Below are 57671 nucleotides of genomic sequence, written 5' to 3'. Positions count from 1 at the left end.
CGAAGAATCCGCGCGGGTATAGGATTCCTCTTTAATAAGTTTGATCTGGTCTGCATAATAGCGGAAGATTTGAATAGTAGCAGGGATATCCACATTTGTCGTTGCACGAATAACCTTACCGTTATTTTCCGTTTCCAAAAGTGCTATTTCTGCCGCCTTTTCTTCAAGACGATCGGCTATCTTATAAAGATAATTTGCTCTTTCCTCTACTGATAAATTTGACCAGATGCCGCTATCAAACGCTCCACGAGCTGCCTTGATTGCTAATTTTGTATCTTCTACTGTTCCACTAACAGCCGAAGCCATCACCTCTCCAGTTGCTGGATTTAAAATTTCTTTTCTTCCACCTGCTAACGAATCTCTCCATTCCCCATCAATAAACATGTTAATTCTCATTCGTATCTCTCCCTTATCTAATTTTATCTAGTACTTTGAATCCAATATGCGCGAGGTTTACCAACATCGTTTTCTGATTATAAAATGGGATTGTTTTTAAGCGTTCCTTTTCAAAACGATATCCTCCTGCATCTCCCGTAACAATCCATTGAGCCAATAACTTACCGAACAAAGTGGTCAGCGATGCGCCATGTCCAGAATAACCTGTTGCGAAATAAGCACCTTCTTTAGATCTACCTATCACTGGAAAAGTGTCCATAGTTACTCCAATAAATCCACCCCATTGGTAATCGATCTTGCTTCCAGCCAATTTTGGCATAGTTGTAACCATAGCTTTATAAACACTTTGGTAGACGCTATCTCCTAAGTTTGGTCGGATATCCCCCCCTCCAAAAATCATTCGATTATCAGGTGTACGACGGAAATAATATAGGAAATTACTTGTATCAAAAACCATACGATCTTTAGGGATGATGGTATTCAACAGGGTTTCTGGCAGCTGTTCTGTAGCAATAATACGTGCAGACACAGGGAGTACACCTTTGTTTAACTCATTGATGATTTTTCCGGAGTAGCCATCTGTAGCCACGATAATATCCCTCGCAGTAACAACCCCTTTTTCTGTTACTACTTTCACACTTGATTGACCATATTCAATTGACAATGCTTTCGAATGCTCAAAGATTTTCGCATCAATTGATTTAGCAGCTTCTGCCAAACCAATTGCATAGTTCAACGGATGGAATGAGTAACTCGAATTGTCAACTAAGCAACCATGGTAAATCGGAGAATCAATCTCTTTATATAGCTGACTTTTATCAAGTACAGTTGATTCATATCCGAAAGTTTCATTTAAGTATTCGCTTTCAGCTTTCAATCCTTCAAAGTGTTTCGCCTTGAAAGCTGTTACAATATGACCCGTCTTTCTGAAATCACAGTTAATTTGATGCTCTTCAATAATTTCTTTGACTAGTTCAACACTAAGCAATGAAAGATCATTTAGTTGTTTCGCTTCAACAGGTCCATATTTTTTAGAAAGCTCCTGCATTGTTGGTTTATAGCCCGGTAATACCATTCCACCATTACGACCGCTAGCACCATATCCAATCGATTCTTGTTCAAGGACAACAACACTTCTACCCAATTTTTGTAAATGATATGCAGAAGAAAGTCCTGTAAATCCTGCACCAATAATGACAACATCTGCCTCTAGATTTTCTTCAAGGGACTTTTCATTTTTATAGCTGTTTTCAGTCGCTTTCCACAATGAAAGCGTATCCATTCGATCCATTTTATCCATATAGTATCTCTTCTCCTTTGTTGGCTGATATGGTATATTAATTTTAACTATTCTGACTATTGAGGCTCGTTGGATCTATCATAATATTCGGAGCTAACTCGAGGTCAATAGTCTTTTGTTCACTTTTTAGACATATTTCAAAAAAAAAATGGAGTAACTCCACTTTTTTTATTGGGGGGAAATCTATGAAAATCGGTACATTCGCTAAGCTTTTCGATGTATCAAACGATACTGTTCGTTATTACATCGAACTTGGTTTGTTACTTCCGGACAAAAAAAACACCCAGTATCAAATGAATCAATCGAGCCACGATGATATGGCTTTTATTTCCAAACTAAAAAAACTCCATTTTTCACTTCAAGAAATACAACAAATTCTATCGTATCAACGTGTGACAAATTTCATGGACCCTGAAGATATCGACTACTATAACACCTTGCTACTTGATAAAAAAAATCAGCTAATCCAGAAAAAAAGTGAATTATCCAGGGCAATCCAATTAATTGAAAAATCAGCTCATGCCAGTTATTCCGCATCCGAAAGGGAAAATTCAACCGGAGTCCCACTAGCCTTTGTAAATATCCTCTATTGTCCAATGTGTCACATCCCACTTGAAATGAGAGATGTGTCGATTAATAATAATGCCATTCAAAAAGGATGTTTAACTTGTACTTGTGGTTACGAAGCAGTTATTGAGGATGGTATTATCATCACCGCGAACTTGTATGAGATTTCTCCATATCCGTCCTATTTTTACGACATACAAACAATTAAAGAGATGAATCACGGTATGATAAATTTGTTTGAAAAAAGTAACCTTTGGCTTCAAAAAGCACTACAAAATATAGTTTTGAAAAACAAATTAATTGTAGAAACCAACATTGATGCTTTTGTGACCCTACCCAAATACAGTGATAATTTTGACTTGAGTGCATCCTATGTATTCAGCGGCTACTCACTTGAGATGCTCAAGAAGGTTAGAAAAAGGATTGAAGATATCAATCCTTTACTTAACGTACTTTATATTTTGAATTCCGATTTAAACCTGCCATTAAAACCTCATAGTATCGATGTTTTTGTGGACAGTCTTACAACAAATGATTTTTCATTACTCAATCCGCAGTTTCCTATACAAATTCTAAAAAACCGCTTCCACAGCGATTCAATCATCGTTGGAGGGTACTCTTATTATGACAGTTCGTCCAAATCATTGAGAAATATTTCATCCATATATCCAGATTCTCACCAACACATTTTATATCCACATTACTTAGAAGAAAATTTATTAGTTAATGGATTTCAAATAACACAAAACGAAAAGATCGGTTATTGTACAGACCCTGGACCTTTTTTTGATTATCATATTAAAGATGAAAAGTTCCACATGTTCATGTATTTAGCCAGTTCGGTAGTATAGAAGATAAAAAAGAAGGTGAAAGCCTGGTAGATTACTTTTCCTACCAACTTTCACCTTCTTTTCATTTCAATTAACATTTTTTCACTTATTCTATTTAACTGCTAACACCGGCGTTGAATATGCTGCTAATTCTACTTGAAGATCCGTATATGGTAATCCATGTGCATCAGCTACCGCTTTATATACTATTTTGCCATTTACTACGTTAATCCCCTTCGCTAAAACAGGATTATCTAAAGCAGCTTGGCGATAGCCTTTATTAGCTATTTGCAAACCGTATGGAACCGTTACATTTGACAAGCCCATTGTTGAGGTACGCGCGACAGCACCTGGCATATTCGCAACTGCGTAATGCACAACACCGTATACTTCATAAGTTGGATTACTATGAGTAGTAATTCGATCAATTGTTTCAATAGAACCCCCTTGATCTACCGCTACATCAACTACAACAGACCCCTCTTGCATCGTTTGAATCATTTCTTTTGAAACTAATTGTGGTGCGCGTGAGCCTGGAATTAGCACAGCACCAATTAACAAATCTGCTGTTTTCACTGCTTCAGCGATATTGTAGGCATTTGATGCAAGTGTACGAACACGTCCTTGGAACATATCATCGATTTGACTTAAGCGTGTCATATTAACGTCTAACATCGTTACGTTTGCGCCTAATCCCACTGCCATTTTGGCTGCATTCGTTCCAACAACTCCAGCACCTACAATTACTACATTTCCAGATCCAACACCAGGAATACCGCCTAAGAGAACGCCTTTGCCTCCTTTGGAATTTTCTAAAAACTGTGCACCAATTTGTACAGACATGCGACCTGCAACTTCACTCATTGGCGTTAACAACGGTAATGCACCTGTATCTAATTGAATTGTTTCATAAGCAATTCCAGTAACTTTACTTTCAAGCAAAGCTTTCGTTAATTCTGGCTCTGGTGCTAAATGTAGGTATGTGTAAAGAATTAGATTCTCTTTAAAATATTTGTATTCCTCCTGAATAGGCTCCTTCACTTTAATTACCATTTCAACGTCCCAAGCTTCCTTAGCAGATTTAGTAATTTGAGCACCTACATCTAAATAATCTTGGTCTGTAAATCCACTACCTAGCCCTGCACTCGATTCAATTATTACGTCATGACCACCATTTTTGTAAGCCACAACACCTGCTGGAGTAATACCTACTCGATTTTCATTATTTTTTATTTCTTTAGGTACACCAATTATCATTATTTTTCCTCCTACCTATTTTTTATTAGTTTTGATTGATCACTACAAGTTTCATTTCTGTCATTTCCTCAATTGCATACTTCAAGCCTTCTCTTCCCATACCACTTTCCTTTACGCCACCATATGGTAGATGATCTAAACGGAATGTCGGAATATCATTTACAATGACACCACCTACATGGAGTTTTTGCGTTGCCTGTAAAGCAACATGGATATTATCTGTATAAATACCAGCTTGCAAACCATATTTGGAGTCATTTACTTGCTCAAATGCTTCTTGAATAGATGTGAACTTCATAATAGATACGATTGGTGCGAATACCTCCTGACAGGAAACCTTCTGCTCCGATTTGACATTTAATAGCACAGTAGGTTGTAAGATATTCCCTTCAGATTCTCCACCAGTTGCAATAACTGCCCCTTGCCCTTTTGCTTCTTCAATCCAACTTAATGTTCGTTCTACATCTTGTGGACTAATTAAAGCCGAAACATCTGTTGTAGGATCTAGTGGATCACCGAGCTTCAACTCTTGTGTAGCTGTTACAAATTTATCTACAAACAAATCGTACATTTTTTCGTGAACATAGATTCGTTGAACTGAAATACATACCTGCCCTTGGAATGCAAATGCTCCAGATACGACACGTGGAATTAATTTATCAATATTCACATTTTCATCGATAATAACGGCCGCATTAGAACCCAATTCAAGCGTTACTTTCTTAAGGCCTGCTTGATTGCGTATGCCAATACCTACAGCGGGGCTACCTGTGAAAGAAATCTTTTTCACGCGATTATCCGTGACTAGTTTGTTACCGATTAAGGAACCTGCACCTGTAACGATATTTAACGCACCCTTCGGTAATCCTGCCTCTGCTAATAATTCACCAATAAAATAGGAAGTTAATGGTGTTTGACTTGCAGGTTTTAAGACAATCGTGTTACCAGATGCTATTGCCGGCCCTACTTTATGCGCTACCAAATTCATTGGGAAATTAAAAGGTGTAATAGCTGCCACGACGCCTAATGGTTCACGAACCGTATAAGCAATGCGCCCTTCTCCACCTGGCGCAGCATCTACAGGAATTGTTTCTCCGTGTATTCGCTTTGCTTCTTCAGCAGCAAATTTATACGTTTGAATTGTACGCTGAACTTCAACTTTTGCGGTTGAAATAGGCTTAGCAGCTTCTAGTGCTATTAGCTCTGCCGCTTCTTCAGCACGTGCTTCTAATAAAGAAGCTAATTTTTCAAGAATAATCGCACGCTTATACAAAGGCATATTCGCCATCGTTTCACGTGCAGCATCAGCAGCTTCTAAAGCAGCTTCTACTTCCTCGACATTTGCCTTCGGTACTTCTGCAATAACTTCGCCACTATAGGGGGAGCGTAATGCTGTATACTCTGCTGCCTCCACCCAATCCCCATTGATAAATAAACTTTTCTTCATCACCATTACCTCACTTTTCGTATTACAACTCATTTGCCAACACCTGACTCTCTACTTTTTGAATCGCTTTTTCTAGAATAGCTAATAAATCGCTTAACTCCTTTTGGCTTATTGATAATGGTGGTGAAAATACGACAATATCTTGAGCATCTAGTACAACAGAACGGCATATTAATCCCAGTTTTGCTGCCTCTGTCACTATTTGCGGAGCGAGTAGTCCTCCTTCATTAGCGATTTCTATACCTGCCATTAAACCTAAACCTCTTGCATCTACAATAAATGGATACTTCGCTTGTAATACTTTTAACCCTGCTAATAACTCTTGACCACGAATCTCTGAATTTGCTACTAAATTATCTTTTTCTATAATTTCAATGTTTTTCAACCCAACTGCACAGGCCATTGGATGACCGCTATAAGTGTAGCCATGCAATATCGTTCCTTCTGATAACTCAGAAAATTCTTTGTGTATTTTCTCTGAGATCATTACACCACCTAATTGCGCATAGCCACTCGTAACGCCTTTTGCAAAGCACATCATATCGGGTACTACATTAAAATGTTCCATCGCAAAAAACTTCCCCGTTCTACCAAACCCCGTAATAACTTCATCAGTTATCATCAAAATACCGTACTCATCACAAATTTCACGAATTTCTTTGAAATAATTATCCGGTGCAACATGCACTCCCCCCGCACCTTGTACTGGCTCAGTGATGAAAGCAGCTATTGTTTCGGGACCTTCCGTTTCAATCAAATCACGTAAAGCCTGTATCGAGAAATGATCTACGAATAAAAAATCCGGTGCATTCGAATTTGTAAAATCACGAAATGCTTTTAACCCCGTCGCACTTGTAGCACCGACTGCGACCCCGTGATAAGATTTAGATCTTGAGATAATTTTCTTCCGAGAAATTTCCCCTTTTAATATCCAATAATGGCGAGCCAATTTATAGGCGCTATCATTGGATTCGGAACCACCAGACGTAAAAAATGTAGTATTTAAATCACCAGGTGCTAATTCTGCTAACTTTTTTGCTAATAGAATAGCAGGCTCATTACTAAACGTTGCAAAACAAGAACTGAAGGCTAATGTATCCATTTGTTCCTTCGCTACGTCACCAAGCTCTGTTCTACCATGGCCGATATTCACATTCCAAAGTGAAGACATACCATCAATCACTTTTTTACCTGTAATATCATACAGATAGACACCTTTTCCTTCTGTAAAAATAAATGCCGGTCCATTTTCTGTCTTTACTGGTGAAGTAGGGTGTAAAAAATGCTTTTGGTCAAACACTTTAAGTTCTTCAATAGAATAATTTCTTGTCATAAACAAACATCCTCTCTTTTAAATGTTTTTAAACCATACACTTATTAATAAGCAATAAACGTGCCAACTGCTAAAATGTGTTTTACTAACATCTCGGAGGTTAATCGATTTAATTTTTAATCAATTTTGAATATTCATTCCATTTGGTTGATTTAATTATTAATCTTAATTAAGATATTAATTAAGATTAATAATATTGGTGGGAGATGATCCAAATAAAAGAATTAATTTTAAATAAAATTATTGAAACATCCAATAATAATATTACGATTATTGATAGTGAAGGGATTATTATCCACTCTAATCCTGAGCATTGGGCGAACTATGGTATGTCACCTGGTACTTATAAAGGGATTTCCATCTATGACCTTGAAAGTAAAGGTTTATTAGTTCCATCTATAGGCGCTATTATCTTAAAAGAAAAAATTAAAAAAACCGTTATGCAATATACCAAAACGGGCCGAGTTATCATGTCTACAGGTTACCCCGTATTTGATGAACATGAAGAATTACTATTCGTCGTAAGTTACAGTCAAGATCAAACCGAAATACTTGAATTGCAGCAACAATATGAGCTATTAGAGAGAAAAGTGAAAGGCTATCAAACAGAAGTTGAAGACTTGCGAGAAAAGGGATTTGAACAAAATGGTATTATTGCTAGGAGTAGTGCTTCACAACAAATTCTAAAAACAATTTATAACATTTCAAAGACTGATGCTACAGTGCTTCTCTTAGGTCCTTCCGGTGTTGGGAAAAGTACATTTGCACGGCTATTACATAGCCATAGTAATCGTCAAAAGGAGCCATTTATTGAGGTGAACTGTAGTACGATTCCCGAGGGACTATTTGAATCTGAAATTTTCGGTTATGAAGCTGGAGCTTTTACCGGAGCTAATAAACAAGGAAGTGAGGGATTAATTGAACAAGCGGATGGCGGTACATTGTTTTTAGATGAAATTGGGGAACTTCCATTATCTATGCAGGCCAAACTTTTAAAAGTATTACAAGAAAAAAAAATAAAACGAATAGGTGGAAAAAAGGAACGTGCCATCAATTTCCGACTAGTCACTGCAACAAACCAAGATTTAGAAGTAATGATGCAGGAAGGACGATTTCGTTTAGATTTATACTATCGTTTAAATGTCATACCATTGCAAATTCCATCATTAAAAGAACGAAAAGAAGATATTTCTCATTTGATTCAAGATTGTCTCCAAAAATTCAACCATGCTTACCATGTAAAGAAAAGAATTCATCCATCAACATATGATGTCTTAATTGCCTATAGCTGGCCAGGAAATATACGTGAGTTAGAAAATTTGATTGAGCGTCTTATTCTTACCATTGAAGATACTGTAATCTACCCTACTCATTTGCCGGCCAATTTTAAAGATATCTTACAAATGGAGATTGATTTTGCTCCCATTAGTATGAAACAGTCATTAGAAGAAACCTATAACTTAAAGGAAATGTTAGAAGACATCGAGAGCCAAATCATTCTTAAAGCTTTAAATAAATGCAAAACAACTTATGAGATGGCTTCCTATTTAGGCATTAGTCAACCTACAGTTATTTATAAATTAAAAAAATATAAAAATAAATTATAGTACATTTGATATTTAAACTAACCTAAAACACCTCCTAATAATGGAGACTTAATAAAATTAAGAGCAATATTGGTTAATAAAACAAAATTTTCATATTAAATTCAGTGCATCTACTACCTCAATAGACGCACTGGATAATTCTTTTCGGGTATTCATTAAACTTGAGTTAGTTCTTTTTATCAGCTACCCAAGGAAGCATTATGAGAGACACTATATTAGTTTAAAATGGAGATTTTCAAAATTTAACGATGATTAACTCTCGCTCCACTTAATAATATAATTTGCCAAAACATTCGTTACTTCTACTACACTATCTAATTGAACACATTCATCTGGTCCATGCATATTTTCTCCAATTGGCCCAAAGCACAGTCCTTGTTTTCCGTAATACTGTGTAAATCGTGCATCATTTCCTGAAGCTCTTCCAACCGCATTTACTTTATGTCCCATAACATCTTCTGCATTTTCGATGAATAATTTTACAAAAGGGTGCTCAGGATCTTGGTACCATGGTTCCGTTGACCATCCAAACCACTCTAGTACAGGTGGATTTTTAGCCATCCACTTATCACCTAAGACCGATTTCATAATCGTGTCTTGTACAAGTTGCTTAATTTTTTCGCGCGTTTCCCCTGGAATAAAACCAATTCTTCCTTCAAGAATCGCTTCCCCCGGAACTGTCGATACCCAATCCCCAGCTTTTAGTACACCTAAGTTTAAATGAACGGACTGTCCAGATCCCTTTTCAAATAAATCAAATTTAACATTTTTAGCACGCCATTCACTTAATTCCTCTAGCGCACTAAGGATTTTCATCATTTTTGAAATAGCATTTATGCCTTCATGTGCTAAACCAGCATGTGCTGTTCTTCCCTTTACGTACACTCGGAAATACATAATACCCCCATGACTTATTGTCATATTCAAATTATGTGGTTCTGTAGAAATGTACCCATCCGTTACGAAGCCTTCCTCCAAACATGCTAGAGCCCCACCTCCACCACCAGCTTCTTCTTCTATTACTGAATGTAGTTGAACATCTCCAGCAATTGGATAACCTAAATCAATTAATGTTTTCAATGCGAACCAATTTGAAATAAGTCCTGCTTTCATATCCGCAGAACCTCGACCGTATAACTTATTTCCAATAATATCTCCACTCCATGGTTCCATCGTCCAGTTTGAATTTGGTTCTGGAGAAACAACATCCACATGCCCATGAATAGTTAAAGACTTACCATTTGAGACACCTTTATATATTCCAATAATATTTTTTCGGTCTTCAAATGGAATACCTGAATCAATAAACGCTTCATGAGCTGAAACTTTCTCATATTTTGGTTCAATCTCATGTATAGTCAAGTTAAGTTCTTCATATTTTTTCTTCATGTATACTTGCATCTCTTGTTCATTGCCAACCACGCTTTTTATACGTACGACATCTTGAATTATTTTAAATAATTCTTCTTTATTTTCTTCTATATACAGTCGGATTTTTTCTTTCAAAGCATTCACTCCTTTATTTAATTCGTGTGTCACTAAAAAGAGGAAGATTATCTAATAGATTCTCATCCTCTAAATAGTTATTCCAAAACCTTAACTTGCTTTAAAAATCTCTTTATCTAATGATTCCAAATCATCAATAGCGTCCATGCTTCCAAGTTCTTTTTTAAAGAATCTTGTTATAAATAGCATGTAAATAATTCCGACTATCAGCCAAACGATTCCGCCTATAAATGCATCAACGTGCAGATGATACCAAAGAACTCCGGTAGCTAATGCGCCTAAAGAAGGCATAATTAAGTATTTAAACGTTTCGCTGCCGGATCTTCTTTTCTGACGAATATAGAAATGAACAACAACAGCTAGGTTAACGAAAGTGAATGCAATTAATGCCCCAAAATTAATGACTGAAGCAATTAATTCTAAATTTGGTCCTATTGCAAATAATGATACGATGCCCGTCAAAACAACCGTAAAAACAGGCGTTCTACGTTTAGGGTGTAAGTATCCGAAAGTTTTTTTAGGAAGTACACCATTTCTTCCCATAACAAACAGTAAACGAGATGCACTTGCATGAGATGCGAGTCCTGAAGCTACAGTAGCAGCGAAAGCCCCTGCAAGGAACAGCAGTTGGAAGAACTTCCCTCCCACATATAAACCGATTTCTGGCAATGTATCATCTGCATTTGTAAAAACAGAAACATCCGGGAATAAAGCTTGTGTAAAATAAGAAGCAATAAAGAAAATAGCTCCACCGATTAAAACTGTTAGAAGAATTGCTCTAGGAACTGTTGATGTATCCTTTGCCTCTTCCGTGTACATTGTTATTGCATCAAAACCGATAAACGAGAACGCTACTACCGTTGCCCCGGTTAAGATGGTTATTAACTTCACATTTTCATGCGTTAGTGGATTAATCGTGAGCAACGTACCAGCCCCCATACCGTTATAAAGCTGTATAGAAGCAAGTATTATGAAAATAACTATTAAACAAATCGCGAACACAACGAGTATAAAGTTTAGTTTGGATGTTGATTCCATACTATAAGCATTTATTGCAGTAACTACAATGACATAAGTCAAAACCCAAATCCACACAGGTACAGTCGGAAATAGAGATTCCATATATATCCTAATAATTAACGCATTCACTAAAGGCAATAATAAATAATCTAATAATGATGTCCATCCTACAAGGAATCCTAGATGAGACCCCATTGTTTCCCGGGTATACGTATATGCTGAACCGGCAACTGGAAATACCTGTACCATCTTTCCATAACTAATCGCCGTCAATACCATTACGAACAAGGCGACAAGATACGCCATTGGTACTACACCATTTGTTAATTTTGATACAATTCCAAACGTGTCAAAGACCACAGTAGGCGTCATATATCCTAATCCCAGTGCAACAATTGCCCAAACACCTAATGACCTTTTGAGTGTAGTTTTCTCTGTCATTTATCGATCCCCCTATCATATTTTTATCAAGCTAACTTACAATGAGCAAATTCCAAGTGAATTATTTCCATTCAATTAGAAGAGCTAAGTAAAGTTTTCCAAATACGACTACTAATCAATCTGATCTTTATTGAGCACTGGTGATCTATACTAAACACTGGATTTAAAGCTATAAAGGCCACGCATCATGGAATTCCTAGTATAATGAGTTGGTTTTCATACTGTAATTTCTACGTACCTTGACCTACAAAGGCTTTTGTTGTCTTTAATTGTAAGAACAGCTGGCTTTGCTTCACAAAAAGAAAGCGCTTACATTGATGAAGAGGTCGAATATCTCAATAAACAACGGGCATCCGTTGTTCGCCTATTAAAATAGGCGAACAGCATTGCCATAAAACTTATACTAGTGTTAGCTTGTAATTTGGATTTTTCCATTCCAAAAGTGTTGCATTTTCTAGTGACTCCACATCCCCAGGTAAATAACCTGGCATTACTTTATTTAATACATATTCATTTTTCATTTGGAATGTTAGTACAGGATCATATATTTTTCCTGTCATGACCTCTAGTGCATACTCATCTGCACTCATCAGCTCAGCATATTTATAGTAATTAGGTATACGACCACCAACTAAGATACTTTCTAAGTTAAGTTTTTCACATACCTTTTTTCGACCATCATACAGATGACGTCCCAATTGTAACCCTCTAAAATCTTCGTGTACCCCAACTTCAATACCATATAGATGTCTACCATTAGGGTTATGATTTCGAATAAATCCTAAATCACAGATTTCAAAGTACGAGTGACTATCTCCATAATCTTCAAAATTTACAATTAGACTTAAAGCGGTTCCTACAATTTTACCGTCATATTCCAGACAAATTTGACCTTCTGGAAACAACTCAATCTGACTTTCAAAATGCTCATATTTTAATGCCATATCAGGGCCAAAACACCTCATAGAAAGTGCGGCAACTTCAGCAAGATCTTCTTTTAAAATATTGCGGACAACTATTTCTTGTTCATTATTTTTCAAATTTACTTGAGCCATAATAAATTCTCCCCCTTATTTTATTGAAATTAACTTCAAGTTTATTACTTTATTAATTGTGTAGACTTAATCCACATCCTTTATAAACTATGTATGGGAGAAAGTCCGTTTTTTGGAGAATGTAGATAAGTTCTATTACAATATATTTAGTTACCTATATAAATTGAACTCAAGATTACTTGTTGATTGGAGTGGAAGCTGTGCGAGTGAAGCGGCTCATCGGACGCCCCCGGAAAGCGCACAGCTGGAACGGAAATTAACCTCTCACTTTTCTTAAATATGAGCATTCTTTTATTCAACTCATATAGATTAGTAACATTTTTAATTACTTAATATAGATCGATACAAACTTCTTCTCCAAGTACTCCTCAAGGCCGTACCAACCGCCTTCTTTCCCCATTCCACTTTCCTTCATGCCACCAAACGGAGCTTGTACAACAATTGGAGCTGGATCATTAATACCAACAATTCCGAACTGTAAAGCACGCATCATTCGTAAGCCTCGACCAATGTCTTGCGTATAACAATAAGCTGCAAGACCATATTCAGGATGGTTTGCTCTTTCAACTATTTCTTCTTCCGTCTTGAACGTATAAATTGGTGCAACTGGTCCAAATGTTTCTTCTGTCGTAATCTTCATATTATCACTTGCATATTGAATAACTGTGGGCTCAAAGAAGTAACCGCTACCATTATTTAATGTAAATACATTACCACCCGCAATTACTTTACCATCATGTTTCACAGCGTCTTCTACTTGACTTTTCACTTTTTCAAGAGCTACTTCATTAATTAATGGACCGACATTTACGCCTTCTTCTAATCCATTTCCTACAACTAATTCAGATACCTTTTCAGCTAACTTTCCTGAGAATTCATCAGCTATAGTTTCTGCTACGTAAATCCGGTTTGTACTGATGCAAGTTTGACCTGCGTTAATAAACTTAGATACTAAAATACCATTCACTGCGGCGTCAATATCTGCATCCTCAAACACAATATAAGGTGCATGTCCACCAAGCTCCATTGATATTTTCTTCACGGTATCAGACGAATCACGGATAAGTTTTTTCCCCACCCGCGTCGATCCAGTGAAGGTGATTTTACGAACATCTGGGCTACTCGTCATCTCGTTTCCAATTTCTTCAGCTGGGCCAATTACCAGGTTTGCAACTCCAGCTGGTAGTTCCGCTTCATGGAAGCATTCGAATACTTTTATCGCCGAAAGAGGAGTTAAATCAGATGGTTTTAAAACAATCGTACAACCTGCAGCAAGTGCAGGTGCGATTTTTCTTGTAATCATCGATAATGGGAAGTTCCATGGTGTAATTGCTGCACATACCCCAACAGGTTCGCGAATTACCATTAAATGTTTATTGGCATCGGATGGAGGAATTGTTTCACCATAAATTCTCTTTGCTTCCTCTGCATACCATTCTAGATACCCGATTGCACCTGCTACTTCACGAGTAGCATCAGCTAAAGGTTTACCATTTTCAAGCGTAATTGTTTCAGCTAATTCTTTTGTTTTTTCTTTCATCAATTGAACTACTTTAGACAAATAGTTGCTACGCTCATTTCCAGTTGTCTTACCCCACAATTCAAATGCTTTCTTCGCACTTTCGATTGCTTCTTTGGTTTCATTTTTTCCACCTGTAGCAACAGTTCCAATTATTTCTCCTGTCGCAGGATTGGTTACATCTAATTTATTTCCTGTATCTCGCCATTCACCATTTATATAAAGCATTAGAAAACCTCCTACTATCTAATTATATCCACCACTACTCTACATACTTTATTGGAATAGTTTAGTTGATTGTGTTTTTAAAAGCAGTAATCGAATCGTCTATAATTTGAATCATCTTTTCGATTTCTTCTTTGTTAATAATAAGCGGTGGTGCAATTGCTACAATTTGGTTATTGGCTCCAAGCGATCTTAATATTAACTGGCGTTCGAAACATGCATCAACTATCGCATTTGCTGGGAAAACAGTTGGGTCAAATAATTTCCCACTTGTTGGATCTTCATATAGTTCAAATGCAGCTAATAGACCAATTGCTCTGCAATTTGTTACAATGCTATGCTTTTCAGCTAAGTAATCTAAACCTTTTTTAAGTTCTTTCTCCATTTCGTTCACGTGGGCAATAATATTATCTCGCTCTAGTATTTCGATGTTTTTCAGACCAATCGCACAAGCAGTCGGATGGCCACTATATGTGAAACCATGTGGTATAACAGCATCGAAGTTAGCAATTGTTTCTCTAATTTCATCATTCATCATGACGCCGCCAAGTTGCGAATAACCACTCGTAATCCCTTTAGCAATTGACATCATATCAGGCACAACATTCCAGTTGTCTACACCAAACATTTTCCCCGTACGACCGAATCCACAAATAACTTCGTCTGCCATGAAAAGGATATTGTGCTCGTCACAAATATTACGAACTGCTTCTAAGTAACCTTCTGGTGGAATATTAACTCCGCCCGCACCTTGTACAGGTTCAATAATAATTCCGGCAATCGTATCTGCACCTTCTCTTTCAATTGTACCAAGAATTGAATCTGCAAAGTTTGGATCATTCTTATCACCTAACTCACTGTTTAGTAGGTGGGCAGTTGCACGAACAACTCCGTCTATATTTGATGATGCGAACTTGTGGTATGCTGCAAGGCCTGTAGCTGTTTGCGCTCCTATTGTTACACCGTGGTAAGCATTCGTCAGCGCAATAATCTTTCTTTTTTCTGATTTTCCTTTAAGCTCCCAGTAGAAACGAGCTAATTTAATTGCTGTATCATTTGATTCTGACCCACCTGAAGTGTAGAATACACTATTTAAATCTCCTGGTGCTAACTCAGCTAATTTTTCAGCAAGAAGAATGGATGGTTCATTTGAAAATCCTTTAAATGATGACGCATACGCAAGAGTAGATAATTGACTATTGCCTGCATCTGCAAGTTCTTGGTTCCCATGTCCTAAGTTGACGTTCCAAAGCATTGACATTCCGTCGATGTATTCCACATCATCCGTACTTGTAACTGTAACTCCCTTACCTTTAGCAAAAATAATAGGCGATCCATTGTCAATTAGAGCCTTCGGATTTGTAGCTGGATGAAGCAAGTGCTTTTTGTCCAGTTCAGTTAACTCTGCAGTTTTTGGTTGTTTATTAAGTTTAGTTGTCATTGATAAAACCTCCAATTATATTATTATTCAAATATGAAATCGTTTTTATTCTATTCGATACTGCATTGTAAAAAATATGACTGCCTTTTGTATCAATTAACTTCAAACTACAATTAATATCTGCTTCAATTTTCCAAATATTCTTAGTTATGTGAATAGTATATCTTTACATTTTTATAATGTAAATTATAATATATATATGACTTCCATATATTTTATGAATACTAATTAAAGAAGGAGTTATCAAAATGAACCTCCATCGTTTACATTGTTTTATTACCGTAGTTGAGGAAGGTAGCATTACAAAAGCTGCTACTGTACTGCAAATGACCCAACCCCCCTTAAGTATTTTAATTAAGAAATTTGAACAGGAATTAAATGTCACTTTGTTTAATCGTTCGGGTAGATCTCTTGAATTAACACCAAGTGGCGTATTTTTATATGAACAAGGAAAAGAGTTACTTGATCTATCTGAGAATATGGAGAAGAAATTAGTCGAGTTTCATGAAGGTATTAGAGGTACTGTAAAATTGGGTTGTACTACTTCCGCAAATCTATTTATTTTGCCAAGTGTATTAAAAAAAATGCAAAAGGAAACGCCTCACATTGTTACACATGTTCGCGAAGGTAATACATCCTATATTTTAGAAGCTCTAAGAAGTCATAAAATAGATCTTGGCATTGTTCGAACTTCAGTGAGAGCGGAGGACATCCATACTTCAACACTCCTAACAGAACCTTTACTTTTAGCCCTTCCACCTAACCATCATCTATGTGAAAAAGATTCTATTGAGATTGCAGACTTGAAAAACGAACGATTTCTTTTAAATACAACATCCTATGGATTAGGCGTTGCTGATGATGTGATCGAGGCATGTCAAAAGAGTGGGTTTACTCCTAATGTCATTTACCGGGGGACTGAAACATTACCAACACTTATGATGGTAATGAAAGGAGCAGGAATTTGTTTTGTACCTAGCTGTTTTAAGCTACTGAATTCACCTGATTTACCGATACTTAGGTCAATAGCAAATCCAGTGTTACAAACAAAACTTAATATAATTACACTTAGGGATCGTTACATGACGTCGATTTCCAAACGTTTTCTTGCGATTACCGAAGAAGTCGCAGAGAAAATGACAAGCATTCCCAATGATTAATATATTATAGAGTAATGGAGTTCTAGTTAAAATTTTCGGTAGATAATGCATGATAAGTCAAAATAAGCATTCTTACTTCAACATAAGTTAAGGTAAGAGTGCTTTATAATTTTTAACTTCTATACTAAAATAAAATGAATAGGCTGCATGAGGTAAACGGTGTATTACAAGAGGGCGGTTCTTATATAATCTCTGCAACACAGTTAACTTTTAACGAAGTAGAGGGTATACTCGCAGCCGGAACTCCATTAGTAGTAGAAGCGGTAGAAGTAGTTACACTAACTTAATGTTAATTTTTTATTTTTCGTTAAACTTATTAAACGATAATTTTTAGCTAATACCATATAAAAAAACATTACCAAATTACAAGTTCTACTAGAAGGTAGCTTTTAGTCTATCTTCTATTTTAGTGCTTAGGACCACTTTTATCCCAAGTGGTCCCTTTTTTATTTCACTCAAACAAGCATAAGCGAATAAAAAAGGACATTGGATTTCTTATGGTTAGGTTTCGCATCACTTCAAAATTTAACCTCCCCTTTTTCTTTATTTTGTGAGGTTTTAAATATGTTATGTGCAACATTTTAAATATAAAAAAATGAAATTACTTGTTTCGCTAAGCTGCTGTTGGGGTTGAGGTACAAACGTGGTCTTCCTAATAGCTCATTTAGTGTGACAGTTTGTTCAGTAAGAAGTTCAAGGTCTAATTCCGCGCACTTGGTCAAAACTCTACCTTTATTGCATTTATTTCATTGAATATTTTCTATAATATCTATTTTTTTAGGAAGTAGTCGAATACCAAGAAACTTCCAAATTCCAATCATAAATATATGTGTAGTACTATATTTTGATACTATATTAGACAATTTAAAAGACACCCGTATTGTTTATGTATGAGCTTAAAATTTATTATAAATGTGAGGTGACAAAAAAATGAGTGAAGTAAATTCCCCCAAATTTAACTATGACGATTGTTTTGACAAGAATAAATATTATTTGCCCACAATTAAAGCCATTGATAATTTCCTTATTTCCTCTCCCGAAGTCGTTGTCCCGAATGTAATTATTCCAACGATAAATAGATATTTTTATATTGCTACAGCAAATATAAACCTTGTAAATGGGGCAACTATACCTGCGAGTTTATTTACTGATGACCAAGGCAATCCAGTAACAGAGTTCAAAATTTTCAACCCTAACGGATATGTTAATCTTTACATTAATGCGCTAATGCAAGAAGGCGGTATTTATGCCGTTTCTCCAAATTCTTTAACATTTTTCCCAACTATAGGAACGATTTTTGCTAGAACTCCAATCGTAATCGAATCATTGGGATTTACAACGATTTCGGGTTAACAATCTACCCAATCACAAGGTTTATAAGAAAGATGCTTTTAGCCTATTTACTACGGCAACTCCCCCATTCATATGACCCTTAATAACCTTTTATGAATCAGAATCATCAAAGCACAATATTAGTTGAAATTGTGGTAAATTAAGGGTCAGTACCATATCTATTTAGTGTGATTCTTAATACTTCATTGGGGAGGGCTATACAAATGAGCATTGAAAAGGAATATTTGAGGGTCATAAAAGAAAGGTTCAAGAGTGTTAAAAGCCTGGGAGATAAGGCAATTGAACAACTTGTAGAAGAAGATATTCATTGGGCATTAAATGCGGAATCGAATAGTGTTGCCATTATCATATCGCATTTAAGCGGGAATATGGTGTCAAGATGGACAGATTTCCTAAACTCTGATGGGGAGAAACCCTATAGAAATCGTGAACAGGAATTTGTTGACGACATCTCATCAAAAGCGGAATTGATAGCGACTTCAGAAATCGGGTGGAATACTCTTTTTGAAGCATTAAATAACTTAGAAGAAAAAGATTTATTAAAGGCTGTTTTGATTCGGGGAGAAAACCATTCGGTCATCGAAGCAATTGAAAGACAATTAGCCCATTATGCTTATCATATTGGGCAAATTGTTTACATTGGAAAACAAATTAAAAGTGAGAATTGGGAAAGCTTAAGTATCCCAATAGGCCAGTCAGATTCCTATTTACAGCAGATGCTAAAAAAGCATCAGCCAGAGTGATAAAGTAAACAGGGATTTTAGTGATTTTTTCAAACTCATCATTTAGCTTAAGAATAATTACAGAATAATTCCACATACTATTTTTCATTACGGTATAAGGAAGTGATTGATTTGGAAAACAACAAAATTGCCAATCTAAGGCCTGAACAACTTAACGAGTTAAAATCCCTCGAAGAAAAATTAGAAGTGACGTTGATTGCCTATGACCCCTCTTCATCTGGAAATCATACTGGACATGACAATCGATTAAATACAAGGAATCCATCATAATATCCCCTTCTACAGTGTTTAGATTCGTCCAAATCTAAACACTGATTTTTTTCAATCCATTTATCGAACATCTCATTTCAAAAATTCTTTCATTTGTTTTAATTCAGCAATTATATAATCAATCTGCTCTTGCATGCTTTCTGTTTTTTGGGATTGATCGGTCGAGCTTTCAGAACTTTGATTTTTTTCGTTTTTTAACGCGTCCAATGCAAGTGCAGCAGCTATCGTTTGTATACCATCCCCTAACGTAGAAATTGCTGCACCGATATAAGTAAGTTGCGCAATGAAAAGTTCCTGGGATTCAGTTGATTGATTACAATTTTTTTTATTGTTATCCATGGTCATCTCCCCCATTTTTTGATAAAAAGCAAAAAGCCTTCCTATCATCATATGCATTTTATAATGGAAAACAGAATAACATGGATTTTTTCCCCATCGCGAACATTGTGTGTTTTTTAACACATCTATTTCTTACATTCACTCGCAGACAGGCACTTGCTAAATAAAACTTTAATATGATGTATTTAGAGGAGTGATAACGATGCAGTGGCTTCAAAAAGTCCGTCATTTAACTGGGCAACCTATTGGAATTTCGTTAACAAACGGGCAAGGGACTTCTGGTATTTTATGCGGTACTTCTAATGGCAAACTTCAAGTTATTGAATACTTATATCAAGCACAATTTGCGTTAAAACAATACGACTTTTATATGATTCAGGATATTCATGGATTTCCACCTTGTCAGAACCAGCGACCACTATATTAATGCGGGTATCCCTCTATTGTAGAGGGATATTTTTGATTATCGCTATCTTCATTAAACTTCATCAAAAGTTTGCACAAACATTCCTTCATTCTCTAACCACTCCGCAATAAATACATTACGGACATCTGTTACGTTTTGGATTTTAAGTTGAATCATTAACCAGTCCTCGTCCCTACCTAGATCACTCAATTCATCACTTAACAATTCCCCATCTCGAATTAATGTAACGGGGATATGCACTTGTTTTGGAGCTTTATGAAAATCTTCTTGGGTCGTCTTTTGGTAAGGTGATTTTTTCATAATACTAATGGATCCGTTCGCTTCTAAATAGCAATAAGCTACTTCGCGTATCGAAAAAGTTTCTGATTGCCTCAACAGACTTTGGAGTTGATTAATATTCATCCGATTTTTCTTTAATTGGTCCCTATTTACAATCCCATTTCGGATTAACACGGATGGTTTACCTTCAAAAAGCAAACGTAATTTAAGTGATTTCTGCCCCAAATACTCAGCAATTAACAAAAGTAAAGACCATAACACCATAGAGTAAATCAAATAGAATAATCCTGCCTTTTCATCATAAAGTGCGTTGCCTAGCAGTTCCCCAAGTACAATCGCAGCTATGAATGTAAAGGGGGTTATTTGATTTATGATTTTCTTTCCTAATATTTTTATAAGGATAAATAATAGAAAAAAAGCAACGATTAGTTCCATAGTTAAATAAAAGATATTCACTCATTCACTCCCCCTTCAAAAAAGAACTATTGTCATTATTAACTTTTTAGGAGGGATTAAACCATTTTTAACTAAAGGTCCAATTTTTCTTGTACTCCCCTGTACATTTTTCCATCTTCAGAAAAATAACAATTTTGGAACAGCATCTTTCTGATTTTTTGCTATACTTAATTTATTGTATAGCAGGGGGAAATTATATGGATGCTTTAACAACTTTGCAAAATATTTTGGACTATATCGACGAGCATATTAAAGACGACATTAGTCCAGATATTTTAGCTGCACGAGCCGGATATTCAACATGGCATTTCTGCAAAGTATTTCAATGGGGTGTTGGATATTCTTTAATGACTTATGTAAGGAACCGTCGTCTGGCGTTTGCCGCATATGAATTATCTTCTGGTCGGAAAATTCTAGATATTTCACTGGAATACGGCTTCGAAACGCACTCAGGTTTTAGTAAGGCTTTTCGTCGTCATTTCGGCTGTTCACCGGGAACTTATCGCTTACATACGCATTGTAATCGACCGTTACCACCAAACCTCCCCCTCACAAGCAAATATTTGATTGGAGGAATTATTATGGAACCGAAATTTGTTACACTTCCAGCTATAAAACTTGCTGGGTTTGCTATCAAAACAACTGCAACAGATGGTGAAAACTCAAAAGCAATCCCCGCTTTTTGGGACGACTATATGAGTGGTGGAAAGATGGATAAACTTCACGCCGAAAACTTCATTAAAAAACATGATGAGTATGGGGTATGTTTTCAAGTAGATATGGAAACCGGCGAATTTGAGTATGTGATTGGTGTTGAGCCGATTGACGGTGCAGAAATTCCAAATGATTATCATGTTTGTGAAGTGCCGCCCGCAACTTATGCCGTATTTTCAACACCGCCTTGCTCTGCTGAAGAATTTGCCCAAAATATTCAAGGCACATGGCACTACATTTTCAATGAATGGTTTCCGAAGTCGGGTTACGAGTATGCACCAAATTGTGTAGACTTTGAACTATATGATGACCGATGCATGGGTGATGAGGGGAAAATTTGTGATATTTATATTCCGGTCATTAAAAAGTAAAGGTAAAAACAGTAGCCACAGCGTATGATTTCGCTGCGGCTTTTTGTTTATCTACAAATGATCCTGGGCATAATAAACTTAAAAAAAGGGAGTGATATTTTGAAGTTCTTATTAGTTATCTCAAGTATCGTTGTGCCTGTTGTGATGCTTTATCTACAACATAAAAGCGATTCGTTTAGAACGATTTTTAACATTGTAGCGATTATTTCCATCATCATTTTTGGTAGTCTTGCTTCAACGTCCATTTACCAAGTCATTATTGATGATGCTGTGTTTATGACTACCATTCACGGGCTCTTCTTAAATCCCGTTTTCTTGGTGACTGGCGCTTACCTCGGGACATTTGTTATTTACAGATTAATGATGCTGACATTGGAAGAAAGATAACATTTTCGTGCATTCATTTCATTCCATTTTCAAAACAATTTTACCCTGCGCATGCCTAGCTTCAACTTTCTTCAGCGCTTCAAGTCCTTGCTCGAATGGATAAACCTGTTCAACGATGATGCGGATATGCCCATCAGCTACTTCGGTTGCTAATGTAATTAACTTCCTCTGTATTTCTGGATGATGCTTAATTTGCTCAGCGGTAATCTGTCGCTCTGTCTCAAATTGATCACCTGAGATCGTGATGACTTTACCACCATCCTTTACGATTTTCATACTTGTTACGCCCGTACCCGGTTGAATTGCCAGTGCAGCATCAACTCCATCCGGCATCCAAAGTCGCACCTGTTCAGCCCATGTTTCGTCTACATAATCGACTACTTTCTCAGCACCAAGAGACAACATATAAGCATGATTTTTTTCAGATGCAGAACTTGCTACGCGGTAACCATCGGCGACTGCTAATTGAATGGCCAATGTACCGATTGCGCCAGAAGCCCCAGCAATAAATACTGTATCTCCAGTTTTAAGTCCAAGTGCTTTTCCCCCTTCCAATGCTGCTTTACCTGCAACAGGAAGCGCCGCCGCATCAATAAAACTAAGACCATTTGGCATGCTTATCAGCGCGTCTTCAGAAATGGCAGAGAAGTTTGCCCAAGTTCCACCTTTTGGCTGCATATTGTTAATAAATAAAACTTGATCCCCAATGATATAGTTCTTTACATTTTCTCCGATTTCGACAATCGTACCTGCTCCTTCGATTCCAATTGGATAAGGGTATTTCGCATTTGATGGTCTAAACCACCGATTATGACTCCCTACACCAATCGCTTGCATGTGGACAAGGACTTCATTCTTATTAATAGTAGGGATGGCAATGTCCATAAGCGTCAAGTCATTCGACTGTGCTTCATGCAGAATTCCGATTGCTTTCATCATTTTCATCAATACACCCCTCGTTTAGTTGAAGATAAACATTAGTAATTTATTTTTGAAGAGCCAATTTCACCCCTAAATTCGCTTAATGTATACTACACTTACCAATGGTGCGCTATAAATCATTTCCTCGTCTGAATCGTAAAAGAAATAGGCCCCGTCCTCTACCGTAACTTCATCCACACCATCTACATTGTCTGTAATTAACCCTTCACTCCCATATGCAACTGCTACTTCATACTCCATTAAAATACCCCCCTTTTAATATAGTAAATTTCAGTAAAGTACATCATCGAATATAGCATCCGTGTTAATAGATTATTCAAAAAATAATACTGACAGAAATTTTGATTTAATATACAATTTAGTTAGTTGATTATCGTTTATTCGTTCTATTTTTTGAATTTACTACTAGTAAAACTATATGCGGTATCATCCATATATATTTAATCACTGACTTGAAGTTTCTTTTCGCGGATTTATATTTATTTGAAACAGGATGCTACGTAGCTTAATACATTTACTTTCAATCTAGGTGCGAATCGTAAGTGCACATGAAATTGCTGGGAGATTCGCACCTAAATCATCCTCATTATTTCACTGATTAACTACGGGAAATAGTTCTAAATTAATTTCCAATGAATTATTTTAATGTTTTTTGTGAAAAGTCGTATTTTTACGCTCTTTTTCACTGTCACTTACTTCATTGGGAGTGTGGATTGAAATAATTTCGTTTATTAAGTGCAATTTACTCATGTCGTCACTTTCTTCACCGGGAATGTCGATTGAGAAAATTAAATATCAGAAAGGATGTTGAATAATGGGAAGCATGTTATTAGAACAGGTTAAACACACACGTCAGTTTTTAAGACACGATCAGCTTAAAACAATTTTCGAAGAATTTGATGCACAATGTATGGCTTTAAGTGAGGAGCAGCGTTTAGAGAAATATCGCACAATGCTCGACAGTCCTTTCCGCTTTTTCCGTGGAAGTGCGTATTTATTTTATTACGACATGACAAAAACGCCGTCGATTTTCCATACAGCCGATGCCAAGCCTACTTGGATTCAGGGAGATATGCATATGGATAACTTTGGTGCATTTCAAAATGAAAAAGGTGACATTGTTTATGATGTCAATGATTTTGACGAAGGCTATGTCGGTTCTTATTTATACGATGTCATCCGTATGAGTATTAGTATCGCGCTCTATATCGAAGAACAAGGTTTACATAAAGACAATCAAGAAGTGGCAATCCAGTATTTCCTGCGCAGCTATATTAATCAGTTATCACGATTCCAACGTAAACAGGATGACCCGCTTACATTGACGTTTATGAAAAACAATACAAAAGGTCCAATAAAAAAAGTGTTGAAAAAGCTTGAGAAACGCCAGCATTCACATTTTTTACAAGATATTACGCAGATCAATGAAGAAGGCAATCGAGTTTTCTTATGGAATGAGGAAGTTCAACCTGTATCAATAGAAGAATTTGAAGCTATTACTAAAGCATTACCAGACTATTCTATTAAAGATATCGCCATTAAATATGGCTCTGGTACGGCATCCATCGGTTTGAAACGCTATTATATTTTAGTAGATGGCGAGACTGACGCACGTGGCATAGAGGATTTAGTATTAGAGATGAAAGAGGTACGTACAGCTATTCCTGCGTATTTCCTACCGTATCATAAAACATTTTGGGCTCATTATGAGCATCAGGGAGCGCGTGTTGTCGGGACGCAAAAGGCTATGCACCATTTAGAAGATCCCCATTTAGCCTATGTGACAATGGATGATCAGGAATACTATATTCGCGAACGTTCTCCCTATAAGAAAAAAGTAAAGCCGAAAAACTATACAGATTTAGATGATTATTATGTTACCACTTCGATTATGGGGCGAATTGCGGCTAAAATTCATGCCCGCGCAGATATCGATTATTCTGATGTGTTCACCTACCATAGTGAGGATGAAATTTTAAACGCAATCGGCAAACATCAAGATTACTTTATCGAAAGCGTCACTTTACAAGCGATGCACTATAAAGAACTTGTCTACTCTGACTTTGAGCTATTTAAAGATTGGGTGAACGACACGTTTAACTAAAAACAACCCGAGTGAACATCGTGTTTCGTTCACTCGGGTGTTTATTTATACAGCGGACTAATTAATTAATCAACTCTAACCCTTCCTTAGCAATAATAGCATCACGAATATCTTTCGGGATTGTTGTACTTTGCTTCGTTTCTAAGTCAATTACAACTAAAGTACCTTGCCCTGTTGCAATTAGCTTTTCGTCATGTGATGAAAGGATATAATATTCTAAATCAAATGATTTGTTTCCAATTTTTGCAACTCTTACGCCAATTTGAAGTGTATCAGGAAAAAAGGCTTCATTATGGTAATGACAACTTAAATCTGCGGTAACAGCATTTACTGTGCTATTAAAAAAACGTAAACTGTCTAGGTATTCGACACGAGCCTGTTCAAAATAGACAAAGTAACTCGTATTATTAACATGACCAGACATATCCGTTTCGCTATAGCGGACTTTACTTTCAATCTTAAAATTAAACTTTTGAAGCCACTCATTTAAAGTGGGTGCTATATATGTAGCTCTAGCCACCATTCTTCCTCCCTTTTGTAAAGCTAAATTCTTTTCGCTGAGCTTTTATTACCCATGTATTTCTGCGTTGTCACAAATCTGCACGGCTCATCTTATTTGTTGGTTGTTGAAGTTGTTTTTGTAAGCAAATGCTGCTGAAACCACTTTAAGGATTCTTGACTTGCCTGGTCAAACGTCGGGCCATTGTACACATCGAAATGGCCTCCTGGTAGTTCTAATAATTTTTTGGGTTCTTTTGCTTGTTCTTCAAATGACTCAATAATTAAGTCAGGTGGTGTAATCCCATCCTCCATTGCCGCAATGATCATTAATGGTGTAGGCGATATAAAATCAATAAGGCCCGCTGGATTGTATTCAACATAATGCTCCATAGATTCTAACGTAATTTCATTTTTCCATGTAGGAGCTACTTTCTCAGCCTTTTCTGTAAACCATTTATATGCATCGGGATGTGGCTGAGCTGCGATACCACTTAAAGAAACGACAGGATACATCTTTCGCTCTCCGTTAACATAACGCTCCGTACGATAATTTGTTAAGTTTTGCATAAAATCATTAAACTTTTCAGAAACCATTTTTCGTTGAGCACCTTTTCGACCATTAATCGTAGGTACTTGTGCAACTACCGCTTTTACACGTTTATCTACGGCTCCAATATGCAGGACATGACCACCACTGTAAGACGTCCCCCAAATCCCAATCTTTTCTACATCTATTTCGGGTAATGTACTAATCCAACTAATGGCATTTCGATAATCTTTAATTTGTTCATTCGGTTCTAAATGTTGTGGTAAGTAACTTTCGCTTTCCCCAAAATTTCGATAATCAAAAACTAAAACTGCAAACCCACCTTTACAAAATACTTCTGCATACCGGTCCAAAAAAGCCTCTTTCACTAAACTAAAACCATGCGCCATCACAATAGCTGGCACTTTGCATTCCTCACTCGCATTTTGCGGCATATAAAGCCATCCCGCGCATTGAAGCCCTTCACTTAAAAATTTTACATTTTCTCTTTTCATAGAACATCCCTCCTACTCTCCATAACTAGCAATATTCATGCCAACTATTCGTTTAATTGGAATCGCTTCATTTTTTTCACAAGAGCAGATTGACTAATCCCTAAAGCTTCAGCAGTTTTCCTAGTCGTTTTATACAGTTCAAGCTTTTGATAAATTATTTTCTTTTCGATTTCAAGTAAAATGGACTTTAAAGGTTGCTGTAATGGTGAATAATGACTTTGTTTAATAAATGGCAAATCACTCCATGAAATTTCATTATTTTCAGATGTCACCACAAGACGTTCTATCATATTTTCCATTTCTCTTACATTGCCTGGCCAATCATATTCATTGAAAAGTTGAATGCTTCCAGGCGCAAATTTGACCTTTAGCCCATACTTTTTATTTTTTTGCTGTAAAAAATAATGAGCGAGAGGTGCCGTATCTTCTGGTCTATCGCGTAAAGGAGGGATAAAAATAGGGACAATATTTAAACGATAAAATAAATCAAGCCTAAATTTCCCTTCCTTCACTAATGCTTCTAAGTCTTTGTTTGTGGCAGAAACAACACGGACATTTAATTGAATATTTTTCCGTCCACCTATTCGCATAATTTCATATTCTTGAAGAACGCGCAAAATTTTCGCTTGTAAATCTAATGGCATATCTCCAATTTCATCTAGAAAGATTATCCCTCCATTCGCTTGTTCAAAAAGTCCCGGTTTACCACGTTGATCCGCACCCGTAAACGCCCCTTTCTCATAGCCAAACAGTTCGGATTCGAGTAATTGTGCAGGTATGGCGGAGCAATTTACTTTTATTAAAGGTTTACCAGAGCGGGTGCTTTCTCTGTGTAACAAATTTACAATTACTTCTTTCCCAACCCCTGATTCCCCTTGTAAATAAACCGAAGAATCTACCTTCGCAATTCGATAAACCATTTTTAATACCTTTCGAAAAGCTTTACTTTTTGCAACGACACCAGGAATTTCAGGTAATTCTTCAACAGAAAAATCATCATGTATAGGTTTGTTTTTTAAAGCAAGAGAAAGGATTTGGTCTATTCTTAAATTATTTAACTCATTGATATCCCTAATATTTAAAACAACTTTTTCAACCTGTTTATTCGCATCAAATACAGGACTTCCAGTAATTAAAACATCTACACCACGGATCGTAACAACGCCTGAAACCGGACGTTTATGACGAAGTACTTTTAATGCGATCGAATCATTAATCTCTCCATCTTTTAACGCATTCTTTACATTCCCACCAACAAATTCGTGAATTGGAAAACTACAAATTTTAGAAGCGTTTTGATTCATATAGAGACAATCCCCATTTTTATCAATTAAACAAAGACCATCAAAACTATGTTCAACAATTATCTTTTCAATAGGATTCACAAAAACACTCCTTCTACGATGAAACTTTTCATCACTTGATTACTTAATTCATCACACAAAATAGAAAATCCTTTAATTTTAAAGTAAATATAAACTATTTCACTTGGCACGTTTATTGCTCATTAATAATTAAGGACAAAAAGAATGGAGGTGATAAATATGAATCCACTGTTGAATTTATCCCGAAATATAAAGTTATCTCTTTCCTCAATGGAACATACCGTTATTCAAGAGGATTCAAAACGTGTTGATTATACGGCAAGTTCAAAGTCACCTCTTTCTTCAGTCGAATATTCTGTTAATCGAAGTTGTGCAAATTGTAATAAGCAAAGTTGTACTGAACGATAATTTCAATCGAATATGTTTCTTATTATTTCTTTACATTACTCTTCATAAAGGAAAGGTGAATAAAATGAAAAGAACACTACCAAATTCCATAACTAACAACTTAGAGTTACCCGTTATAGCCGCACCAATGTTTTTAGTTTCAGGTCCTGAACTCGTCATAGCTAGCTGTGAAAACGGTATCATTGGCTCTTTTCCATTACAAAATGCAAGAACTATCGAAGTATTAGAGGATTGGCTAAAACAACTGACAACTACTCTTAGTCAATTAAAGGCTGACAATCCAACAAAGAAAATCGCTCCTTGGGCAGCTAATCTCGTTGTGCACCGGTCTTATGATCGAATGGACCAAGAGCTTGAGCTAGTCAAAAAATATCAGCCTCCTATTGTCATTACAGCTTTAGGAAATCCAGGTCGGGTAATAGAAGCTGTCCATAGTTACGGTGGCTTAGTGTTTGCGGATGTAAACTCTATTCCATTTGCAAAGAAAGCTGCAGCTACCGGAGTTGATGGTTTAATTTTAGTGACTTCTGGTGCTGGTGGACATACAGGGATGGTGAATAATTTTGCCTTTATTGAGGCTGTTCAAGAATTTTGGAACGGATATATTGTTTTAGCTGGAGGCATGTCTACTGGGCAAAGTATTTTTGCAACAGAGGCTTTAGGTGCTGATTTAGCTTATATGGGCACGAAATTTATCGTTGCTGAAGAAAGCAATGCCAGCCAAGAATATAAGGAAATGTTATTACGAACAAATAGCGAGGACATTATTTTAACGGATGCATTTACCGGCGTACCTGCCAATATGATTCGCGAAAGTATTGAAAAGGCTGGATACGAAGTTAGTAAATTAAAGAAAAAAGAAAAAATTGACTTTGAACAACCTCTTAATGCGTCAAAAGCATGGAAAGATATTTGGTCTGCTGGTCATGGTGTTGGTCATATTAAAGAAATCCAACCAATGGCTACTATAATTCAAACATTAAAAACTGAGTATGATGAAGCAAGAGTTGCTTTAATAGGCAATAAAAAATTGCAGGAGGAACTTCTATGACAAACAGTGTAGAAACGAAATTTTACAATCCATATTTTGAAGAAAACCTTTATGGACCTGCTAAAGATGAAATGTTTATTGAGAATCTGAAAGTGATTGAGGGTGAAGTACCAACAGATATTTACGGGGCATACATCCGTAACGGTCCTAATCCAAAACATGAACCAAAAGGACGTTATCATTGGTTTGATGGTGACGGTATGCTACACGGTGTTTATTTTAATGATGGAAAAGTAAGTTATCGCAATCGTTATGTGAATACGAAATCGTTCCAACACGAAGCAATAGAAGGTCGAGCTCTTTGGACAGGATTAATGGAAAGTAAAAAAGAAAATCCATTTTTTGAAAAAGAGAAAAACACTTCAAATACAGATGTTGTTTTCCATAATGGTAATTTACTAAGTTTGTGGTACCGTGCTGGCCAACCTTATAAAGTCGATGCTCTTACTTTAGAAACAATAGGTGTTGAAGATTTTGGCGGTAAATTGACAGGCAACGTTTCAGCTCACTCTAAGGTCGATGAAAAAACAGGCGAATTTCTATTTTTTGATTATGGCAATACGTATCCATATATGATGTATGGGGTTGCATCTGCCACGGGTGAACTTGTTCATTGTGTGCCGATTGAATTACCAGGACCACGGTTACCTCATGATATGGCCATTACTACAAATTACTCAATTTTAATGGACTTACCATTATTTAATGATCCTGAGGCTGCAAAATTAGGGTTTTATAAATCGAAGTTTTTCCGAGAGTTACCAAGTCGATTCGGTATTATCCCACGTTATGGTGGTGCAAATGAAATTAAATGGTTCGAATCATCCCCTTGCTATATTTACCATGTAGTAAATGCGTGGGAAGAAGGCGATGAAATTGTGATGGTTTGCTGTCGGGTAAAAGAACCACAACCACCTGAATCAAAAGATGACGGCCCATTAGAGCGTATGCTAGCCTTTTTACGTCTCGATGCACAAATGCATTGTTGGCGGTTCAACCTGAAAACGGGTGCCACAAAAGAATATGAATTATGTGATAACAATACAGAATTCCCTGTCATTAATTTAGATTATACAGGTGTGAAATCCCGTTTTTCTTACAATGTTTGTATTTCCAATGGTCGCACATTAGAATTTGAAGCTGTTGCGAAATATGATACATGGACAGGTAATTCGATTCGATACGAGTTTGGTCCAGGTCGATTTGGTACGGAAGGCGCTTATGCCCCACGTCCAAACGCAAAAAGCGAAGATGACGGCTACTTAATCACGTATGTTTATGATCAAAATGAAGATAAATCAGAGTTACTCATTTTAGATGCCAAAAATTTTGATTTAGGACCAATTGCACGCTTAGAAATTCCGCAACGTATTCCAATGGGATTCCATGCAACATGGGTACATGGAGAAAAACTATACGATAAAAAATAAATAAGCGAGGGGTAATGGCGATGATTTTAACAACGAAAAAAAAGATTGAACATTTTACATCTATAGGTTGGTGGGGAGTAAAAACGATTGACGATTATTTAAATGATTTAGTCCAAAATACACCCAATAAATTAGCTATTGTTGACCCAGGAAATAAAACCGCTTTATGCAATAAAGAACATTTAAGATTCACCTATGAACAATTAGATGAAAAAATAAATAGTGTAGCTGAACAACTTTTAACATCTGGTATTGGAAAAGATGATATTGTCGCAATCCAACTCCCTAATATTGTGGAATTAGTTATTACGTATTTTGCAGTTTTAAGAGTGGGTGCCATTTCAAGCCCCTTCCCTGTTCAATTCCGTGAATTCGAATGTACACAGATGTTACAGTCTCTTGAGGCAAAAGCAGTCATTACAATGGATCAAATGAATGATCGTGAATACGCAAAAATGTTTAAGGAAATACAAAAAGACGTACCTTCACTTCAAACTATCTTTACGTATGATGAAAGTGATTTAGAAGGTGTATATACATTTAATCTCGACAAATCTACTATGACTTTTGAAGAATTAAATAAATATAGAGAAAATCTCGATGTATCGGCAAATGATATTTTCACAATTTGTTGGACTTCAGGAACAGAAGGAAAGCCAAAAGGAGTACCTCGTAGTCACAATGAATGGTTAATAAGCGCTTCTGCTAGCGTTGATGGTGCTCAATTAAGTGCTGAAGATAAAATTTTATTAACTTTCCCATTAGTTAATATGGCTGGCATTGGTGGTGTATTAGTACCTTGGATTTTAACGGGTGGGACACTTGTTTTACATCATCCATTTGATTTCCCAACGTTTCTTCATCAAATCGATGCTGAAAAAATCACCTATACGCTTGTACCGCCAAGTTTACTAACGGCAATGATTAAAAAGCCTGCCATTTTAGGCGGTAAAAATATTAGTTCATTGCGTGCAATTGGTACTGGTTCTGCCCCTATCTCACCTTGGTTAATTACGAGTTGGAAAGATGACCATGGCGTAGACTTACTCAATTATTTTGGTTCCAATGAAGGGGCAACATTTTTAAGTGATCTGTATGATGTGCCAGACCCAAAATTGCGTTCGCTTTACTTGCCTCGATTCGGTAGAAAAGGTTTCACTTGGAATAACAAAGTCGCAGAAAAATTCGAAAGTAAAATTGTTGATTTAGATACAGGCGAAGAAATTTTATTGCCTAATCAACCTGGCGAGTTAAAAATTCGGGGCGCCGGTGTTTTTTCTGGCTATTGGAAAGCAGATGAAATAAATGCAAAAATATTTGATGAAGAAGGATATTTCAGCACAGGTGATCTATTTGAAATTATTGCGGAGAATGGCGAAGATCGTTACTACCGTGTAGTGGGACGTTTAAAAGATATTATCGTCCGCTCTGGCATGAAAATATCTTCTCAAGAAATTGAAGATATTATATTAACACATCCAGCTGTTGAAGAGGTTGCGATAGTCCCCTTCCCTGACCGCATTCATGGAGAAATTTCATGTGCCTGTATTGTACCGAATAAAGAACAAGACATTACACATGAAGAATTAAATGATTATTTACGAAATCATAATATTGCATCCTTTAAACTACCTGAAAAAATGGTCATCATACAGGAGCTACCTCGTAATTCAGTAGGGAAAATTATGAAGGCTCATTTAAGTGAACTCGTAAAAAATGAAGTAAAAGCTTAAAAGGAAATCCCTTTTTCTTAGGAGGAATGTTTCATGAACGTATATATATATGACGCAGTGCGAACACCGAGGGGCTCAACTAGGAAAAATGGTTCTCTCAAAGAAATAGAGCCTATCGAGTTAGTCGCTCAACTATTCGAAGCATTAGAAACGAGAAATCACGGTCTACTTGAACAAGCAGAGGACGTTGTATTAGGTTGCGTAACCCAAATAAAAGATCAAGGTTCAAATATTGCGAAAACAGCGGCATTATATGCTGGCTTGCCTTATACTGTACCCGGTATTACCGTTACTCGATTATGTACATCTGGACTAGACGCAGTGGCTATTGCAGCAAATAAAGTACAGAGTGGCTCAGACGAGTTAATTATTGCGGGTGGTGTTGAATCCGTATCCAGAGTACCAATGTTCGCAGATGAAGGTGCATGGTTTTCTAATCCTCATATAAGTGAAACGACAAAGTTTATTCATATGGGCATCTCTGCGGATTTAATCAGTACAATTGAAAATCAGCAAAGAGAGGATTTAGATGCTTACGCTGTACAATCCCATCAACGCGCTTCCATCGCAACAAGGAATGGTGTTTTTAACGAATCGCTTATTCCCGTCAAAAATTCAGATGGCAGTGTATTACTCGCTCAAGATGAATTAATACGAACAGAAATGACTGTTGAATCACTTGCTGGCTTAGAACCGAGCTTCGGAAAGTTCTTCACTCCTAAACAACGTGAAATTGTTCAAGAAGAATTTGAGAATCTTTCTACTATTAAGCATTTACATCACGTAGGAAATTCCCCGTCATTAGCGGATGGCGCTTCGTTAATTGTCGTCGGTTCAGAAACGATACAAACACAACTAGGCATCCCACCAATTGCCCGAATAATTGGTAGCACGAGTGCGAGTGACCATCCGATGTTACTTATAGGTGGACAAAAGGCGGCTAAAAAATTACTAGAGAAAAGTAATTTTACAATGGACGATATGGATGTTATTGAATTTTATGAAGCCTATGCATCTACTACTTTAAAAGCTATGAATGATTGGCAAGTGGATCCTGAAAAATTCAATCCAAACGGTGGTGTAATTGCCATGGGTCATGCATTAGGGGCTACTGGAGCAATGATGATATGTACATTATTAGATGAGCTAACGCGAAAAAATGGGAAATATGGACTTGTTGTTTTAAGCGGTGGTGGTGGTGTAGGTACTGCTATGATTATTGAAAAGCTATGAAAGTTTATATTTAACACGATTACGTTGTAGGATTGAATACAAGTTTCCAATTTAAAAAAGCCGATTTGTCACTAATTGTGTGGCAAATCGGCTTTTTATATTATTTCATGAAGGAGCTAAAATACATGTTAAATCCACGCACTTGTTCTCCGTTCAGGTCATGCCCTTTTCAAATTATTCCGTTACTTCAAATCCTAAACGAATTGCTGGCATTGAAGAACCAGGGTGATCCGTTGAATACGTTAATTGTGGAATTAATGTCATATCCGTAGATAATTCTTGCTGTTTGTAAATTCCTGGGTAAAGGTCAATTAAATGGTGCCCCACATCACCCGTGGCAATAACGTCGAATGTTAAATTACCTTGGCTGTTAAAGGCACATAAATAGCCTGTATATGCATTGTCATACGTTAAATAGTAAGCATTGTCGAACTCAGTCCAACCGCCACCTTTAATCGTAATCGAAATTTTTGTGCCTACTGGTCCTGATTTTGGTGAGAAATCAACAATCGATGGCAAAATACGTAAGTACGCTTGGCCATATACTTCGCCGTCTGCAACTAAATCAAGACGGTGAGGAATTCCTCCTAAGTCATCTGGAACTGGGAAATCATAACTTAAATTACCCGAAGCATCTGTTTTAATTTTATCTAAGGTCATTACCTCTTCACCAAAACCTTTACCACTCACACGACTACCTTTCATCGTGTTCCATACAAGCTCGATTTCAGTGTCTTTTGGTAAACCACTAGATGTTAATTTAACAGGGTCTCCAACAATCCCCTCTTCAACACTCAGTGCAACCTTTACATCTTTCTTTTGCTTAAGTATTGGCATTTCGACACCACCATCTGCTGCAACTGGTGCTGGTTCTACATGGTTGGCAATTGTTGGTGCTACACCTTCTGTAATTTTAAACATGAAGTCTGGTGCTGGTTTATCCGGATAAGGCGATTGCTGGTAGTTAATGTACTGCATACCTAAATAGCCTGTACGTAAACGGATTGCATGATCACCAACTGAACCTGCAGCACGAATTTTTGCTACGGCAGTACCATTTGTAGATATACCCGTCACTAACCCTGTATATTTATTGTCATACGTTAATTGCCAGTTACGCATATACGTACTCCAGCCTAGACCTTCCATTTTAATGGAGATTTCCGTACCAACAGGACCTGATTCTGGTTCCATTACAAACGACGGGTCAACTGTGTAGCCAACTTGCCCGATTTTTTTACCATATTGTTTTACCCAAAGTGTAAAGTCACCTCCAAAGCCTTCTGGAACGTTAAATTTCCCAGCCCATTTACCGGCTGCATCTGCTGTACCTTCAAGTATAGTAATTTCTTTTTCTGTAAACTCCGGACCAATTACGGCATATAAATCTTCTACAATATACTTACCATCAATAGAATTCCACACTAATTCAACCGGTTTATCGGCTGCTAAATCCGTCACATTAAATTCAACTTCATCGCGTACAAAGCCACGTGGTTTCGATAATGTAATATTATTTAATAGCTTTTCTTCAACGGCTTTTTCTTTTTTTGCGGAAACATCTGTTACTTCTTTATCTATATCCACTTTTGTATTGTCCTCTGTGTCTGAACAAGCAGCTAAAGCAATACTACTAGTTAAAGCAAGCAAAAGTAGCCATGTTTTTTTCATTGGAACCTTCATTCAAATATCCCCCTCTTACTCAACCACTACTAAATTTGCTGTCATATCGCCATGACCTGCGCCACAGAAAATACTACAAACGATTTTATATTCCCCTGCTTTTTCCGGAGTGAATTTAACAGAGCCATCTTTGTCTAACTTTACATCTAACCCTTCCACAAACAGACCATGCGTACCGTCTTCAGTTTTCATAGAAAGCGTTACTTCTTCACCAGCTTTTACATAAAACTCTTTTTCGCCAGCTGGACCGTGGAATTCAAAGTTTTTCCCGATAATCTCCACTTTTTGGTTCGTTACCACTTTCGTTAAATCTACTTCTTCTTTTTCTGGTTCCGGTTCTGCATTCGTTTGTAACACTTCATCAGAAACAATTGTTAAAAGTGATGGCGCTACGTTGAACGGCTTGAATTCACCTGTTTGATCCTTGTATTCCGCCTTTACTGTGTAACCAAGTGTACCTGTTGGTGTATCGGCTGTAACAGGATATGCCACTACCCAGAAATTATCATCTCCGTGCTTACCATATGTCATATCAAGAACTTCGCCAGTAGATAAATGCACTTGTACTTTCGCTTCTGTTACTTGCTCATTTGTAATGCCGTCAATAACATTATTTCGAAATACGATTTTGTCACCCGCTGAGAAGCGGCTTGCTAATACACAGCCCCCTTGCTCTGTTACTGTGTCGCCTGTAATAACAAGTGCACCTGCTTCTTTTTCTTGTGGTACCGCGTTTACCTCTGTTTTCTCAGCTGTATCAGTATCATCGCTACAAGCCGTTAAAATCATAGTAGCTGCAAATAATGACGCTAAGATTGATGTTTTCTTTTTCATATTGAACCCTCCTAGTTTATTCTAAATTTTCTAACACTTAATTCACTAACATATTATACCTATACATCCATATACTAACAATAATATTATTTGAAAATCTCGAAAGTTTGATTATTTCATACTTTAGACTGATATTTTATGAGAATCCATTCCTCGTATAAGCTAGTAAACACTTCACTCATAGTGTTTACTTACCCTAAACTGGTACCTTTAACTCCTAGTCCTATATTTTATATTGATATAATTCTTTGCTTAGTAAATTATTTTGGTAGAATGACAAATCAAAAAAATGCTGTGCCAAAATGATATCATTTTGGCACAGCATAAATTTTCCATATAATTATCACACACCTATTGGACCATCCTGGCTAAGTCCAGTCGTTTCAACGATTCGAAAGCGTGGAATAACCTACAAACTTCAAGCCTTCCACTTGTGCAACATCAGCAGCGTAGTGTAAACTTTTCCATTCAAATGTAGCAACACCAACAAAGTACTTTAAGAAAGTGGATATATCACATTTACGAACATTATCTTCAAACTGAAGCCCAGCTAGGATCTCATCAATTTCTTCCTGAGAAATAATGTTTTAATGTCGTGTGAAAACCGCGGTATTTTTTACCCAGTGAGATTCCTCCTGTAAATGTTGGTGTGGTAACTTACCTTTTATATGGAATCTCTCTTTTTTCGCCATCTAACGTTTCAAGCTTAGGCTGAGTGAGTTAATGCCACCACGTTTAACAAGAGGAAATTTGAGAGTTTTACCAATTATCTTATCGTATTTTAAAATTCTTCAAGAAATTCAAGAGTAATAATAACACCAAGTACATACCTTTATATTCCCAAGTAATATATCCCCTAAACTTGTTAATTCACCCTCATTCTTATGAAAATGGTGTTCAAATTAAACTATTTGTTACCCAAGCTTTCGATAATTCTTCAACCATTTGTACTTTTGTAATACTTACCTTTATGTTTTTATTGGTTCCCTTTTTTCAACTTTCTTATATTTTAAAGGTTTTTACATCAATTCACTATGCAAATTTAGATTAATATATTTTTATAATTTCTAAACAAAAAATACTACTTAATTGGATAAATAACACCTCTCCAATACAAAACTATTCATAGTATAGATTGGAGAAAGGAGGTTTTATCACAATTACTCAGGAAATTTAGGTGATTATAGTAATTTCTGTAGAGGTGAAGACTATGCCAATTGTAAGATTGAAATCTCTGAGGGAGAATCTATTTTCTTGTTCAACTAACAGGCAGGTTAATTGATTAGGAATAGCTATTGGCCATACGTCACCCCTACTGTTTTAAAGGAGATGGTAACGGGCATTTAAACTCTAAACGAATTATTTATTAGTATAGTCAAATAAACTAGAACAATAATTTCGAAAATCATACTCTATACAGTCAAGTAATATTTTATCAGCTTGACAATTATTTTAGAAAGGAGAAACTACTAGATGGAAAGTAAGAAATGTAAACATTGTAATTACGAGTGTAATGAAAATAGTAGAAGTTGCAAGCGATGTAACGCTTGGAACCCCTGGGGAAATGAGGAAGATTTAAACCGGGGCTTATCATCTGATGCTACTGCTACTGCTGATGCGGATGCTACCGCTACTGCCGACGCGGATTCTACTGCTGATGCGGACGCTACTGCCGACGCTGACTCTACTGCTGATGCGGACGCTACTGCCGACGCTGACTCTACTGCCGATGCGGATGCTACTGCCGACGCGGATTCTACTGCTGACGCGGACGCTACTGCTGACGCTGACTCTACTGCCGACGCGGATTCTACTGCCGACGCGGATTCTACTGCTGACGCGGACTCTACTGCTGACGCGGATTCTACTGCTGACGCGGACGCTACTGCTGACGCGGACGCTACTGCTGACGCTGACTCTACTGCCGATGCTGATGCTACTGCCGACGCTGACTCTACTGCTGATGCGGACTCTACTGCTGACGCGGATTCTACTGCTGATTCCAACTCTACTGCTGACGTTGACTCTAACGTAGACGCGGATGCTACCGCTACTGCTACTGCTGACGCGGATTCTACTGCTGATGCCGATGCTACTGCTGACGCTGACTCTACTGCTGATGCGGACGCTACTGCTGACGCGGATTCTACTGCTGACGCGGATTCTACTGCTGACGCTGACTCTACTGCCGACGCGGATTCTACTGCTGACGCGGACGCTACTGCTGACGCTGACTCTACTGCCGATGCTGATGCTACTGCCGACGCGGATTCTACTGCTGATTCCAACTCTACTGCTGACGTTGACTCTAACGTAGACGCGGATGCTACCGCTACTGCTGATGCGGACGCTACTGCCGACGCTGATGCTACTGCCGATGCGGACTCTACTGCTGATGCCGATGCTACTGCTGACGCTGACTCTACTGCTGATTCCAACTCTACTGCTGACGCGGATTCTACTGCCGATGCCGATGCTACTGCTGATGCCGATGCTACTGCTGATGCCGATGCTACTGCTGACGCTGACTCTACTGCTGACGCTGACTCTACTGCCGACGCGGATGCTACTGCTGATGCCGATGCTACTGCTGACGCTGACTCTACTGCTGATGCCGATGCTACTGCCGACGCCGATGCTACTGCTGACGCGGATGCTACTGCCGACGCCGATGCTACTGCTGACGCTACTGCTGATGCCGACGCGGATGCTACTGCCGACGCCGATGCTACTGCTGACGCGGATGCTACTGCTGACGCGGATGCTACTGCTGATGCGGACTCTACTGCTGACGCGGACGCTACTGCTGATGCCGACGCTACTGCCGACGCTGATGCGGACGCTACTGCCGACGCTGACTCTACTGCTGATTCCAACTCTACTGCCGACGCGGATGCTACTGCTGATGCGGACTCTACTGCTGATGCCGATGCTACTGCTGATGCGGACTCTACTGCCGACGCGGATGCTACTGCCGATGCGGATGCTACTGCCGACGCTGACTCTACTGCTTATGCGGACTCTACTGCCGACGCTGATGCTACTGCTGATGCGGACTCTACTGCTGATGCCGATGCTACTGCTGATGCGGACTCTACTGCTGATGCGGACTCTACTGCCGACGCTGATGCTACTGCTGATGCGGACGCTACTGCCGACGCTGACTCTACTGCCGATGCGGATGCTACTGCTGATTCCAACTCTACTGCTGACGTTGACTCTAACGTAGACGCGGATGCTACCGCTACTGCTGATGCGGACGCTACTGCCGACGCTGATGCTACTGCCGATGCGGACTCTACTGCTGATGCCGATGCTACTGCTGACGCTGACTCTACTGCTGATTCCAACTCTACTGCTGACGCGGATTCTACTGCCGATGCCGATGCTACTGCTGATGCCGATGCTACTGCCGACGCTGATGCTACTGCTGACGCTGACTCTACTGCCGACGCGGATTCTACTGCTGATGCCGATGCTACTGCTGACGCTGACTCTACTGCTGATGCCGATGCTACTGCTGATGCCGATGCTACTGCCGACGCCGATGCTACTGCTGACGCGGATGCTACTGCCGACGCCGATGCTACTGCTGACGCGGATGCTACTGCCGACGCGGATGCTACTGCCGACGCCGATGCTACTGCTGACGCGGATGCTACTGCTGACGCGGACGCTACTGCTGATGCCGACGCTACTGCCGACGCTGACTCTACTGCTGACGCGGATGCTACTGCCGACGCTGACTCTACTGCTGATGCCGATGCTACTGCTGATGCCGATGCTACTGCTGATGCGGACTCTACTGCTGACGCTGATGCTACTGCTGATGCGGACTCTACTGCTGACGCTGATGCTACTGCTGATGCCGATGCTACTGCTGATGCGGACTCTACTGCTGACGCGGATGCTACTGCTGATGCGGACTCTACTGCTGACGCTGATGCTACTGCTGATGCGGACTCTACTGCTGACGCGGATGCTACTGCCGACGCTGATGCTACTGCTGATGCGGACTCTACTGCCGACGCTGATGCTACTGCCGACGCTGATGCTACTGCTGATGCGGACTCTACTGCCGACGCGGATGCTACTGCTGATGCGGACGCTACTGCCGACGCTGACTCTACTGCTGACGCGGATGCTACTGCTGATGCGGACTCTACTGCTGACGCGGATGCTACTGCCGACGCTGACTCTACTGCTGATGCCGATGCTACTGCTGACGCGGACTCTACTGCCGACGCTGATGCTACTGCTGATGCGGACGCTACTGCCGACGCTGACTCTACTGCTGACGCTGATGCTACTGCCGACGCTGACTCTACTGCTGATGCCGATGCTACTGCTGACGCGGACTCTACTGCCGACGCTGACTCTACTGCTGATGCAGACGCTACTGCCGACGCTGACTCTACTGCTGACGCTGACTCTACTGCTGATTCTGATGCTACTGCTGATTCTGATGCTACTGCCGACGCCGACTCTACTGCTGATTCTGATGCTACTGCTGACGCTGACTCTACTGCTGATTCTGATGCTACTGCCGACGCTGACTCTACTGCTGATTCTGATGCTACTGCCGACGCTGACTCTACTGCTGATTCTGATGCTACTGCTGACGCTGACTCTACTGCTGATTCTGATGCTACTGCTGACGCCGACTCTACTGCTGACGCTGATGCTACCGCTGACGCTGGACACAATACCTTTACAAACGGAAACAATACCGTCATCAACGTAACCGATAATAGTGCTGGATATATAGCTATGACTCTATCTTCACTTATTATGATGCAAAGCTTAATGGGTAACCAGAATTCAGACAATAAAGATGAACTAGTTTCAAAATTCACGATTATGTTGAATGAATTGTTACAAGGAGAAAATAGTAATCGTAAAGCTATACTTGATGCTATTAAATCTCTCAAAAAAGATTAAAAATTAAAAGAATTGGAGGAGGCTACATGTCAAACACAACTGTCTCACGCTGTACAATTCCTACGGAGGAAGATAGCGATAGCCTATATGTGAAAGTCAAAAATAATAACCAAAAACTTAGTCGTCAAATCACCATAAATGCATATAGTAAAAATTCCCCAACAAAAGAATTATTACCTGTTTATGTAGACGACCAATCTACACATATAGATACACTAGAGCCTGAATCAGAGAAAGTCTATAGAATAGATGTGTCAAATGTAAAGGGTTCGGTAATTTTTGAGATTACTCAAAAAATGGGCAGCTCAGGTATTAAGATTTCTAAAAACAGCAAAAACCCCTCTATGGTAGAATTACACATTAAGTAAATGCTATAAAACTCCGGAGCTGACGTAAAAGATTACTTTATGAGTCTTTTACGTCAGCTTCATTAGCTTTTAATATTATGGTACAAAAGATAATTCTGCAAGGAACATTTCAGCAAATTTATTATAGAAACAAGCTTTTGTCCCATCATTCAATAAGTAAGAAACCTTTCTATTAATGAAGCATTATGAAAATGGTATATCACGTGCAGACATAGCTAGTGAATATGATATTACGCCTCCTACATTAGATCGTTGGGATCAAAGTTTCTGTTTCAAGTAATTCTTATACATTTCCGATTCACTTCCCCCTTTATCCACAAAAAAAATGCTGCACCAAATGAAATCATCTTGGCACAGCATCATTTTACACATTCTTATTTTAATTTCACTCGTTGTAAACGAAGCGCATTTAATACAACTGATACAGAACTGAATGCCATTGCAGCACCTGCTACCCATGGTGCTAATAATCCGATAGCTGCAATTGGTATCCCCATTATATTATAGGCAAATGCCCAAAATAGGTTTTGTTTAATATTGCGCATTGTTTTGCGGCTCATTAAAATCGCATCCGCAATACTGTTAAGGTCACCACGGATTAGTGTAATGTCCGCAGCTTCCATCGCTATATCTGTTCCTGTCCCAATCGCCATCCCGATGTTGGCTGTCACTAATGCAGGTGCGTCATTGATTCCGTCACCAACCATCGCAACTTTTTTCCCTTGAGCTTGCAGTTTTTTCACTTCTTCTGCTTTGCCCTCTGGTAATACTTCTGCAATCACCGCATTTACAGCCACTTGTTCTCCAATGTATTGCGCTGTACGTTCGTTATCACCTGTCATCATAATCACATGGATGCCCATGTCTTGTAGACGACGGATCGCTTCTTTCGATGTTTCTTTCACTGTATCTGCAACTGCTACTAAACCTGCATACTGACCATTAATCGCAGCAAGCATCGCTGTTTTTCCGTTGCGTTCTAATTCTTCCATCTTCGGTATTACTGCATTAATATCGATACCATATTGCGCCATTAATTTTCGTGTACCAACGACTACGCCTTGCCCTGAAACCGTTGCCTGTATACCATATCCAGGTATTGCCTCAAAAAATTGAACGTCGCCAAGTTCTATACCACGATCTACAATGCCTGCCACAATTGCTTCTGCCAATGGGTGCTCTGATTGTTTCTCTGCCGCACCAATGAGTGATAAGAATTTTTCCTCTTCACCATTTACGACAATAACATCTGTTAAGACTGGTTTACCATGTGTTACCGTACCCGTTTTATCAACAACGACTGTATCAATACTTTGTGTTTGTTCTAAGTGCTCGCCGCCTTTGAAAAGAATGCCAAATTCAGCTGCACGACCAGAACCTGCCATAATTGAGGTTGGAGTAGCAAGGCCAAGCGCACATGGACATGCAATAACTAATACCGCAATAAACACTTCCAGTGCTTTTGTAAAGTCACCTGGTGTTACCCATAAAATCCAAACTAAGAACGTTACAACTGCGATTCCGACAACAATTGGTACGAAAACACCTGAAATTTGGTCTGCTAATCGTTGAATTGGCGCTTTAGAACCTTGCGCATCTTCCACAACTTTAATAATTTGAGCTAATGCTGTATCACGACCTACTTTCGTTGCCGTCATTTTAATAAAGCCATTTTTATTTATTGTTGAACCGTATAAAACGTCACCCGATACTTTATCAACCGGTAAACTTTCACCTGTTAGCATCGATTCATCAACAGCTGTTGTACCTTCTAATACTTCACCGTCTACTGGAATTTTTTCGCCTGGTTTTACTAAAATCGTATCACCAATCACAACTTCTTCTAATGGAATTTCTTTTTCGATGCCATCACGAACGACTATTGCCGTTTTAGCTTGAAGTCCCATTAGCTTTTTAATTGCTTCCGAAGAACGCCCTTTTGCTTTTGCTTCAAATAATTTCCCTAGTAAAATGAGTGTAATTAAGACAGCACTTGTTTCAAAATAAAGATGTGCTTCGTGATGTGTACCTGTCGTTATAATTGCTTGATAAACACTGTAAAAATAAGCAGCGGACGTCCCCATCACAACTAAAACGTCCATATTGGCACTGCCATTTCGAAGTGCTTTATAGGCACTCATGTAAAATTGTTTCCCAATAATAAATTGCACAGGTGTTGCTAATATCATTTGTACCCAAGGATTCATTAAAAAATCTGGCATATATATGAATGATGTAAATTTGAAATGTCCCACCATCGTCCAAAGTAATGGTAATGAAAGAATTGCAGAGATAATAAATTTCTTTTGCTGTTTTTTGATCGCTTGCTCACGATGATCGGTCGTGTCTTTTTCATCTTGCTTTTGATGTGCACCGTATCCTAATTTCTCAACCTTCGCGATAATATCTGCAATCGATACCTCAGAAGGGTTAAACTCGATTGTTGCTTTTTCGAGCGCTAAATTCACGTTCGCTAATGCAATACCCTCCATCTTATTTAAACCTTTTTCAATACGTGTCGAACATGCTGCACACGTCATTCCCGTAATATTGAACTCTGCTTTTTGTTTCACAACACCATAGCCTAGTGCCTCAATCTTTTTCTCAAAATCAGCTTCACTTAGTTTAGATGGGTCGTATTTGATTGAGGATTTTTCCAGTGCTAAGTTGACATTTGCCACTTCGACACCATCCATTTTATTTAAGCCCTTTTCAATACGCGTTGCACATGCCGCACATGTCATTCCAGTTATTTGCATATTCACTTCTTTTTGATTTGAACTCATGTTGTTATTCACCTCTCCTCATACCGTATAGGGGTATGTATTTTTGTAAAGAAGAGAGTGCTGCGAGAGCACTCCTTTTTATTTAATATCGTAGCCTTGATCGTCAATTGTTTCTTTAATTTGATCTAGTGAAACCTGTGCTTCATCAAAAGCAACTTCCACTAAACCTTCTGCCAAATTTACTTTGACTTCGTTAACGCCTGCTAGAGCACCAACACTACCTTCTACTGATTTAACGCAATGCCCACAAGACATTCCTTCTACATTTAATGTTACGTTTTGCATAATTTCTTCTCTCCCTTATTCTTTTATAAATTAATTTATACAACATAGGGTGATATACCGCTAAGCTCTATAAGATTGTTCACTTATTTTTTCATCAACTTTTGAACTGTGACAAGCAATTCATCTAACACGAATTCGTCACCTTCTGACAAACGATCGACGACACAACCCTTTAAATGCCCTTCAAGTAAGATTTTCGCGACACTATTTAAAGCTGACTGAGTTGCGGATAATTGTGTAATAATATCATCACAATAAACATCCTTTTCAATCATTCCCTTAATGCCTCGAACTTGACCTTCTATGCGATTTAAGCGAGTCGATAGATCTTTTTTTACTTTTTCAGGGTGATGACTTTTGCGACATGATGCTTCTTCTTCAGCATGACAAGTAACATCTTCTAATGAGTTTTTCAATTACTCGCCTCCTAACCTTGTTTTTATAATACCATACCCAAGTGGGGTATGTAAAGTGAAAAAATAAATTATTTTTAATTTATTTTAAAATTAATTTCCAATCCTTAATATAGCTATCTTTATTCATCACAATCATTCATGTTTTGCGTGGTCTATAGCTTGATGCAATAAGTTCATTACATGGATATCATCACTTGAATAAAATAAAGTTGTTCCTTCACGGCGAAATTTTACTAATCGTAAATTTTTTAAAAATCGTAGTTGATGAGATACGGTAGACTGTCCTAAATTCAGTGCTTCTGAAATATCATTCACCGAATGTTCTGCGCAGCACAGTAAATTTAATATGCGAATTCGTGTTGGATCACTTAACGCTTTAAATGTTTGCGATACAACAAACAATGTTTCTTCATCTAATTCATGTGGGTTAGTTTGTACTTCTTCTTTCATTCTAAACGATGCCTCCTTTAATAAATCCATTTTAATATGAGCATATGTTCATGTAACAATTAATATTGAGACTGTATCATAGAAAGTCAAAAGGAACTACTTTAAGTGAACGATTTTAAAAACAGGAGAAAAACGTCATTGTTTTTTCCCCTGTTTTAGGTGTTCTTCTTATATAAGTTGCTATATAGGCTTCACTTTTTCATTAACTTTTGAACGGTAACAAGTAATTCATCTAATACTTCTTCGTCACCTTCAGCTAAACGATCGACGACACAGCCTTTTAAGTGACCTTCTAGTAAAATTTTCGCCACACTATTTAATGCCGATTGCGTTGCCGAAATTTGTGTAATAATATCATCGCAATACACATCTTTCTCGACCATCCCTTTAATGCCACGAATTTGGCCTTCAATACGATTTAAACGTACTGTTAAATTTTTCTTCACATGCTCTGGGTGATGACTTTTACGACATGCCACAGTTTCTTCTGTCGACTCATTCAATACTTCAATCTTATTTTCCAAAACAAAGCCCCCTTACTGACTACTTACCTTATTATACACAAATCGATTGGACAAAATAGTCTCAGGATTTAAGCTATTTTAGGAAAGCAAACTGTTTTCCTTTAATGATGATGGTGTGCATGTGCATCGGGTGGATCGGCTTTCGCAGTACATAAAATCGAATGATCATGTTGATGTGCACCTGTCTCTAGTTGAATCGTAACGTGCTGAATATTTAGATGCTGTAAATCATGCTCTATTATTCGAAGTAGTTTTTCGCCTTCCGCAATCGTCATTTGGTCATCCACCACGACATGGCAAGAAAGTGCATTCAAACCACTTGTAATCGACCAAATATGCAAATCATGCAGCCCTTTAATTCCATTCTTCTGTTCAATTATTTTTACAACATCGTCTACATCAACATTTTGAGGTGTTCCCTCCATCAAAACATGTAACGAAGCTTTTGTTACATAGTAGCCGCTCCGTAAAACAAGAATTGCCACAATGACACTCGCTAATGGATCCGCCCAGCCCCATCCAAAGAATAGAATGAGCAAGCCTGCAATGATGGCACCAACCGAGCCCAACATATCACTAATAACGTGAAGATAAGCCCCTCGCATATTTAAATTTTCTTCCGTGTCCCCGCCGCGCATCATAATCCAAGCGACAATAATATTCACAGCTAAACCAATACTACTAATAACAAGCATACCGGTCGTCGCAACTTCAGGTGGATTCGCAAAACGTTCAATTGCTTCAACGAAAATGAACAGCGCGACAAGTATAAGCGTCACACCATTAAAAATCGCTGCTAACACTTCAAAACGTTTATAGCCATAGGTTTTACTATGATTCGCTGCTTTTGCCCCTAACGTAAAAGCTAGTAAAGCGATCCCAAGTGAAATGGAATCACTTAGCATATGACCTGCGTCAGAAAGCAGGGCCAAACTGTTCGTCACATACCCCCCTACCGCTTCGACAACCATATAACTCGTTATGATTAAAAAAGAAATGAGTAACACTTTTTTATTTGCACTATGTGCGTGATTGTGATCATGATGCCCCGACATAACTATCCCTCCATCTAATTCATTTTTGTATACAACCAATATATGATTATATGTTCATATATCGATAATAAGGAGTTTTTCATTTTTTGTCAATACATAAATTTCGAGGGGTATACTGTTTTTTACAATAAATCAAGGGTATATAATAGGGACGAACACTGTATACGTAAACTTTCTTTAAAAAAATTTTTTCACCTATTTACATACCATACTAAGGTATAGTAATATGATTGCAATAGGGAAATGGTAAAGATGATTCATTTACGCATCTAGCGCACACTTTTTGGGGCGATAATTTATATTTCACTCGAGATTTCCACCTGTGTACAGTTGATAATTTTTTTGTTTTTCACATACCCCCTATACGTATTAAATCCACTATAAAAGGAGGTCTTAAACTATGCAAAATTTAAAATTTAACGTACAAGGAATGTCATGTGGAAGCTGTGGAAAGAAAATTAACAATAGTCTTCACCAAATTGATAATACGATGGAAATCGAAGTCAATGTAGGAGAAGGTATTGTTAAAGTGGCGTATGATGAAAACCGCGCATCAATCGAACAAATGATCCAAGCGATTACGTCACTCGGTTATACAGTAGTCGACAATAACAACTAATAAATATAAAAAAATTAACCATTAAATGACAAAATATATAAATAAATAATGAAAAACATACTAGGAAGTGTTTCTTCAAAAGAAAGGTAACTATTTTTATGACTGAAATCGAAAGAAATGTAAAGTTAGCTGTTAATGGGGGCATCGCCTTTGGTTCAAAATTGAATGCAAAGCAGCTTGTATTACTTGCAGAATATTTAGGTAATGAAGAATTAGAATTAACAACGTTTCAACAGCTATACATTCAAGTAGCTGAAAGTGAAGTTGATGTCATAACGAAAAAGTTCAATGAAGCTGGCTTGTCTGTTTACCCTGTTGGAAATTACGTAAAAAGTTTACGTCACTGTAATTTCTGTAAAGGAGAAGAACAAGAAGGAATGCCCGTTGCTAAGGAAATCAATCGACGAATTGCCGGCAAACCTGTTCCCTTCACACTTCGCCCTGCATATGCAGGTTGCCCTATCGGATGTGGAGAACCTCTTGTAAATGACATTGGTGTATTAAAAGTTAAAAATGGCTATGATTTATACATTGGTGGATATGCTAAGGGGGCTGACGCGAGAGTTGGAACACTCGTAAAAGCGCAATTACAACCTGACGAACTATATACCCTTATTGACAAAATTTTAGCTGTTTATACGGAGCATGGTAAAAAGCGTGAATCCTTCTCCAAATTCCTAAATCGATATGGTTTTGATTTGCTTACAGCTCAGATTTTAAATTAAAGGATTTTAAAGAAATACCTACATGTGGGAAATATCTTACCTTGTGTAGGTATTTTTAATGGTACAGGATGTTGTACATTTTTATAAGGGGTAGCGTCAGAATAATGCGGATTTACAACGTTAAGAAATATGCATAATATTATTCATTAAATTCGATAGTGTAGTTGTGTTCCAAATACCACTTAAACATTGCTATGACTGACTTTTGAAGAAAGCTCATAAAACATCGTATACACAATGTTCATAAGGAAAGCCACAAAACGTTGATTTTAACAACATTCGTGGCTTAATGGTGTATCCTCAAACGTTTGTTTGGGAACATTTATTAGGATAATTCTTGTATATTTTATAAATCGTTGTTTCAATAAAGCACGGGTTAGTTGAGCAAATTTTAAATATCCTTTTTAAATATCCTTTTTAAAAATACGTTTTAAATCAAAGAAACCAATCGTTCCACAAATTATTACCCCTACTGATAACAATGCAGACATAAACCAATTCTCTCCCCAACTTACAACAACACTACATAAACAACTTATAGCGACAACTAACGCAGCATAATTATTGCGCCATTTTTCAAGTTTAGAATTATTTTTATTGCTCAACCTTTATCACGCCTTTAATTATATAATTACCTAACTTTTATTTGGGAACGTTATTTAATTTCCACATGTATAACAGTACAATTGAAATGTTAATGTTTGCATACAAACAAACGAACTTCTTACAAATCAGCTTGTTTTAGTAAAACTATTTGACTTCAAGTTTTAAAACATCAATATATTGTTTAGCTTCTACTAATGAAAGCCCTAATGTTTCTCTTACTTTTTTTACTGCCTTGACATCATTACCTTCTTTTAAGAGTTGTCTTAATTCGTTATTTATTGGGCTTTCAGGTACATCAAATTGTTTAGAAATCTGTTCCAACTTATATTCCAAACCTTTGACACGACTACTAAGTTTAATGACAGTAGAGAGTAGATAAATAAAAATAAATAATATCAAAACATAAAAAATATTAAATTCCATGAAAATTTCTCCTTTAAAACTATTATTACATTTACGGATTAAATCACGAAATGTTTCGATAATTTTTTCGTTGATAAAACATAAACCCTCACAAAGTGTGGTTTGGGGACATACTGATTATAAACAGCTAAAAGCACCCCCCACTCAAAATGAATGGGGAATCGTTACCTAACTTTCATTTGAGAACGTTTATTAGGTTTAGTTTGTATACATTATAATCTTTGTTGCACTAAAACTCCTATTAGAATAAATACATTATACAAATCATTTTGTTGAAAGAATTTTTTCACATACAGGTAAAATTTCTTCTATATCCATATATCTTTTTAACAGGCTTTCAGTTACTTCAATAGAAAAATCTTGTTTATCTTTTTCAGTAAGAGAAAGTGCTGATACTATACTTTGATGAATTTCGTAAAAGGTTGGATACTCACCAGTTCTTTTATAGTTAATTGCTGCTTTGTGGATTATTGTAGGAACCTCATAATACTTATTAGCATCCACCCTTAATTTTAAAAGTAAATAGTCTAAATCTTTTTTATCAATCTGTTCGTTCTTCTCAACCACTCTGATTAATAGCCCTACAGCTTTATTTAACTTTTCCGTTAATTCAAAAGTTGTTCCATCAAGCCTATCAATATGGTGAATTTCTTCCTCAATACGTTTAATTCTTTCTTCTAATACATTTATATTGTTCATATTTACTCCCTCTACAAATATTTACTTTCAAAATATTGGGTGTTACTAACTATATTTTCGATTGCAGAAAAAAACACATAAAGGCTTACAGAATTTTTGTATAGACATACGAATTAATAATTCTTTTACCGAAATCTTATTAACTGTATATTTTCTAATAATAGATTCAAACACATCATAATCCAGATAATTCTCTTCTTGTTTTAAATTAGCTTTTGGAAATTGATTATTTAACGATTGACAGATTACAATTGTTTTATCAGGCTGTACTTTTATTACCGAAATATTTGGAATAAATGTTAAAAGAAAATCTATTTCGTCTGAACTTAATTGCTCTTTTACTAGCCATTCCGTTACTGTTAAATCATCCATATTATTCTACCCCTTATATCATAATTAAAAAAGCATATTCCTAAAGATTCATAAATCCTTTTATAAATTACTTTACCATGAAAACCATAATCCCCATCGAACTAAATTGGCTCGTTAGCTAAAGCATAAACATACCTAAAACGTCCTTCATTTGGGAACATTTTTTTATATAGATTTGTAGTACAATATTGGATAAGTTAGGATAATTTATAGGCGGGATTAAATGTTTTAAAAAAACTAGCCAATGAGGAAGCCGTAAAGCAATTCGAAGATATTTTGAAGACTATAGATGTTATGAAAGAAAAAGATGTAAAGTCATTTTTAAAACTAGTATATGCGAGATTGGATATTGTTGAAAACGGGAATACAGAATATAAAAGTGACCAATGTGTGAAAGATTTAATGTCCAAATTTAAAGACCTTATTAGGCTTAAAAAAATAAAAGCAGAAAAAAATAATAAGGAATGAACACATTTCAAAGATCATAAGGGGCTTTAAATGCGTTTTAAAGGTAGTCTCTTTTCGCCACAGTTACACGAGCTTTAAAGCGTGCCTTTCGTCAAATGATTAACTAGCCAGGACCAAGCCAGTTACGTTCGCTAAAAACACTGGCTAAGACCCAACAAGTCTATCACGTGCCTGCTCACTATAAAGGAATCGTTTCGCTAAATTATCACAACAAATTCCACTATATCCCATTTCGTCACCTGAAATCATATTTAATATGTTATTATAATATTGGAAATGAGGTGGGATTTTGACTTCTCAAAGTAATAAATTTAAATCATTAATAAAATATATTTTGATATACTTATTTATCTTTACTTTTGTCTATTTAGGCGTGATGTTATGGAAATATGTAGCTGGGGATGAAATGACTTGGATTAAATCATTTATATTGATATTTACTTTACCACTTATCATTTTGTTACTAAAAATAATATCAAAAAAAAGTCGTTATTATGACGACTTTTTTAACTATTAAGCACCTATGCATTTAATTTGGATATATCCTAAAGTCAATACTATTCCATGGATACCACCTTTAACACCAGCTTTAATTAGATGTTCTGCAGCTAATAATTGTTTTCCAGTTGATAGTGCTTCTATTGCATCACCTAAACTAGAAAATTCCTAAGGCATCTTCCAAGTTTTCGCGAATTCATCAATTACACACTAATTGCAAGAAGGTGCTTGCGTTGAAGATTTATATGTAGTAACTGAAGAATCAGAAAAATCTAATGTTTTATTTTTTTCGATACATGCATTTATATTTTTGTCTTCATTATTAAAATCTGTATATTCTTGAGGTATATAACCTAACTCTTTTTCTGTTTTTTGTAAATTAACTTCTGCATTTCCCATAGGAGTAAAAACAGTAATTACTAATGTTAAAGTTAATATACACGAAAACATGGTTTTGGTGCAAACACTTGAAGAAAATATAATAAAGTGAATGATTTCTAGTGACCCCTGGTCTTAAGCAGCTAATCCAAACAGTTGATGGATGAATTCTTTTTAATTTTGGACGGACTTCTCCCCTTGGAGAGTCTTTCCTTTTTTGATCATGTGCATAGCCTCTATCCCAGCAATAATTCGATTGGCATTCCGTAAGGACTTTAATCCAAGCATCGGGCGAATTCGTTTTTTAATAAAGCGATGATCCTGCTCTACGATATTGTTGAGATATTTAACTTGCCTTAGTTGGATGCCTTCGGGTATCTGCTTTTCTTCTTTTAATTCTTGGATACTGATGGGATAAGCTGGGTTCTTGTCTAATGTTATCACTTGAGGCTTAGAAACGTGCAAAAAAGCCAAGGTCTTCTTAAAAAAGCGCTTGGCTGCTTGTTTATCTCTTGATTCACTTAAATAAAAATCAATGGTATTCCCTTCTGAATCAATGGAACGATATAGATACATCCATTGACCTTTTACTTTGATAAAAGTTTCATCGACTATCCAGGAATCATTTGTTGGCTTAAGATGACGTCGAACTCTTTTATCTAATACCGATCCATATTGATGAATCCATCGTATAATGGTTGTGTGGACCATTGATAAACCACGTTCTTCCATCATCTCAACTAAATTACGAAAGCTCAAGTTGTACCGCCGATACCATCTCACTGTTAACAAAATAATCTCAGGTTGATAATGTTTCCACTTGAATACATTTTGCTTTTCGATACTGATCACACACCGTTTTTAGAGTAATAGTATCAGTATGTCCAAGATTTAGAGTTTAATTGCCATTGTCTTGAAGTTTTTGCACCAGAATCGGTTCATTTGATCAATCTCATATTATAGGTGAATAAATAGGCCTTAGAACAGACAATAAAATTTTGTTGTCTGTTTTTTATATGTATAAAAGATTATTTAAAAGGTACTTTTAATATGCCCTAATCTATTAAATCTAATATCCTTCAATAAGTTTGGTATATTCCCTTAAACTTATGCATATTCTATTAATTAGAACAATAAAGGAGGATAATTGTAGTGAGTAATATAGAAAAAGGTAATTTCTCAGAAGATAAAACAATCAACTTTCTTTCACAAACTCTCCTAAAAAATATTAAGACTATTAAAAACTCACTAGGTAATAGCAATGATATTATTATCCGTGAATTTATGATAGGAAAACCTATAGAGATACCAATAGCAATTATCTTTACGGATGGTCTTGCCGATAATACTTCGGTTACGGATTTTATAATAGAATCTATTATTAGAAATTTTGAAATAAATTCTGAAACTACTTTGCAAGATATTACATTGCAATTAAAAACTCAGTGTTTATCTGTAGGGAGTATAAAAGATATTGTAGATTTCCCATCATTATTTAACGCAATTTTAAACGGGGATACCGTTATCTTATTAAATGGTAGTACAAAAGGAATAGCTACAAGTACAAAAAGTGCCAAAGACAGAGCCATATTAGAGCCTGCAACGGAGTCTGTAATTAGAGGACCTAGGGAATCATTTACTGAAACTTTAAGAACCAATACCGCCTTAATTCGACGGAAAATTAAAAGCCCGAACCTTTGGATAAAATCTAGAGTTATTGGTAAAGTTACTCAAACAGAAATAGCTGTAATGTATATAAATGGAATAGCCGATGAAAAAATAGTTAAGGAAGTACTTGATAGATTAGATCGAATAGACATTGATAGTGTCTTAGAGAGTGGTTATATTGAACAATTAATTCAAGATTCAAAGTTCACCTTATTTCCTACTGTTTTTAATTCAGAACGTCCAGATGTAATAGCTGGAGACTTACTTGAAGGAAAAATAGCTATTTTAGTAGATGGTACACCTTTTGTCTTAATTGTACCTGCATTATTCTCTTCTTTTTTGCAATCTGCAGAGGATTATTATCAGAACGCAATTATTAGTTCGTTTGTCCGTCTTATTCGTTTTTTTGGAATTAGCCTGGCATTAGTTGCGCCTTCTCTATATATTTCTTTAACGACTTTTCATCAGGAAATGATTCCAACACCCTTACTGATCAGTATATATGCACAAAGAGAAGGTATTCCATTTCCAGCAATTGTCGAGGCTTTTATTATGGAAATTGCATTTGAAGTTTTAAGGGAAGCAGGTCTAAGGATGCCTAGGATGATTGGACCCGCAATCTCTATAGTAGGAACATTAATTATTGGTCAAGCAGCCGTTGAGGCAGGAATTGTTTCAGCAGCTATGGTCATAATTGTAGCTTTAACTGCAATTTGTAGTTTTCTTTTCCCTGCATATGGTCTATCCAATTCAATCCGTATGTTACGCTTCCCATTAATGGTCTTAGCAGCTATGTTTGGACTTTTTGGAATCTTTATAGGACTAATGTTTCTAATTATACATTTATGTAGTTTACGTTCATTTGGCGTACCATATATGAGCCCATTTGCACCTTTAATTCCTCAAGATCAAAAGGATGCTTTAATAATATTCCCTCGTGGTTCATTACTTACTCGCCCAAGATTGATCAGTCAAACTAATAATGTGAGAGGTCGTAAAAATAAGTAAGCATTAAATGATAAATGAGGTAACTCAATGAAGAAGAAACTATTCATTTTACCAATCATCTTTCTACTTTTAATTTTAAGCGGTTGTTGGAGTAAACGTGAATTAAATGAATTAGCACTTGTTGCAGCGCTCGGTATTGATTTTATTGATGGTGAATACGCCATATCTGTACAAGTAATTAATCCTAGTCAGGTTTCCTCCAAACAATCTGGAGGTGGACAAGCACCAGTTGTCACCTATCACGCTAATGGAAAAACAGTATTTGAAGCTGTTCGAAAAATATTAGCCTTGTCCCCTAGAAAACTATATTTTGCTCATTTACAAATAGTAGTTATCGGTGAGGAATTAGCTGTAAACGGTTTACGAGATACCGTTGATTTTTTAGCTAGAGATCAAGAGTTACGAAATGATTTTACAATTATCGTATCTCAGCAAGCAACTGCAAAGGATGTTTTAAATGTATTAACCCCAATCGAAAAAATCCCTGCCAATAAAATGTTAAATTCTTTAAAAGGTATGGAAGATGCATGGGGCTCCACTTTAGAAGTTGATATTGAAGATTTAGTGACATATTTAGGAGTAAACAACCACGATTTTGCTCTATCAGCCATTGAAGTACAAGGGGATAAAAGTTTAGGCATAGACCAAGCAAACGTAGAAAGAATAGAAACGCCCGTAATACTTAAGTTTACTGGCCTCGCTATTTTTAAAGAGGATAAATTATTAGGTTTTATTGATGAATATGAAAGTAAAAGTTTAAATTATTTAAACGATAATATTAAATCAACAATTGAAATTATTGCTTGTCCTTCTGATGGAGAGTTAACAACGGAAATTACTCAATCTAAAACTAAAACAAAAGGGATAATTAAGGATGGCAAGCCTACAATAAATGTTAGCATCGATGTTGTTCAAAATGTTGCTGAGGTCAAATGTGATATTAATTTGACAGAAATAAAAACTATGGATTGGATAAATAATCAAACTGAAAAAACCATTGAAAAAAGCATTGTTCAAGTGCTGAAAATTCTTCAAGAACATTATCAAGCAGATGTACTTGGTTTTGCGGATGCGATTCATCGTGCTGACCCTACAGAATGGAAAAAGATTAAAGACGACTGGCAAACAATATATCCTGAAGTAGAAGTTAATGTTAAAGTTAATGTCAATACACAAGGAATAGGGACTTTGCAAAACTCGAAATTAAAGGAGTAAAAATGATTATGCTAATCACGTTAGGCATATTTATGATTTCAATTGTAATTATTTTAATTGAACTTCCTAAATTAAAAAAAGGCGGTACTAAACTAACTTTGACATTCTCTATTTTGTTAATCATTGGGACATCCTTAAACATTGCTATTGGTTTAAATTTCTTCATTATCAGCCCATTGGACGCAATTATTTATTTTTTTCAACCAATCAGTGACTTTCTAATAGAAACATTGCTAAATAAAAATAATTTATAAGAGGCATATATTATGGAAAAACAATTGATAAGCTCCCGACAATTCACAATAATTGTTATTCTCTATACAGTTGGAACAGGAATACTAATTATTCCAGCAAGCATAGCTCTAGAAGTAAAGCAAGATGCTTGGATTGTAGCAACTATAGGTACTTTATTAAGCTTACTTTTAATTAAGCTATATATTGTTTTATCAAATAAAATGACGAACCTTTCTCTTGTAGAAGTAACTGAAAAAATTTTAGGAAGCTTTATTGGAAAATTTGTTTCTCTAGGATTTGTGCTGTTAACACTTCTATCATCAGGAGAGTTACTGTACTTCATAGGTTATTTCTTACAAACAGAGGTGATGCCCGAAACACCGCAGGCCGTATTTTCCATATTTTTCACCTTTATTATTCTATTTGCGGCATATCAGGGTATAGAAGTTTTTGCCCGTACGGTAGAAATACTGTTTCCAGTTTTCTTGTTCATATTTATTATTTTTTTGTTCTTTGTTTCACCACAAATTGATTTTAAAAATATTCAACCGGTTTTTGAAGTATCCATTCCTCCACTAATATATAGTCTATTACATTTCATGGGTCTGTTTTCGTTTCCATTAATCGTTCTATTAATGATTTTTCCTTCTGCTATTAATAACCTTCAATCTGGTAAAAAGGGCTTTTACATTGGTACAATCATTGGAGGATTAATTATAACTACTTTTATAGCGTTATCGATTTTAGTATTAGGTGTAACCAATACATCATTAAGAACATTTCCGAGTTATACATTAGCTCAAAAAATTTCTGTCGGAAACTTTTTACAACGCATTGAGATTATAATGGCTTTTATGTGGATGGTCACAATATTTGTAAGAGCTTATATATATTTTTATGCTTCTTTAATCGGCCTAAGCCAAATGCTAAAACTAAAGGATCATAGACCATTAATTCTACCACTTGGAATGGTTGCTATAGCTCTTTCTCAAATTGTTCATGAGAACAACATTCATTCCGATAAATATAACCAACAGACTTGGCCACTAATCATAGCTATTTTTTCTATTTTCTTACCAATAATATTGCTCTTCGTAGCTAAGTTTAGAAGTAAGCCCGAATTATAAAAAATAGCGCACCTCTACGGTACGCACGACGAATGGCCAGCTATCTGAATTTTTTCAGATAGCTGGCTATTTTGTACA

The 57671-nt window shown here is 36.9% G+C and carries 58 protein-coding genes (1 of these 58 running past the window's edge); 27 read left to right on the top strand and 31 right to left on the bottom strand.

From position 1 onward, the window contains the following. A protein-coding gene (locus tag ACQKIH_RS17940) for an aldehyde dehydrogenase family protein (RefSeq protein ID WP_427768107.1) crosses the window boundary here: on the bottom strand, positions 1-396 show its 5' end (the start). Its footprint begins 1077 nt before the window's first position; 396 of the gene's 1473 nt are visible here — the first part of the coding sequence; its start codon is at positions 394-396; its stop codon lies beyond the left edge, outside the window. 13 nt (positions 397-409) lie between these two features. Then, complete coding sequence (locus ACQKIH_RS17935; protein WP_427768106.1) at positions 410-1696, bottom strand: NAD(P)/FAD-dependent oxidoreductase; 1287 nt, start codon at positions 1694-1696, stop codon at positions 410-412. Between the two features lie 185 nt (positions 1697-1881). Here ACQKIH_RS17935 and ACQKIH_RS17930 point away from each other — a divergent pair, with 185 nt between their 5' ends. Beyond that, on the top strand, positions 1882-3114 hold the full coding sequence (locus ACQKIH_RS17930; RefSeq protein WP_427768105.1) for a MerR family transcriptional regulator: 1233 nt from the start codon (positions 1882-1884) through the stop codon (positions 3112-3114). Positions 3115-3204: 90 nt separating this feature from the next. Here ACQKIH_RS17930 and ald read toward each other — a convergent pair whose 3' ends face one another. From ald to ACQKIH_RS17915, 3 genes are read right to left on the bottom strand one after another with little or no spacing between them, the layout of a single operon-like run. Beyond that, positions 3205-4350 (bottom strand): alanine dehydrogenase, encoded by a 1146-nt coding sequence (ald, locus tag ACQKIH_RS17925; protein WP_427768104.1) that lies wholly within the window; start codon positions 4348-4350, stop codon positions 3205-3207. Positions 4351-4375: 25 nt separating this feature from the next. Further along, complete coding sequence (locus ACQKIH_RS17920) at positions 4376-5803, bottom strand: aldehyde dehydrogenase family protein (protein ID WP_427768120.1); 1428 nt, start codon at positions 5801-5803, stop codon at positions 4376-4378. A 16-nt stretch (positions 5804-5819) separates the two neighbouring features. Further along, positions 5820-7130 (bottom strand): aminotransferase family protein, encoded by a 1311-nt coding sequence (locus ACQKIH_RS17915; protein WP_427768103.1) that lies wholly within the window; start codon positions 7128-7130, stop codon positions 5820-5822. A gap of 206 nt (positions 7131-7336) precedes the next feature. Between ACQKIH_RS17915 and ACQKIH_RS17910 the strand changes: the two genes are divergently transcribed. Beyond that, the gene (locus tag ACQKIH_RS17910) at positions 7337-8737 is read left to right on the top strand and encodes a sigma-54 interaction domain-containing protein (RefSeq protein WP_427768102.1); all 1401 of its coding nucleotides are present in this window, start codon (positions 7337-7339) and stop codon (positions 8735-8737) included. 252 nt (positions 8738-8989) lie between these two features. Here ACQKIH_RS17910 and ACQKIH_RS17905 read toward each other — a convergent pair whose 3' ends face one another. From ACQKIH_RS17905 to ACQKIH_RS17885, 5 genes are all read right to left on the bottom strand, one after another. After that, the gene (locus tag ACQKIH_RS17905; RefSeq protein WP_427768101.1) at positions 8990-10243 is read right to left on the bottom strand and encodes an ArgE/DapE family deacylase; all 1254 of its coding nucleotides are present in this window, start codon (positions 10241-10243) and stop codon (positions 8990-8992) included. Positions 10244-10333: 90 nt separating this feature from the next. Then, positions 10334-11704 carry an APC family permease gene (locus ACQKIH_RS17900; protein WP_427768100.1) on the bottom strand — a complete coding sequence of 457 codons (1371 nt, stop codon included), beginning with the start codon at positions 11702-11704 and terminating at the stop codon, positions 10334-10336. 398 nt (positions 11705-12102) lie between these two features. Further along, positions 12103-12759, bottom strand: coding sequence for a GNAT family N-acetyltransferase (locus ACQKIH_RS17895; RefSeq protein WP_427768099.1), 657 nt, complete (start codon positions 12757-12759; stop codon positions 12103-12105). A gap of 325 nt (positions 12760-13084) precedes the next feature. Further along, positions 13085-14506, bottom strand: coding sequence for an NAD-dependent succinate-semialdehyde dehydrogenase (locus ACQKIH_RS17890; protein ID WP_427768098.1), 1422 nt, complete (start codon positions 14504-14506; stop codon positions 13085-13087). 61 nt (positions 14507-14567) lie between these two features. Beyond that, positions 14568-15944 (bottom strand): aminotransferase family protein, encoded by a 1377-nt coding sequence (locus ACQKIH_RS17885; RefSeq protein WP_427768097.1) that lies wholly within the window; start codon positions 15942-15944, stop codon positions 14568-14570. Between the two features lie 248 nt (positions 15945-16192). Here ACQKIH_RS17885 and ACQKIH_RS17880 point away from each other — a divergent pair, with 248 nt between their 5' ends. From ACQKIH_RS17880 to ACQKIH_RS17860, 5 genes are all read left to right on the top strand, one after another. After that, positions 16193-17104 carry a LysR family transcriptional regulator gene (locus tag ACQKIH_RS17880; protein ID WP_057989182.1) on the top strand — a complete coding sequence of 304 codons (912 nt, stop codon included), beginning with the start codon at positions 16193-16195 and terminating at the stop codon, positions 17102-17104. Between the two features lie 134 nt (positions 17105-17238). Then, the gene (locus tag ACQKIH_RS17875; RefSeq protein WP_427768096.1) at positions 17239-17391 is read left to right on the top strand and encodes a DUF4183 domain-containing protein; all 153 of its coding nucleotides are present in this window, start codon (positions 17239-17241) and stop codon (positions 17389-17391) included. A 643-nt stretch (positions 17392-18034) separates the two neighbouring features. Then, complete coding sequence (locus ACQKIH_RS17870; protein WP_057989185.1) at positions 18035-18457, top strand: DUF4183 domain-containing protein; 423 nt, start codon at positions 18035-18037, stop codon at positions 18455-18457. 203 nt (positions 18458-18660) lie between these two features. Further along, positions 18661-19200, top strand: coding sequence for a DUF1572 family protein (locus tag ACQKIH_RS17865; protein ID WP_057989187.1), 540 nt, complete (start codon positions 18661-18663; stop codon positions 19198-19200). A gap of 111 nt (positions 19201-19311) precedes the next feature. Continuing rightward, on the top strand, positions 19312-19470 hold the full coding sequence (locus tag ACQKIH_RS17860; protein ID WP_427768095.1) for a hypothetical protein: 159 nt from the start codon (positions 19312-19314) through the stop codon (positions 19468-19470). Positions 19471-19542: 72 nt separating this feature from the next. On the opposite strand, the gene ACQKIH_RS17855 is transcribed toward ACQKIH_RS17860, so the two are convergent. Beyond that, positions 19543-19809 (bottom strand): hypothetical protein, encoded by a 267-nt coding sequence (locus ACQKIH_RS17855; protein WP_057989189.1) that lies wholly within the window; start codon positions 19807-19809, stop codon positions 19543-19545. Positions 19810-20011: 202 nt separating this feature from the next. Between ACQKIH_RS17855 and ACQKIH_RS17850 the strand changes: the two genes are divergently transcribed. Then, positions 20012-20236 carry a hypothetical protein gene (locus ACQKIH_RS17850; RefSeq protein ID WP_057989192.1) on the top strand — a complete coding sequence of 75 codons (225 nt, stop codon included), beginning with the start codon at positions 20012-20014 and terminating at the stop codon, positions 20234-20236. A 51-nt stretch (positions 20237-20287) separates the two neighbouring features. Here ACQKIH_RS17850 and ACQKIH_RS17845 read toward each other — a convergent pair whose 3' ends face one another. Beyond that, complete coding sequence (locus ACQKIH_RS17845) at positions 20288-20971, bottom strand: DUF421 domain-containing protein (protein ID WP_427768094.1); 684 nt, start codon at positions 20969-20971, stop codon at positions 20288-20290. A gap of 197 nt (positions 20972-21168) precedes the next feature. Here ACQKIH_RS17845 and ACQKIH_RS17840 point away from each other — a divergent pair, with 197 nt between their 5' ends. Both ACQKIH_RS17840 and ACQKIH_RS17835 read left to right on the top strand, forming a co-directional pair. Continuing rightward, positions 21169-22056, top strand: a complete 888-nt coding sequence (locus ACQKIH_RS17840; protein ID WP_057989193.1) for an AraC family transcriptional regulator — start codon at positions 21169-21171, stop codon at positions 22054-22056. Positions 22057-22155: 99 nt separating this feature from the next. Further along, entirely contained in the window at positions 22156-22443 is a 288-nt protein-coding gene (locus ACQKIH_RS17835; RefSeq protein WP_057989194.1) for a hypothetical protein, read from the top strand. Positions 22444-22461: 18 nt separating this feature from the next. Here ACQKIH_RS17835 and ACQKIH_RS17830 read toward each other — a convergent pair whose 3' ends face one another. Next, entirely contained in the window at positions 22462-23388 is a 927-nt protein-coding gene (locus ACQKIH_RS17830) for an NADP-dependent oxidoreductase (RefSeq protein WP_427768093.1), read from the bottom strand. Between the two features lie 66 nt (positions 23389-23454). Further along, positions 23455-23625, bottom strand: coding sequence for a hypothetical protein (locus tag ACQKIH_RS17825; protein WP_160320480.1), 171 nt, complete (start codon positions 23623-23625; stop codon positions 23455-23457). Between the two features lie 574 nt (positions 23626-24199). Between ACQKIH_RS17825 and ACQKIH_RS17820 the strand changes: the two genes are divergently transcribed. Continuing rightward, complete coding sequence (locus ACQKIH_RS17820) at positions 24200-25489, top strand: DUF2252 domain-containing protein (RefSeq protein WP_427768092.1); 1290 nt, start codon at positions 24200-24202, stop codon at positions 25487-25489. Between the two features lie 61 nt (positions 25490-25550). Here the strand turns inward: ACQKIH_RS17820 and ACQKIH_RS17815 are convergent, their stop codons facing one another. The 3 genes from ACQKIH_RS17815 to ACQKIH_RS17805 form a co-directional block, all read right to left on the bottom strand. Continuing rightward, complete coding sequence (locus tag ACQKIH_RS17815; RefSeq protein ID WP_427768091.1) at positions 25551-26009, bottom strand: acyl-CoA thioesterase; 459 nt, start codon at positions 26007-26009, stop codon at positions 25551-25553. Positions 26010-26101: 92 nt separating this feature from the next. Beyond that, entirely contained in the window at positions 26102-27031 is a 930-nt protein-coding gene (locus ACQKIH_RS17810; protein WP_427768090.1) for an alpha/beta hydrolase, read from the bottom strand. Between the two features lie 44 nt (positions 27032-27075). Beyond that, a complete protein-coding gene (locus tag ACQKIH_RS17805) occupies positions 27076-28416 on the bottom strand; it encodes a sigma-54 interaction domain-containing protein (RefSeq protein ID WP_427768089.1) in 1341 nt (446 codons plus the stop codon). A 412-nt stretch (positions 28417-28828) separates the two neighbouring features. Here ACQKIH_RS17805 and ACQKIH_RS17800 point away from each other — a divergent pair, with 412 nt between their 5' ends. Genes ACQKIH_RS17800 through ACQKIH_RS17785 form a run of 4 tightly spaced genes read left to right on the top strand, consistent with a single transcriptional unit; the run spans position 28829 to position 34211 of the window. Further along, on the top strand, positions 28829-29815 hold the full coding sequence (locus ACQKIH_RS17800; protein WP_427768088.1) for an NAD(P)H-dependent flavin oxidoreductase: 987 nt from the start codon (positions 28829-28831) through the stop codon (positions 29813-29815). After that, positions 29812-31245, top strand: a complete 1434-nt coding sequence (locus ACQKIH_RS17795) for a carotenoid oxygenase family protein (protein ID WP_427768087.1) — start codon at positions 29812-29814, stop codon at positions 31243-31245. The genes ACQKIH_RS17800 and ACQKIH_RS17795 overlap by 4 nt, the downstream gene beginning before the upstream one ends. 20 nt (positions 31246-31265) lie before the next feature. After that, positions 31266-32978, top strand: a complete 1713-nt coding sequence (locus ACQKIH_RS17790; RefSeq protein WP_427768086.1) for a class I adenylate-forming enzyme family protein — start codon at positions 31266-31268, stop codon at positions 32976-32978. A gap of 33 nt (positions 32979-33011) precedes the next feature. Continuing rightward, complete coding sequence (locus ACQKIH_RS17785) at positions 33012-34211, top strand: acetyl-CoA C-acyltransferase (RefSeq protein ID WP_427768085.1); 1200 nt, start codon at positions 33012-33014, stop codon at positions 34209-34211. Positions 34212-34385: 174 nt separating this feature from the next. Here the strand turns inward: ACQKIH_RS17785 and ACQKIH_RS17780 are convergent, their stop codons facing one another. Together ACQKIH_RS17780 and ACQKIH_RS17775 are read right to left on the bottom strand one after the other, a co-directional pair. Further along, positions 34386-35894, bottom strand: a complete 1509-nt coding sequence (locus ACQKIH_RS17780) for a hypothetical protein (protein ID WP_427768084.1) — start codon at positions 35892-35894, stop codon at positions 34386-34388. Positions 35895-35909: 15 nt separating this feature from the next. Beyond that, positions 35910-36728, bottom strand: coding sequence for a cupredoxin domain-containing protein (locus ACQKIH_RS17775; RefSeq protein ID WP_427768083.1), 819 nt, complete (start codon positions 36726-36728; stop codon positions 35910-35912). Between the two features lie 1597 nt (positions 36729-38325). Here ACQKIH_RS17775 and ACQKIH_RS17770 point away from each other — a divergent pair. From ACQKIH_RS17770 to ACQKIH_RS17750, 5 genes are all read left to right on the top strand, one after another. Then, on the top strand, positions 38326-38763 hold the full coding sequence (locus tag ACQKIH_RS17770) for a hypothetical protein (RefSeq protein WP_427768082.1): 438 nt from the start codon (positions 38326-38328) through the stop codon (positions 38761-38763). Positions 38764-38769: 6 nt separating this feature from the next. Then, the gene (locus ACQKIH_RS17765; RefSeq protein WP_427768081.1) at positions 38770-39045 is read left to right on the top strand and encodes a hypothetical protein; all 276 of its coding nucleotides are present in this window, start codon (positions 38770-38772) and stop codon (positions 39043-39045) included. Between the two features lie 6 nt (positions 39046-39051). Continuing rightward, positions 39052-39957 (top strand): hypothetical protein, encoded by a 906-nt coding sequence (locus tag ACQKIH_RS17760; RefSeq protein WP_427768080.1) that lies wholly within the window; start codon positions 39052-39054, stop codon positions 39955-39957. A 6-nt stretch (positions 39958-39963) separates the two neighbouring features. After that, a complete protein-coding gene (locus ACQKIH_RS17755; protein ID WP_427768079.1) occupies positions 39964-41472 on the top strand; it encodes a hypothetical protein in 1509 nt (502 codons plus the stop codon). A 223-nt stretch (positions 41473-41695) separates the two neighbouring features. Continuing rightward, positions 41696-42037, top strand: coding sequence for a hypothetical protein (locus ACQKIH_RS17750; protein WP_427768078.1), 342 nt, complete (start codon positions 41696-41698; stop codon positions 42035-42037). 374 nt (positions 42038-42411) lie between these two features. Here ACQKIH_RS17750 and ACQKIH_RS17745 read toward each other — a convergent pair whose 3' ends face one another. From ACQKIH_RS17745 to ACQKIH_RS17720, 6 genes are all read right to left on the bottom strand, one after another. After that, entirely contained in the window at positions 42412-44823 is a 2412-nt protein-coding gene (locus ACQKIH_RS17745) for a heavy metal translocating P-type ATPase (RefSeq protein ID WP_427768077.1), read from the bottom strand. Positions 44824-44901: 78 nt separating this feature from the next. Further along, the gene (copZ, locus tag ACQKIH_RS17740) at positions 44902-45108 is read right to left on the bottom strand and encodes a copper chaperone CopZ (protein WP_099423335.1); all 207 of its coding nucleotides are present in this window, start codon (positions 45106-45108) and stop codon (positions 44902-44904) included. 83 nt (positions 45109-45191) lie between these two features. Next, entirely contained in the window at positions 45192-45524 is a 333-nt protein-coding gene (locus ACQKIH_RS17735) for a metal-sensitive transcriptional regulator (protein WP_427768076.1), read from the bottom strand. A 132-nt stretch (positions 45525-45656) separates the two neighbouring features. After that, complete coding sequence (locus ACQKIH_RS17730) at positions 45657-45974, bottom strand: ArsR/SmtB family transcription factor (RefSeq protein ID WP_427768075.1); 318 nt, start codon at positions 45972-45974, stop codon at positions 45657-45659. Between the two features lie 191 nt (positions 45975-46165). Continuing rightward, positions 46166-46498 (bottom strand): metal-sensitive transcriptional regulator, encoded by a 333-nt coding sequence (locus ACQKIH_RS17725; RefSeq protein ID WP_427768074.1) that lies wholly within the window; start codon positions 46496-46498, stop codon positions 46166-46168. A 101-nt stretch (positions 46499-46599) separates the two neighbouring features. Beyond that, the gene (locus tag ACQKIH_RS17720) at positions 46600-47553 is read right to left on the bottom strand and encodes a cation diffusion facilitator family transporter (RefSeq protein WP_427768073.1); all 954 of its coding nucleotides are present in this window, start codon (positions 47551-47553) and stop codon (positions 46600-46602) included. 400 nt (positions 47554-47953) lie between these two features. Here ACQKIH_RS17720 and ACQKIH_RS17715 point away from each other — a divergent pair, with 400 nt between their 5' ends. Both ACQKIH_RS17715 and ACQKIH_RS17710 read left to right on the top strand, forming a co-directional pair. Beyond that, positions 47954-48172 (top strand): heavy-metal-associated domain-containing protein, encoded by a 219-nt coding sequence (locus ACQKIH_RS17715; RefSeq protein WP_427768072.1) that lies wholly within the window; start codon positions 47954-47956, stop codon positions 48170-48172. A 98-nt stretch (positions 48173-48270) separates the two neighbouring features. Beyond that, positions 48271-48897 carry a nitrite reductase gene (locus ACQKIH_RS17710; RefSeq protein ID WP_427768071.1) on the top strand — a complete coding sequence of 209 codons (627 nt, stop codon included), beginning with the start codon at positions 48271-48273 and terminating at the stop codon, positions 48895-48897. Positions 48898-49301: 404 nt separating this feature from the next. On the opposite strand, the gene ACQKIH_RS17705 is transcribed toward ACQKIH_RS17710, so the two are convergent. From ACQKIH_RS17705 to ACQKIH_RS17690, 4 genes are all read right to left on the bottom strand, one after another. Continuing rightward, positions 49302-49502: a hypothetical protein gene (locus ACQKIH_RS17705; protein WP_427768070.1), complete on the bottom strand. Its 201-nt coding sequence runs from the start codon at positions 49500-49502 to the stop codon at positions 49302-49304. Between the two features lie 145 nt (positions 49503-49647). Beyond that, entirely contained in the window at positions 49648-49926 is a 279-nt protein-coding gene (locus ACQKIH_RS17700; RefSeq protein WP_427768069.1) for a hypothetical protein, read from the bottom strand. A 264-nt stretch (positions 49927-50190) separates the two neighbouring features. Next, the gene (locus ACQKIH_RS17695; RefSeq protein WP_427768068.1) at positions 50191-50625 is read right to left on the bottom strand and encodes a hypothetical protein; all 435 of its coding nucleotides are present in this window, start codon (positions 50623-50625) and stop codon (positions 50191-50193) included. A gap of 45 nt (positions 50626-50670) precedes the next feature. Beyond that, positions 50671-50997, bottom strand: coding sequence for a hypothetical protein (locus tag ACQKIH_RS17690; protein WP_427768067.1), 327 nt, complete (start codon positions 50995-50997; stop codon positions 50671-50673). A 294-nt stretch (positions 50998-51291) separates the two neighbouring features. On the opposite strand from ACQKIH_RS17690, the gene ACQKIH_RS17685 reads away from it, so the two are divergent. Then, entirely contained in the window at positions 51292-51465 is a 174-nt protein-coding gene (locus ACQKIH_RS17685) for a hypothetical protein (RefSeq protein ID WP_427768066.1), read from the top strand. Between the two features lie 708 nt (positions 51466-52173). Here ACQKIH_RS17685 and ACQKIH_RS17680 read toward each other — a convergent pair. After that, the gene (locus ACQKIH_RS17680; protein WP_427768065.1) at positions 52174-52362 is read right to left on the bottom strand and encodes a hypothetical protein; all 189 of its coding nucleotides are present in this window, start codon (positions 52360-52362) and stop codon (positions 52174-52176) included. A gap of 153 nt (positions 52363-52515) precedes the next feature. After that, the gene (locus tag ACQKIH_RS17675) at positions 52516-53184 is read right to left on the bottom strand and encodes an IS6 family transposase (protein WP_427768119.1); all 669 of its coding nucleotides are present in this window, start codon (positions 53182-53184) and stop codon (positions 52516-52518) included. Between the two features lie 309 nt (positions 53185-53493). Between ACQKIH_RS17675 and ACQKIH_RS17670 the strand changes: the two genes are divergently transcribed. The 4 genes from ACQKIH_RS17670 to ACQKIH_RS17655 are packed head-to-tail and all read left to right on the top strand — an operon-like array spanning position 53494 to position 57593. Next, positions 53494-55017, top strand: coding sequence for a spore germination protein (locus ACQKIH_RS17670; protein WP_427768064.1), 1524 nt, complete (start codon positions 53494-53496; stop codon positions 55015-55017). A gap of 27 nt (positions 55018-55044) precedes the next feature. Next, entirely contained in the window at positions 55045-56232 is a 1188-nt protein-coding gene (locus ACQKIH_RS17665) for a Ger(x)C family spore germination protein (protein ID WP_427768063.1), read from the top strand. A gap of 8 nt (positions 56233-56240) precedes the next feature. Continuing rightward, complete coding sequence (locus tag ACQKIH_RS17660; RefSeq protein ID WP_427768062.1) at positions 56241-56486, top strand: hypothetical protein; 246 nt, start codon at positions 56241-56243, stop codon at positions 56484-56486. A 12-nt stretch (positions 56487-56498) separates the two neighbouring features. Continuing rightward, positions 56499-57593 carry a GerAB/ArcD/ProY family transporter gene (locus ACQKIH_RS17655; RefSeq protein ID WP_427768061.1) on the top strand — a complete coding sequence of 365 codons (1095 nt, stop codon included), beginning with the start codon at positions 56499-56501 and terminating at the stop codon, positions 57591-57593. Positions 57594-57671 lie beyond the last annotated feature (78 nt).

Origin of the sequence: Solibacillus cecembensis (assembly GCF_050272495.1) — a bacterium.
In the GTDB taxonomy this organism is placed as follows: domain Bacteria; phylum Bacillota; class Bacilli; order Bacillales_A; family Planococcaceae; genus Solibacillus; species Solibacillus cecembensis.
The sequence above is the reverse complement of the archived record's forward strand: the minus strand, read 5'-3'. Positions and strand labels throughout refer to the sequence as shown.

What these genes read in the sequence shown, in the direction of transcription:
- ACQKIH_RS17720 (WP_427768073.1), bottom strand. Translation starts at nt 47,553, where the DNA reads ATGTCGGGGCATCATGATCACAATCACGCACATAGTGCAAATAAAAAA.
- ACQKIH_RS17665 (WP_427768063.1), top strand. Translation starts at nt 55,045, where the DNA reads ATGAAGAAGAAACTATTCATTTTACCAATCATCTTTCTACTTTTAATT.
- ACQKIH_RS17730 (WP_427768075.1), bottom strand. Translation starts at nt 45,974, where the DNA reads ATGAAAGAAGAAGTACAAACTAACCCACATGAATTAGATGAAGAAACA.
- ACQKIH_RS17915 (WP_427768103.1), bottom strand. Translation starts at nt 7,130, where the DNA reads ATGACAAGAAATTATTCTATTGAAGAACTTAAAGTGTTTGACCAAAAG.
- ACQKIH_RS17770 (WP_427768082.1), top strand. Translation starts at nt 38,326, where the DNA reads ATGCTACTGCTACTGCTGATGCGGATGCTACCGCTACTGCCGACGCGG.
- ACQKIH_RS17810 (WP_427768090.1), bottom strand. Translation starts at nt 27,031, where the DNA reads ATGAAAAGAGAAAATGTAAAATTTTTAAGTGAAGGGCTTCAATGCGCG.
- copZ (WP_099423335.1), bottom strand. Translation starts at nt 45,108, where the DNA reads ATGCAAAACGTAACATTAAATGTAGAAGGAATGTCTTGTGGGCATTGC.
- ACQKIH_RS17865 (WP_057989187.1), top strand. Translation starts at nt 18,661, where the DNA reads ATGAGCATTGAAAAGGAATATTTGAGGGTCATAAAAGAAAGGTTCAAG.
- ACQKIH_RS17700 (WP_427768069.1), bottom strand. Translation starts at nt 49,926, where the DNA reads ATGGAATTTAATATTTTTTATGTTTTGATATTATTTATTTTTATTTAT.
- ACQKIH_RS17850 (WP_057989192.1), top strand. Translation starts at nt 20,012, where the DNA reads ATGCAGTGGCTTCAAAAAGTCCGTCATTTAACTGGGCAACCTATTGGA.
- ACQKIH_RS17820 (WP_427768092.1), top strand. Translation starts at nt 24,200, where the DNA reads ATGGGAAGCATGTTATTAGAACAGGTTAAACACACACGTCAGTTTTTA.
- ACQKIH_RS17715 (WP_427768072.1), top strand. Translation starts at nt 47,954, where the DNA reads ATGCAAAATTTAAAATTTAACGTACAAGGAATGTCATGTGGAAGCTGT.
- ald (WP_427768104.1), bottom strand. Translation starts at nt 4,350, where the DNA reads ATGATAATTGGTGTACCTAAAGAAATAAAAAATAATGAAAATCGAGTA.
- ACQKIH_RS17840 (WP_057989193.1), top strand. Translation starts at nt 21,169, where the DNA reads ATGGATGCTTTAACAACTTTGCAAAATATTTTGGACTATATCGACGAG.
- ACQKIH_RS17830 (WP_427768093.1), bottom strand. Translation starts at nt 23,388, where the DNA reads ATGAAAATGATGAAAGCAATCGGAATTCTGCATGAAGCACAGTCGAAT.
- ACQKIH_RS17710 (WP_427768071.1), top strand. Translation starts at nt 48,271, where the DNA reads ATGACTGAAATCGAAAGAAATGTAAAGTTAGCTGTTAATGGGGGCATC.
- ACQKIH_RS17680 (WP_427768065.1), bottom strand. Translation starts at nt 52,362, where the DNA reads ATGGGAAATGCAGAAGTTAATTTACAAAAAACAGAAAAAGAGTTAGGT.
- ACQKIH_RS17790 (WP_427768086.1), top strand. Translation starts at nt 31,266, where the DNA reads ATGATTTTAACAACGAAAAAAAAGATTGAACATTTTACATCTATAGGT.
- ACQKIH_RS17930 (WP_427768105.1), top strand. Translation starts at nt 1,882, where the DNA reads ATGAAAATCGGTACATTCGCTAAGCTTTTCGATGTATCAAACGATACT.
- ACQKIH_RS17775 (WP_427768083.1), bottom strand. Translation starts at nt 36,728, where the DNA reads ATGAAAAAGAAAACATCAATCTTAGCGTCATTATTTGCAGCTACTATG.
- ACQKIH_RS17760 (WP_427768080.1), top strand. Translation starts at nt 39,052, where the DNA reads ATGCTACCGCTACTGCTGATGCGGACGCTACTGCCGACGCTGATGCTA.
- ACQKIH_RS17685 (WP_427768066.1), top strand. Translation starts at nt 51,292, where the DNA reads ATGAAAGAAAAAGATGTAAAGTCATTTTTAAAACTAGTATATGCGAGA.
- ACQKIH_RS17780 (WP_427768084.1), bottom strand. Translation starts at nt 35,894, where the DNA reads ATGAAGGTTCCAATGAAAAAAACATGGCTACTTTTGCTTGCTTTAACT.
- ACQKIH_RS17855 (WP_057989189.1), bottom strand. Translation starts at nt 19,809, where the DNA reads ATGGATAACAATAAAAAAAATTGTAATCAATCAACTGAATCCCAGGAA.
- ACQKIH_RS17935 (WP_427768106.1), bottom strand. Translation starts at nt 1,696, where the DNA reads ATGGATAAAATGGATCGAATGGATACGCTTTCATTGTGGAAAGCGACT.
- ACQKIH_RS17900 (WP_427768100.1), bottom strand. Translation starts at nt 11,704, where the DNA reads ATGACAGAGAAAACTACACTCAAAAGGTCATTAGGTGTTTGGGCAATT.
- ACQKIH_RS17885 (WP_427768097.1), bottom strand. Translation starts at nt 15,944, where the DNA reads ATGACAACTAAACTTAATAAACAACCAAAAACTGCAGAGTTAACTGAA.
- ACQKIH_RS17660 (WP_427768062.1), top strand. Translation starts at nt 56,241, where the DNA reads ATGCTAATCACGTTAGGCATATTTATGATTTCAATTGTAATTATTTTA.
- ACQKIH_RS17695 (WP_427768068.1), bottom strand. Translation starts at nt 50,625, where the DNA reads ATGAACAATATAAATGTATTAGAAGAAAGAATTAAACGTATTGAGGAA.
- ACQKIH_RS17880 (WP_057989182.1), top strand. Translation starts at nt 16,193, where the DNA reads ATGAACCTCCATCGTTTACATTGTTTTATTACCGTAGTTGAGGAAGGT.
- ACQKIH_RS17800 (WP_427768088.1), top strand. Translation starts at nt 28,829, where the DNA reads ATGAAAAGAACACTACCAAATTCCATAACTAACAACTTAGAGTTACCC.
- ACQKIH_RS17690 (WP_427768067.1), bottom strand. Translation starts at nt 50,997, where the DNA reads ATGGATGATTTAACAGTAACGGAATGGCTAGTAAAAGAGCAATTAAGT.
- ACQKIH_RS17920 (WP_427768120.1), bottom strand. Translation starts at nt 5,803, where the DNA reads ATGGTGATGAAGAAAAGTTTATTTATCAATGGGGATTGGGTGGAGGCA.
- ACQKIH_RS17745 (WP_427768077.1), bottom strand. Translation starts at nt 44,823, where the DNA reads ATGAGTTCAAATCAAAAAGAAGTGAATATGCAAATAACTGGAATGACA.
- ACQKIH_RS17910 (WP_427768102.1), top strand. Translation starts at nt 7,337, where the DNA reads ATGATCCAAATAAAAGAATTAATTTTAAATAAAATTATTGAAACATCC.
- ACQKIH_RS17755 (WP_427768079.1), top strand. Translation starts at nt 39,964, where the DNA reads ATGCTACCGCTACTGCTGATGCGGACGCTACTGCCGACGCTGATGCTA.
- ACQKIH_RS17655 (WP_427768061.1), top strand. Translation starts at nt 56,499, where the DNA reads ATGGAAAAACAATTGATAAGCTCCCGACAATTCACAATAATTGTTATT.
- ACQKIH_RS17825 (WP_160320480.1), bottom strand. Translation starts at nt 23,625, where the DNA reads ATGGAGTATGAAGTAGCAGTTGCATATGGGAGTGAAGGGTTAATTACA.
- ACQKIH_RS17785 (WP_427768085.1), top strand. Translation starts at nt 33,012, where the DNA reads ATGAACGTATATATATATGACGCAGTGCGAACACCGAGGGGCTCAACT.
- ACQKIH_RS17895 (WP_427768099.1), bottom strand. Translation starts at nt 12,759, where the DNA reads ATGGCTCAAGTAAATTTGAAAAATAATGAACAAGAAATAGTTGTCCGC.
- ACQKIH_RS17765 (WP_427768081.1), top strand. Translation starts at nt 38,770, where the DNA reads ATGCTACCGCTACTGCTACTGCTGACGCGGATTCTACTGCTGATGCCG.
- ACQKIH_RS17870 (WP_057989185.1), top strand. Translation starts at nt 18,035, where the DNA reads ATGAGTGAAGTAAATTCCCCCAAATTTAACTATGACGATTGTTTTGAC.
- ACQKIH_RS17750 (WP_427768078.1), top strand. Translation starts at nt 41,696, where the DNA reads ATGTCAAACACAACTGTCTCACGCTGTACAATTCCTACGGAGGAAGAT.
- ACQKIH_RS17890 (WP_427768098.1), bottom strand. Translation starts at nt 14,506, where the DNA reads ATGCTTTATATAAATGGTGAATGGCGAGATACAGGAAATAAATTAGAT.
- ACQKIH_RS17795 (WP_427768087.1), top strand. Translation starts at nt 29,812, where the DNA reads ATGACAAACAGTGTAGAAACGAAATTTTACAATCCATATTTTGAAGAA.
- ACQKIH_RS17875 (WP_427768096.1), top strand. Translation starts at nt 17,239, where the DNA reads ATGAATAGGCTGCATGAGGTAAACGGTGTATTACAAGAGGGCGGTTCT.